Consider the following 41,265-nt stretch of genomic DNA (forward strand, 5'->3'; position numbering starts at 1 on the left):
CATCGGTTGGTGTTCTGGAGACACCGACAAACAGGTTTCAGTTAGCGATGTTAACTGGAAGCGATTAGGACAGTTTACCGCTAAAAAAGTCCAGTTGTTGCAGCGAAGCACGGGGTTGATTGTCGTGCCTATAACTGGACCCTTCAAATCTTACCACATTGAGTGGCAAGATTTGACCTCTATCCCTCTCCGGGTTGCTTCGCTGAACCCGGAGTCTCACGAGGTTTACGATGAGAAAAATATGTAGTGATGTAACAATACTCGGAAACAATTAAGAAATATTGCAATAACTTGATCCCGTTGCTATGGTATGCATTGTCCATTTAGCGAATGCTTGTGGGAACTATGACTATCATGCTAAACATTGGCGACTATGCTCATCATCGTTCAACTGGGAACGTGGGTAAAGTTGTAGCTTATGGGCATCAAACCGTAGAGGGTGTGTATTTACCCACTCTCAAAGTTGAGGTGCAGGTAGTAAATGAGAGTGGGAAGAAGACACGAACATTCATTGAAGACGTGTTTCAGGAATGGATGCAGGTGGAGCAAGGCGTTCATTTAGGGAAGCCGACGGAGACGGATTTAGCGATCGCCTCATGTTGAAAGGAGGCGTGGTGAGGCGTCCTGATTTCTCAACCTCGAAGGATTTGCCGCTACTCACCCGACACCCCACACCCCACACCCCGCACCCGGTCACCCCACACCCGGTCTAGTGATATCAATTGTAATTGTGCCGCCAAAGTCAGGGATAGGAGCAGCAGGTTTACTCAGCCGCACTTGTACTCGCTCGACTCTATCGAGCTTTAACAGAGCATCTGCGATCGCGCTGGCTAATTTTTCCACTAAGGAAACCTTAGAGTTGGCGATCAGTTGCTTAACCGTGTCAATGGCTTGGCGGTAATCCAGAGTGTCTTTAATGTCGTCACTCTCACCGGCGGGAGCTAAATCTAACCATAACGTCAGATCCACTTCAAACCATTGTCCAAGTACCCGCTCTTCTGGCAGATAACCCGTATAGCCATAAGACCGAATTTTAGTAACCTGTATGCAATCCATAGATAAGTAGGTAGGGACAATTAAAGTTAACGGCGGTGATCGTCATTTGTCTTATGTCATTTGTCTTATGTCATTTGTTGGGAAACAGGGAACAGTGTAACGTAGAGCAGTTAACTCACGGCTCCCCCTGCTCCCCCTGCTCCCCCAGCTTCCCCAGCTCCCCCAGCTTCCCCAGCTCCCCCAGCTCCCCCAGCTTCCCCAGCTCCCCCAGCTCCCCCTGCTTTTCAGCTTAAGTTGACACCAATGCGCCATCCCCTCATCCCCTATAAGCGTCCTCTCTATGCTTTCTATTGAAAATCCCAATGCAAAGAATGGAGCATCGTCCGTTAATCTAATTAAAGAAATATTAGGAAGCGTTACAAAGCTTAACTCTTATCGGAAAACATGAGAAAGTCTTTCCCAGACTGAACCCTTCTGAGTACCCTGTCGTTCTCTCACTCCTCCGAGCTTAATGCGAATCACTAATCGTATACATTTTAGACATCTGCAAGGTGACATATTTGGGGGGCTCACCGCTGCAATTATCGCCCTACCCATGGCACTGGCTTTCGGTGTTGCCTCTGGTGCTGGCGCTGTAGCTGGTCTTTGGGGTGCTGTTTTAGTGGGCTTCTTTGCTGCCCTGTTTGGTGGCACACCCACTCTCATTTCTGAACCCACAGGTCCAATGACCGTGGTTCTGACTGCCGTTATCGCTAACCTGACGGCGACGGCGGGTACAGAAAAGGGTATGGCTATGGCATTTACCGTAGTCATGATGGCAGGGGTATTCCAGATTATTCTGGGTGCATTGCGGTTGGGTCGATACGTTACCCTGATGCCCTACACAGTAGTATCTGGATTTATGTCTGGGATTGGATTTATCCTGGTCATCCTGCAACTCGGACCATTTCTGGGACAGGGGAGTCCGAAGGGTGGCATCCTGGGTACAATTCAAAACATACCTGAGCTGATTGGGAATATGCAGCCCGGTGAAACGGCTCTGGCGGTTTTAACGGTTGCAATTCTAGTCATACAACCATTGTTATTGCAGTCTGCGCCGCCTAATTTTAAAAAGTTTTTCCCACCGCCCCAGTTAATAGCCCTGGTGGTCGGAACAGTAGTAGCGTTGTTTGTGTTCCCTGAGATGGGGGATATTCGCCGCATTGGTGAGATCCCTCAAGCTTTACCGACTTTACAGGTTCCAACTTTTAGTGCGGCAGAATTCCAAACCATGCTCATCAATGCCTTGGTTTTGGGGATGCTCGGTTGCATTGATGCTCTACTCACCTCCGTTGTCGCTGATAGCTTAACTCGCTCTCAGCATGACTCGAACAAAGAATTAATTGGTCAAGGTTTAGGTAACTTGGTATCTGGATTATGTGGCGGTATTGCTGGTGCGGGTGCAACCATGGGAACCGTGGTTAATATCCAAACTGGTGCAAGAACGGCTCTATCTGGTTTAACTCGTGCCTTTATCTTGCTGGTCGTTATTTTAGGCGCCGCCAGTCTAACGGCTTGGATTCCCATGGCGGTTTTGGCAGGAATTGCCCTCAAGGTGGGTATAGATATTATTGACTGGGGTTTCCTGAAGCGAGCGCATCAGGTTTCAATTAAGGGCGCCATGATTATGTATGGCGTGATCATCCTGACTGTATTTGTTGACTTGATTGTCGCTGTTGGCGTTGGTGTATTCGTTGCTAATCTCTTGACCATTGAACGTCTCTCCAAACTTCAAGCCAAGGATGTTAAGACGATTACCGATGCTGATGATGCTATCCAGATGACTGATGAAGAGAAAGAACTAATTGATCAAACTGATGGTCGCATCCTATTGTTCCACCTAAGTGGACCGATGATCTTTGGGGTATCCAAGGCAATCTCCCGTCAGCAAAATGCGATGGCAGATCATGATGTCCTGATTGTAGACTTAAGTGATGTGCCGCACTTGGGTGTTACCTCTTCCCTGGCGATTGAAAATTCCATCCAAGAAGCCATTGATAAAGGTCGTCAAGTCTTCATTGTTGGTGCTACGGGTCAGATTGAACGACGCCTGCAAAAATTGGGCATTCTGTCAATGTTACCTGCCCATAATTTGCACGTTGATCGGACAGAAGCCTTGCGCCAAGCTGTTGCTGTGGTCAAGAGATATGAACTCCCAGCAAATGGTACATTGCCTACTGCCTATCCCACTCAATCCGATGATGTTGTTATCAGTAACTAAGTGGGTGGACACAATTAAAGTTAACGGTTGAGATGAGGGAACAGGGAACGGGGAACAGGGAACAGTAAGGGTTTGAGGGTGATTTACTTGCACTTGATACAGTACCGTTTTATGCCAGTCCGACTACTTAAATTCAATAAAGCAATATAGGATATGATTGATGTCTAATCCCCTGTTTCTAATGGGGAAGGGGGAATTTTTTTTTGGCGTTTAGGGTTGGTCAAATGTCAGCTAACTTTCATTTTGTCCGACTACTTACAATAAGAAAGAATTGGGAAAATTTATTATAAATATTAAATTTGTAAATTTTATTAATTTTGTCATAAAGACGTATAATTATAGTAAGGATTAAACGAAGTACAATCAGGTTGGTTTTGGCTAATAATTGACTAAAGACAAACCGTTGTCCAGACCGATAAGGATAGGTCTGTACCAAAAAGCAAATCAAGACGATTTGACAATAGATTGATTAACTTAGGGTTGTGCTATGAATACTCATTGTATTTCAGCACGCTCTGGTCATAAATTCGCTTAGATTCAGATGTGCATGGATTTAGGGAGCCGTTTCAGTATATCGGCTTGAACGAATAGGCTTTGAGGGGCTAAATTTATTTTAATGTCACTAAACCTCAAGGGTAACTTATCAATCAATCTCACAGACTCGAAGATAAACCATAGATGCAGACCATGATTTTTTCAGACCTGATACAACCAATTCCCATATTAGCAACAGCGCCAGAAAATGGGTCAATTGTACTCGCTGGTGTGTTGCTCAGTTTAGTTATCATTTATCTTGCCAGTAAACTGGGCGGAGAGTTATCGAAGGCAGTTGATTTACCGCCAGTTTTAGGTGAATTAGTCGGCGGTGTAGTCGTCGGTGTTTCAGCGTTGCATCTGCTTGTTTTCCCCGAAAGTGGCGCAGTTGCGGCTGATTCCCTACTGATGAAACTGCTGCAATGGATTGGCGATTTAAGCCCAGAAGCTGTTACCAGTGTCTTTGAAACCCAGAGTGAAGTCGTCTCGGTTTTAGCCGAAATTGGGGTGATCATCCTCTTATTCGAGATTGGCTTAGAATCAGATTTACGGGATCTCAAAGAAGTGGGTTACCAAGCCGCAATTGTGGCGGTGGTGGGAGTCGTCGCCCCCTTTATAGCGGGTACAGCCGGGTTGATGTTTTTCTTTAATGTTGCGGCGATTCCAGCGATTTTTGCAGGTGCAGCGTTAACCGCCACCAGTATTGGGATTACCTCCAAAGTTCTCTCGGAATTAGGGCGTCTCAAATCCAAAGAAGGTCAGATTATTGTCGGGGCGGCAGTTATTGATGATGTTTTGGGTATCATCGTTTTAGCTGTAGTTGCGAGTCTGGCGAAAACCGGTGAGGTTGATGTTTTCAACGTTATCTATCTGATTATTAGTGCCAGTGTTTTCCTCCTCGGTTCTATTTTATTGGGTAAGTTTTTCAACCGCTCCTTTGTAGCGATCGCGGATAAGTTACAAACGCGAGGACAATTGGTTATTCCGGCGTTTACCTTTGCCTTTTTAATGGCGTTCTTGGCGAATGTGATTCAATTAGAAGCAATTTTAGGGGCATTTGCAGCCGGATTAGTTCTGGATGAAACGGATAAGCGTAAAGAACTGGATAAGCAAGTTGTTCCCATTGCCGATATTTTAGTCCCCATTTTCTTCGTCGCTGTGGGTGCACAAGCCGATTTAGGTGTTCTCAATCCTGCGGTTCCGGCAAATCGGGAAGGATTAGTCATTGCTGTCTTCTTAATTGCCGTAGCGATTATCGGGAAGTTGGTTACAGGTTGGACTATTTTTGGTCAACCGCAAATTAACCGCTTTGCGATTGGGGTTGGTATGATTCCTCGTGGTGAAGTGGGATTGGTATTTGCTGGGATTGGTTCAGCTAGTGGGGTTTTGAGTAAGCCTTTAGAAGCCGCGATTATCATTATGGTAATTCTGACGACATTCTTAGCCCCCCCGTTCTTACGAGTAGCGTTTAAAGGTTCACCGGAGGCGGCGGAAATCGAGGAGTCTAAAGAAGCTCTGGAACAAGCAGATTTGTTTGGATAGAGTATTACAGCAGATTTGGTGGTTGATGAGGTACAGTCTCTAAGCAAGATCCCCGACTTCTCCAAGAAGTCGGGGATCTGTATGTGTACCTCACTTACTTGAAAAGCGCTGTAAATTAGATCCAATATATGGAATCCCTCGACTTTACATCGGGGGATTTTTATTTAAAAGATCTAATGATTTACGACTAATATTGAACTCGGCTTGCTAGCGCCAATAGGGACGCCCTTTCCAAAATACGCCAACGAGAACGGCAACCACATTGGCATAACTTATGCTAACCAAAACAAAGGGTAACGGTAACAGTGATTTTAACCATAACGTCAGGGCTAAACAGGGGATTAATGCCCACAAGCTGCTATTGTTGATTAAAACTTGGGGGTAAAACCGTTCTAAAATATAAACTGCAAGAACTCCAAATCCCGCTGCTGCTATTAAAGTGATAATTATCCCTAGGGGAGGAGTATAGAGGAACCGGATTATCTCACGGATAGCGGCGGATTGGGTGACGCCTAAGCCGAGGATAATTTCAAGGACGATCGCGATCGCAGTGGTAATCCCTGAGACTTCGAGTAGCGATCGCCAGGGGAGAGATCGTAAGCGATACATGGAATTTTATCCAGTTGTGGGTATGCTGCTATTCTACCGCTCTAGCTCCCGTGAAACGTCAAAACCTACAGGCGTGGCACACCTGAGAACTTAGGCAAAGGTCTTATATGTTCTATCTGTAGGGTGTGTTAGCGATAGCGTAACGCACCATATAACCGAGAACGGTGCGTTACGGCGCAAAAGCGCAAATTCTTTCTTTATTACGTTAATCTCAGCCAGCGCCTAACGCACCCTACGGGCTAGACTCCATTCATTTTTGGCTGGCTTGTTTGGTAATTAGCGTGATTACTATAGTAATAACGTCAGCGAAAAATTAAATCATGGAAATAAAACTACAGAAAGTGGGCAACTCCATTGGCACCACGTTTCCTCAGGAAATCTTGGACAAATTTGATTTAAGGGAAGGGGATACACTAACCCTGCTGGTGATGGAGGATGGCATTAAGTTAATGGCTTATGATCCTGAATTCGAGCAAGTGATGGCGGCTTACAAGCAGGGGGCATCACAGTACCGCAATGCCATGCGAGAGTTAGCAGATGGCTGAACCGATTTGGATTACTGCTGCGATGGTGCAGGTGATTCATGATGATCAAGTTGCAACCCATGGTGGAGTGTATGGGTTACGGGATGAGGGATTGCTGGCGAGTGCCCTTGCCCGTGCGCGTAATCGCTATGGGTATGAAGGGGCAGATATTTATCGACTAGCGGCGGATTATGGCTATGGAATTGCTAGAAATCATCCGTTTATTGATGGCAATAAGCGCACGGCATTTCAGGTGATGTATGTGTTTCTGAAGGTGAATAGTTGGAATTTGGATGCACCAGAGCCAGAGGTAGTGCTGGTGATGCGATCGCTGGCGGCGGGGGAATTCTCTGAAGATGAGTTGGCGCAGTGGTTGCGGCAATATTCCTCAAGGGAGGCGTAGGTGGTTTGGTGTTATGGAATATTGATCTGACTTTTCAGGGGATCTGGAAAACCTCTCTCCAAACCTCTCTCTTGCAAGGAGAGAGGCTTTGAATTCTCTCCCTTTCGTGCAAAAAAAGCGAAGCATCCTTACTCTTGATCACAAAAATTTAGTGAATGGGGACATACTAGGAATAAGAGCATCAGGAGGCAAACCAGATCATGTCTAATGATAATGTAGCTGCATTATTACAGCAGGGACATGAGCAGCTAGATCGGGGACAAAACCAAGCAGCGTTGCAGATATTTCAGCAAGCCGAACAACGGGAACCGGAAAACCCCCAAGTGTTGTTTGGGTTGGGTTTAGCTTGTTATCGCTTAGAGCAATATCAGGAATCGGTTGATTATCTGACTAAAACTTTAAACATTGAACCCTGCCATATTTTAGCCTTGGCGTATCGAGGTAGAGCTTACCGAGGGTTGAAATTAGAGGAACCAGCAACAGCAGATTTTAACCAAGTGCTTCAACTTGAACCTCACACTCATCAAGATTGGCGAGGGCGATGGATTGCCTTATATGAGTTGAAACGGTACGAGGAAGCACTTGTTAGTTTCGATAAAGCGATTGCAATTAATCCTGACTACTATTATGCCTGGAATGGGTGGGGTGGTGTGCTGTGTGAGTTAGGGCAGTATGAAGACGCGATCGCCTATTTTGATAAAGCCATTGAAATTAATCCTGACTATTACAATTCCTGGAATGGGCTGGGTAATGCGCTATACAACTTAGGTAAATATGAAGAGGCGATCGCCTATTACGATAAAGCCATTGAAATTAATCCTGACTATTACAATTCCTGGAATGGGCTGGGTAGTGCGCTATACAAGTTAGAGAAATATGAAGAGGCGATCACCTATTACGATAAAGCGATTGAAATTAATCCTGACTACTATAGGGCTTGGAGTAATCGAGGTTGGGCATTATTCTACTTAAAACGCTACGACGCAGCCTGGAATATATTCTCCATATTCGTGATATTTTGCCCTATCTCAGCGATATTGACAAACTCATTTTAATTCCCCATCGAGACTTACACCTCCTACCTCTCCATTACCTTTTCCCCTCGCGGTTTACCATCACCTATCTACCCAGTTTCCAAATCGGATTAAACCTGCAACCCTATCAATCTGCTCAATCGTTCCTCAGTCTAGAAAATCCTGATAGTCAACCCATCTATTGCACACTTACGTCTAATATCCTGACTAGCTTATATCCCCAATGCCAACGGCTAAATAGTTTAACCGTCGATAAAAAACAACTGATTCAAGACTTAAAATCAAATACTGGCACATTTCAATTTATCGGTCATGCCTATCACAATCTAGACAATCCCAAAGCATCTGCCCTACAACTGACGATTGCTGATCAGCTAACCATGACATAAATTTTTGATCAGTTAGACTTTGGTAATTACAATCTCATCTTTCTCTCGGCTTGCGAAACCGGGATTACGAATTCCCAGAACCTGATTGATGAATATGTGGGACTGGTTAGCGCATTTCTCGCCAAAGGAGCCAGTTATGTGATTAGTACCCTTTGGACTGTGGATGAACGTTCAACCGCTTTACTCACTATTCGTTTTTATCAATATCTGAAAGCGGGTAAACATCCGGTATCTGCTCTCAAAAATGCACAAAATTGGCTCAAGCAAGTGACGTATCCTGAACTGGTAAAATGGTATCTTGAACTCGCTCAAGATGTAAAAGCAATTCATCCCCACGCGAGCGAACAACTCAAAATTTAAGTGGCTTCAATCCAACAAGATTCGGATAAACTGATTGCAGTTAAACCTCCTTTTGAGCATCCTTATCACTGGGCGGGTTTCATCATCACAGGGAATCCTTTTTGATGACAACTAGCCCTGACGCTTTCTTGGTATCTAAATCACCATTCGTTTCTTGGCATCTAAATCACCATTCGTAGGGGTACGATGGTATCGTGTCCTTCCCTAAGTGACACAACTAACATTGTGGAATAGATTGATGGTTAAATTGGGCGCACATTGGTGCAGTAAAAGGGCGCACGCCGTGCGCCCCTACAATTCTAATCCACCCATAGGACTTACGTAAAGAAAGCTGTAAGGGCACGATAATATCGTGCTCCTACCATACATGGTGTTTGTGCGTAAGTCCTAACCCAATTCGGTGTGCCATACTACTACAATTTGCCTTATTGAGCATGGTGCAATATCTGAGTTTTAACTAACAAGCTGTCACCCATTTAAACTGGGAATGGGTAGCGATAAAGATGCTAGCACTATCATGAATTAACCAGCCTTTATTATATAATTAAAAATATACGTAGGGGCGCAAGGCTTGCGCCCAGACAAAGCTTGCGCCCAGAAAAAGCTTGCGCCCAGAAAAACGCCGCAGAAAACTCAACCCAAATCTCACCCCATAATATTGCTATTGTCGGTGTCGGCTTGGGGACTGCATCAATTTTAGCCTCTGTTCCTGATGTAGAAATGATTACAGAACTACCACCAGTCAACGCTTATATTACCCACTGGCAACTCAGCAAACCTCAAGCTAATTTTGTCGTTAGCCTCAATGTTAGTATCTTTACCGGAGTATGGGTGGCGATATTCACCGCGATCGTGATTAAACTCGGTGAACTATTACGTTCAAAGAAATCCTCTGAACGGCGCTAAACTGTGATACATTTAAATTTGGTATTAGTAGTGAGCAAATTTGGTATTAGTAGCGAGCAAGATGCTCACACTACCAAGATTTCATCACAGCGGTAACGGCTGTATTAACACACCCTGCTACCGTTAAAGTCCCCCTTTTTAAGGGGGATTTAGGGGGATCAAACGTATCCCATAAGAGCGGAAAGTGCTATAATTCTAACGCTCCAGCAGCAATGTCACGGGTCCATCATTTTCAATCGAGACTTGCATCATCGCCCCAAATATCCCGGTTTCTACTCGTAACCCACTCTGGCGCAACTTATCCACAAACTGTAGATAAAGCTGTTCGGCTTGTTCGGGATTTGCCGATCGCGAAAACGATGGGCGACGCCCTTTGCGACAATCCCCATACAAGGTAAACTGACTCACCACCAACAATTCGCCGCCAATTTCCTGAACAGACTGTTCCCAGCGATCGCTATCACTATCAGTTCCGGGAAATAACCGCAAATCCAAGCATTTTCGCGCCATCCAATCCAGTTCAGCTTCCGTATCGCTATCGGCAATCCCCACTAGCAAATTTAGTCCTTGACCAATTTTGCCAACGACTTCACCGTTAATTGTGACTTGAGAGGATTTAACTCGCTGAATAATAACGCGCATTTACGATAAGTTTTGAGTGCTGAGTTTTAAATTTTGAATTTTGACCTTTCACTTCTCCTTGGTATGGCGCATGAACATGTAGGGGCGGGTTTAGGGACTATCTTTTCCTTATTGATAATAACGTTTCTACAAAACCCGCCCTGACTAACTGTTGAATTAACTGTCCCATCTTCCCCATCTTCCCCATCTCCCCTATCTTCCCTATCTTCCTGTTCCCTGTTCCCTGTTCCCTGTTCCCTCACTTAAGATAATAAGCTGCTGCTGTTGGAGCGATCGCACTCCATCTAATCCTAACTCTACATCCTTTAAAATCTCTGCCACAGTGCGCTGTTGATTGCTATTTTCGTCACAGGCTTGCAGGAAAGCAAACTCAGCATCTGATAAATTAATAATCTGATAATCGTAGTTAAATAGACATTGACTGGGCCACCCCTCCATACAGGGATTCCGTTCTGGAATCGCTGCTAATAACTCCTGATCCTGTGACCAATCAACCTTCGGTAAAGGTGGACGCCCCAAGAAAAACTCATAATGGGACACATCTGGATCTAACAACTCAATTAAACGATATCGTTGGCGATCGCTCAACCCACTCGCCCGTTCCATTAATCCTGGATTTTTCCCCAATAGCCGATCTAATTGCCAATATCCAGGATTAGAAAAGCCGATAAATTCTAACCCCGACGCATCAATTAACTCAAATAAACTATCAATCGTGTAGTCAATCTCTTGGGGATGCACATACATATCCGCGAAATTCGCATCCCGTTGATTTTCCAATGACCAACGTTCTTTTTCTCGCTTGACAATTCGGTTATTTTCTGGTAATGACTCAAACACCTGGCGTCCAACTTGCACCCCATCTTGGTAATCCCCACGCTGTTCCCCTTGCAAAAGTGCGATCGCCTGTTGCATCAGCCGAACTTCCCAGCGCCCCAATTCAGCATAGACGAAAATATGCATCAAGCCCCCTGGTGCTAACTTGGGTGCTAATGCCTGAATACCGCGAATCGGATCAGGCAAATGATGCAATACGCCCACACAGTTAATTAAATCAAACTCTCCCTCCAATTCCTGGGCATCATAGAGGCTCAAGTGATGAAACTCAACCCGATTCGCCCCAGAACGATTACAGCGTTCCTGCGCCACCTGCAACGCCCCAGCACTCAAATCAATCCCCACCACCGAGGCTTGGGGATTTAGATGAACTAAATATTCGGTGCCTACCCCTGTACCACAACCCGCATCTAAAATCCGAATATCCTGCCTTGACGGTTTTTGACCCGTGCAGAAACTATAGGCGGCTAACCAATTCCAGCGCCAGTTATACCCAGGCGGCGGTTCGTCCAACAGGGGTTCTGGGGGAAAGGGGTAAGCGTCATACAATTGGGCTACAGCAATGCTGGTATTGTCATTTGTCATGTTGTCTCAGGGAACAGGGAACAGGGAACAGGGAACCCGAACTAATGTAACAAAACTTATGCTTTTTCTCAGTGAGTGAGATTAATCCACTATGATGACTCTGTTATGACACTGTAAAATTTTGGCATGTATTCTATACACTTCTTAATAAAGCCGTTAAGCCGATCAGAAACGTTTTAATCTAGATTCTGACCAGGTTTAGCGAGGTCACTGGTTGATTTAGGGCAGGTAACGCAGGAATATCCCATCCCCTGAACAAGTAGGTCTGGGAGAAAATCTTAATGTACTGAGCCTAAGAATGTAAACGAAAGTGATCTAGATGATATCCCCTGGTCAGGCTTAACACAGTCAGTAGCAATTGTCGATGGGAGCGGAAAGAAAATCAATGAGTGTTAAGGCAAGTGGTGGAAGCTCAGTTGCACGTCCGCAACTGTATCAAACTGTACCGATTAGCAACATTATCCAGGCTGAACAGCAAGATCGGTTCTTGGGTAAAGGAGAGCTGCTTGAGCTGTCCGAATACTTCCAATCCGGTACAAGACGCATAGATATTGCCAATCTGATTACTCAAAACTCAGATTTGATCGTATCTCGTGCCGCTAACCGGATTTTTGTCGGCGGTTCTCCGATGGCGTATTTAGAAAAGCCCCAGGAAGAACCTGCACCGGAAATGGCAATGGCAACCAGTGGTGCGGGTACAGGTGATGTCAGACGCACGATGACACTAGGAACCGCGACGTATGTAGAAAGTGGCGGGGGTTTCTTTGAAGGATTCCGGAACATCTTTAGCGCCTCCAGTGGCGGTCCAGCGCCATCGGGATTCCGACCGATAAACGTCGCCCGTTATGGTCCAAGCAATATGCAGAAATCCCTGCGCGACTTGTCTTGGATGCTGCGCTACCTCACCTACTCAATCGTTGCCGGTGACCCGAATATTATTACCGTCAACGTCCGAGGATTACGGGAAATTATCGAAAATGCCTGCTCTGGAGATGCCACATTGCTGGCACTGCAAGAAATGCGGGCAGCGTCTTTGGGATACTTTAAGCGCGATGCTGAAGCCGCCCAACTGGTGGGTGAGTACTTTGAGATTCTGATTAACGAATTCAAAGCCCCGAATCCAGCCGATAAAGTCCGCCAACGTCCTTCGCCGGATCAGCAAGGGTTACAACTGCCCCAAAGTTACTTCAATGCTGCCGAACGGCGTCCCAAGTTCGTGATGAAGCCGGGACTATCAGCATTAGAAAAGAACCAAGTGGTTAAGGCGGCGTATCGGCAAATCTTTGAGCGTGACATTAGCCGCGCTTACAGCCAATCCATCTCCTACCTGGAATCGCAGGTGAAAAACGGCGACATCTCCATGAAGGAGTTTGTGCGTCGCCTGGGTAAATCGCCCCTATACCGTAAGCAATTTTATGAACCCTTTATCAACAGTCGTGCTTTAGAACTGGCGTTCCGTCATTTCCTGGGTCGGGGTCCTTCGTCTCGCGAAGAAGTTCAAACCTACTTCTCGATTGTGTCCGATGGCGGTTTACCCGCGCTGGTGGATGCTTTGGTATATTCTCAGGAATATTCAGATTACTTTGGCGAAGAAACTGTTCCCTACCTACGGGGATTGGGACAGGAGGCTCAAGAATGCCGCAACTGGGGAATGCAGCAAGACTTGCTCAACTATAGCGCCCCCTTCCGCAAGGTACCGCAATTTATCACCACCTTTGCCAAGTATGAGCAGCCGTTACCGGATCAACACCCCTACGGTGCTGGTAATGACCCCTTAGAGATTCAGTTTGGGGCAATTTTCCCCAAAGAAACGCGCAATCCCAACACGCAACCGGCTGGTTTTGGTAAGGATACTAAGCGCATCCTGATCCATCGCGGACCGGCGACGAATAACCAAAACAGCAATCCTCAGGCAAGGGGTGAGTTTCCGGGGTCTCTGGGGGCGAAAGTCTTCCGCTTAGACCAGATTCCTAGCACTAAGGCGCCCAGTGTCACATTTGCCGAAAGCTCGACGCAAAAGGTGATTAGTGCCTGCTATCGCCAAGTCTTTGGGCGGGAGGTTTATGATGGTCAACGCCAGAAAGTGGCGGAGATTAAGCTGGAAAATGGCGAGATTACCATCCGGGAGTTTATCCGCACCTTGGCGAAGTCCGATGTCTTCCGCAAGATGTACTGGACATCTCTGTACGTGATGAAGGCTGTGGAATATATCCACCGTCGCCTGCTGGGACGCCCCACCTACGGACGCGGGGAAACGAACAAATACTTTGATATTTGTGCCAAGAAAGGGTTCTACGCCCTGGTTGATATGCTGATTGACAGCAAAGAATACGCGGAAGCCTTTGGCGAAGATACGGTTCCCTACGAGCGCTATCTGACACCGGGGGGTCTACAATTGCGATCGGCTCGACCGGGTGCGCTGCGTGAGGATGTGGGGACTAAGCCAGAAGTACCAGCGACTCCCGCCTATGTGGAAATGGCAGAGGTGCCAGAAACGCGGACTGAGCCGGATGTTCAATTCCGGATGAATCAGGGTGTTAGCACCCAGCGCCAGCAGACCAAGATCTTTAAGCTGACGGATCTCAATGATAAGCCAGCGGTGAAGGTTCTGATTCGTGCGGCGTATCGCCAGATCTTTGAGCGCGATGTTGAACCGTATGTGGTCAAAGGTCAGTTCTCTAGCCTGGAAAGCAAGCTGGGGAACGGTGAGATTAATCTCAAGGAGTTTATTGAAGGGTTAGGATGCTCTGAACTCTACATCAAAGAGTTCTACACGCCTTACCCCAACACCAAGGTGATTGAGTTGGGCACCAAGCATTTCTTGGGTCGGGCACCGGAAAATCAAAAGGAAATCCAGAAGTACAACCAGATTTTGGCGTCCCAGGGTATCCGAGGCTTTATCAGCGCTATGGTTAACAGCATGGAGTATGTTCAAGTCTTTGGTGAAGATACGGTTCCCTATCGTCGCTTCCCCACTTTACCGGCGGCGAACTTCCCCAATACCGAGAAACTCTATAACAAGCTGACCAAGCAGAATGATCAACTGGTGGTTCCTAGCTTTGAGCCAGTCAGTTCGCGAGTGGATGGGGCAAAACTGCCGTTGACGGGGAAAGCGATCGCGGATATGGCGGCGACACCTAAGCCGGATTTTGTCCAACTCAGTCGTTCTGTACCCAAGGACAATAACCAGGCGGTTCCAGCTACTGGCGGAATTGCTAATCGTAAATCGGCACGGATTTTTCGCCTAAATCCCGGAAACCCGGACGAAACGGCTCAGGTGATTGAGGCAATTTATGCTCAGGTGATGGATATCTGGACGGGTGAAATTCCCCCATCCTATCGACAGCCTGACTTAGAGCGTCAACTGAACCAAGGTGAAATCTCGGTGCGCGATTTTGTTAAGGGGTTGGCATGTAGTGAAAGCTATCGCCAGCGCTTCTACTCACCCTATCCCAGTGCTAAAGTCATCGAGTTCTTGTTCCGTCATCTGTTGGGACGTACTCCTGCAACTCAAACGGAGATTCAAGACTACACCAAACTCATGGCTGAACAAGGACTGAATGCGGCTGTGGTTGCGATCGTGGATAGTTCAGAGTATGCTCGTTTCTTCGGGGACTATGTGGTTCCCTATCCTCGCGTTCCCTCATTACCAGCAGGCAATTACTTGGGAAGCATTAAATCTATCTCTGATTAGGGATTAGGGTAATGTTCCAGGCGTGTCACGGCACGTCTTTGAGGACGATAGGGGGTAGAGACGTAGCCGGCTACGTCTCTACAGTCAGGGTTCCCCATCCCTAAATCTGAGGACAAATGTTACAAAATGTTGCGAACATAGGAAAAATGTGAACAATCTATCGCAAAATATTTGCGGAAGAGAGCTGTCTCACTGACCTAATGTATCGCTAGCTACTCTCACAACTCTTGAAACGACTTAATCGAGGTCAAGATTGAGCAGAGTCAGCCGTCCGAGCTGGATAGCCTAGCCCATTGGGAAGCGTTTCAGCATTTCAACAGTTACAATAAGCCAGTTTAAGTACACACACCTGGTTACATTCTTGGAGGAGGAATCCTGTAAATGAGTATAGTCACGAAATCAATCGTGAATGCCGATGCCGAGGCTCGTTACCTAAGCCCTGGTGAATTAGACCGGATCAAGTCGTTTGTCACCTCTGGTGATCGTCGCCTACGGGTTGCTCAAACGTTGACAGACTCTCGTGAGCGCATCGTTAAGCAAGCTGGAGATCAGTTATTCCAGAAGCGTCCTGATGTTGTTTCTCCCGGTGGTAATGCCTACGGTGAAGAAATGACAGCCACTTGCCTGCGTGACTTGGACTACTATCTGCGCCTAATCACCTATGGTGTTGTCGCTGGCGATGTTACCCCAATTGAAGAAATTGGTTTAGTCGGCGTGCGGGAAATGTATAAGTCTTTAGGGACTCCCGTTGACGCTGTTGTCGAAGGCGTTCGCGCCATGAAAACCGCTGCTACCGGTATGATGACTGGGGAAGATGCGGCTGAAGCTGGCTCCTACTTCGACTATGTAATCGGAGCAATGCAGTAGAACTATCCTACTAAGAGAAGACGTAGCATGACGCTTCCAACCTTGGAAGGTGCGCGTCTGTCTTAAGGATTCAAGAGACTAGGTGAAATAAGGAAAATAGAATCGATGCAAGACGCAATTACCTCTGTTATTAACTCTTCCGACGTTCAAGGAAAATACCTGGACGCCTCTGCGATGGACAAGCTCAAGGGCTATTTCGCCACGGGTGAATTGCGGGTGCGTGCGGCAACCACAATTAGTGCAAACGCAGCAACTATCGTTAAAGAAGCTGTTGCCAAGTCTTTGCTCTACTCGGATATCACTCGTCCGGGTGGCAATATGTACACCACTCGCCGCTATGCAGCTTGCATCCGCGACTTGGATTACTATCTGCGCTACTCCACCTATGCCATGTTGGCAGGTGACACCTCTATCCTGGATGAGCGTGTACTGAATGGACTCAAGGAAACCTACAACTCTCTAGGTGTTCCCATTAATGCCACGGTACAAGCCATCCAAGCCATGAAAGAAGTTACCGCCAGTCTGGTTGGTGCTGATGCTGGTAAGGAAATGGGTGTTTACTTTGACTACATTTGCTCGGGTTTGAGCTAGAGAACTCTGGAACGTTCCCTGGTGAACCTGTAGTCGGTCATTTTTTCAAGGTTTGGGAAATCAATTGTGAGTGCTAGCTTGTTAAAGGCACGTCTGACTTTTTAATTAAGCAGATGAGTTTTGACAATCTAGTATTGACAGTTGAGTCCCAAACCTGATTGCAATATAAAGTTTCTGAATTTTAATTAGGAGAACTTCAATCATGCGAATGTTTCAGGTGACAGCTTGTGTCCCTAGCCAAACCAGAACCAGAACTCAACGGGAGTTGCAAAACACCTATTTCACCAAGTTAGTTCCCTACGACAACTGGTTTAGGGAGCAACAGCGGATCATGAAAATGGGCGGCAAAATTATCAAGGTGAAGCTAGCCACTGGCAAACAAGGTACAAATACGGGATTGCTTTAAGAAATAGCTTCTGGCAAAGGTGGGGGGTCGCGATGACCCCTTTTTGATTGAAGATTTTCAAAGGTATCGCACTTTCCTGAGAGTCGCCACCAGCAAAACCCGATAAAATAAACATTAAGAAATGTAACGAATTGGGAACGCAGGGAATGACGATACAAACAACCACCTTAGCTGAAAATGGTCCCACCTTAACCAGTGTAGGCATTGGCACTTGGGCGTGGGGCGATACGCTGTTTTGGGGCTACGGCAACGATTATGGGGTATCTCAGGTGCGAGACGCCTTTGCCGCTACCCTAGATGCGGGAGTTAGCTTTTTTGACACGGCGGAGGTGTATGGATTAGGAGAATCCGAGTCGCTGTTGGGACGGTTTATGAAAGAATTAGGGCGTCCTGCCCAGATTGCTACAAAATATTTCCCGGTTCCCTGGCGGTTTACATCACAGTCGGTGTCTGACGCTTTAACAGCTAGCTTAAAACGGTTACAGGTTGAGCAAATAGAACTGTATCAGGTTCATTCTCCCTTTAGCTTCTTCATGGGTCAAGAAACCTTGATGAATGCCCTAGCGGATGAAGTGCAACGGGGAAGAATTGCCACGGTGGGGGTGAGTAATTACTCCGCCGAACAAATGCGGGAAGCCCATGGTTATCTAGCCGCTAGAGGAATTCCCTTGGCGGTGAATCAGGTGCAGTATTCCCTCCTGGCGCGGAAAATTGAGCGGAATGGGGTTTTGGATACAGCACGGGAGTTGGGGGTGACGATTTTGGCGTATAGTCCTTTAGCCCAAGGATTATTAACTGGGAAGTATACGCCGGAAAATTACGTGAAACCCACGGGGGCGCGTCAGCTTGATCCGCGTTTTAGCAAAGGGGGGTTGGAGAAGATTGCCCCTGTGATTAAGCTTTTGCGTCAATTGGGGGAAAAATACGATCGCACGCCTGCACAGGTGGCGTTAAATTGGTTAATTGCCCAAGGTGTCGTACCAATTCCGGGGGCGAAAACTGCCCAGCAAGCCCAACAAAATGCTGGGGCGTTGGGGTGGAGTTTAACTCCGAGTGAGGTGGAACAGTTGGATCAGGTGACTCGTGGTTTTTGATGGTGCAGGGGAGATGGGGGAGATGAGGGAGATGGGGGAGTTCACTCAAAATTGAATAAGGGCGGGTTTTGCCAAAAAAGTTAGGTAAAACAATTCATGTTTGTCCCTAAACCCGCCCCTACAAACTATATCCCTTGAGTGAAGCGAAGGATCAAAACTCAAAACTTCCCAGACCTACTACACATAGCGCAAAATTAGAGATTTTTCAAGCTTTGACGCTATATCTGACATCACTTATAGTCTAGGTTTAGCGGAAATTAACAGTAGATTATCACGATGGTAAGAGAGCTTGAGCGAAAACGCATCAATGGCGATTTTCCAGAAACGGCATCGACGGCAAATCCGGTGTTTTTCAGAACCTACAGCCGCCGCACAGCCAAGGGTAGAGAGACGTGGAAGGAGGTGTGCGATCGCACCATCCAAGGCTTAAGCAAACTGGGTAAGCTGACTCCAGCAGAAACCGCCCTGCTGGAACGGATGATGCACCAGATTAAAAGTTTACCCTCAGGCAGATGGTTGTGGGTCGGCGGCGTGTGATTCGTTAGGTCGAAACTGAGACGAGGAAAGGCTTTCTGCCAATCCACTCTCAGGGGATGACCGGGCAGGTTTGGAAATTTGATTACAAAAGCTGAAATCGGATTACCGAACAAGCAAGTAGTGATAACCGAACCTGGATAACTAGATAATCTTGTAGGTGATTCTGGATAGACTGGAGCCTCACAGTCATAAAACAATTGTTCAAGGCAAGGAATGAACTTCCAAATAGTCCAGGAAAGTCCTACCCTCCAAGCGTGGGAGTGAAAGCATATCCCTCAACTGGCGACTGGTTCTCAAAGGTTGAAGCGGGGATAAACGCTGGTAACACCAAACCGTGCGGTGAATCCCAGCCAGCAAGAGTGCATGGGTAACGAAAGTGAAGGTACGTTTGAACAGTCGTAACCCAGTAAGTAGCGAAAAGAACGGTTGATACGCTGCGGTCAAAATGACAATGAGGAACACAAGAGCCTGAAAATACCGCCTTTAAGGTCGCGCCCTCTTTCCTCCGGCTGAGTAGTATCCGCCCTAAACACTCAAACCAAAGATTATCTGGAACGAAGTAATCTCTATATATGCTCTCTTGGCAGGTCGAAACAAGAGTAGGAGCCAATCCGCAAGCGATGTAGAGAAGAGATGGAGTCAGAAGCAAATGCCTACCTGTAATGGGTATGGATAAGCCGACAGACTCCCGATGACTTGGAAGATGGAGTTTTGAGTAGCAATGGAAACGTCTAAAACACGGAAAAATCCGATGGTGGAATGGGCAAACGTCAACTGGCGGAAGCTGGAAAGACGAGTGCTAAAGTTGCAAAAGAGAATCTATCGAGCCTCTAATCGGGGAGATGTGAAGGCAGTCCGCAGGCTGCAAAAGACTCTACTGAATTCTTGGTCTGCCAAAATGCTTGCAGTCCGCAAGGTAACTCAGGATAACCAAGGACAGCTAACACCGGGAATAGATGGGAAAGTGGCTATCACTCCCAGAGAACGCCTGGATTTAGTCGATCAACTCAACCTGGAGCGGAAATCTCCAGCGACACGTCGCATTAGGATTCCAAAACCAGGAAAAGATGAAAAACGTCCTTTGGGAATTCCAACGATAAATGAACGGGCAAAGCAAGCATTAGTGAAAATGGCAATGGAACCCGAATGGGAAGCCAAATTTGAGCCAAATAGCTATGGTTTCAGACTAGGGCGAAGCTGCATGGATGCCATTGAAGGAATCAAAGTAGCAATCAAGCAAAAGGATAAGTACGTCCTTGATGCCGATATTGCTCAATGCTTTGACAAAATCAATCATCAGGTGTTGCTTGATAAAATCGGGACGTTTCCCAAACTAAGAAAACAGATTAAAGCATGGCTGAAATCTGGACTATTAGCAGGAGGAGAATGGTTCCCTACGCAGGAAGGCACACCGCCAACGGGAGTAATATCACCCCTACTGGCAAACATCGCCTTACATGGTATGGAAGAAGTAGTAAAGGCTTATGCGCGTTCTCTGCCAGGAAAAAAGGCAAATAACGAAAAAGCAATCACGTTGGTTAGATATGCAGATAATTTGGTAATCCTGCACCCTGACCTGGACGTGATTCAAAGGGTAAAAGTTCATATAGAGAACTTCTTGAAGGAAATGGGTCTAGAACTCAAACCTGAAAAGACCCGGATTGCCCACACTCTCAAGCAATTGGATAAACAAGAGCCAGGATTCGACTTCCTCGGATTCAACATACGGCAATATTCAGTTGGTAAACACAACACAGGCAAGAACACGCATGGCAACCCATTAGGTTACAAAACCTATATAAAGCCCAGTAATACGGCAATCAAAGCACATTACGATAAACTAAGTCACCTGATTGAAACATCCAAGTCTAGTCAATCACAGATTGGATTAATCAAACGACTGAACCCGATTATCACAGGATGGAGTAATTACTACTCCAAAGTAAACAGTGCTAAGGTGTTCAAGAAGTTAGACCACCTTCTAACTCTTAAACTAATTGCCTGGGCAAAAGCACGACATTTTCACAAATCAACAAAACGGTGGATTGAGAAATACTTCGGCACTAAAGGAAAGACCTCTTGGCGCTTCAGAGCAATCACAGAAGGGAAAGACTTATATTTGTCTTACCATTCTAATTTGCACATCCAGAAGCATACCAAGGTTAAGGGAAAAGCCAGCCCTTACGACGGAAATGACGTATATTGGGCAACTCGAATGGGTAAAAGTGTCGAATTACCAGTAAGAGTCACAAAACTGCTGAAGACGCAGAAAGGCAAGTGTGGTCAATGCGAAACCTATTTCCGTGATGGAGATGTAATGGAAGTTGACCATAAAACACCTAAACATAAAGGTGGAAAGGACACATACAGCAATTACCAACTCCTTCACAAACACTGCCATATCGTCAAAACTCGAAACGAGCGTACTCATGACAAGAGCCGAGTCATTGAGGAGCCGTGTGAGGTGAAAGTCTCAAGCACGGTTCTGAAGCCGAGTCAGACCAGCGATGGTGTGGCTTAGGGTAATACAAATTGGCTGGAAAATCCGGAGAATTTCTCTGGCGCTTATAATTGTACGTCTACGAATGTGGTAGACTGGCGTGCCTTTGGCTTAATGATGGACTTAGCCATGATGGGATGTGGCACAGGGGCAGTTTTAGAACCCCAATACATCAATCAATTACTCCCAATTCGCAATCCTCTGACTGTCACTTTAGAGGGTGAAATTGGCACAACACCACCAGAGGAACGGCGCGAAAAAACCGAGGTCAAAATTGAGGGAAATCAGGTAACAATTTATGTCGGGGACTCCCGTCAAGGGTGGGTTCAGTCCTATCAAAGTCTGTTGGAATTATCCACAGATGAACGATTTTTGGGTGAAGTTCAGGTATCCATTAATGTGAGTGATATTCGTCCTGCTGGAGAATCCCTAAAAGGCTTTGGCGGGGTGGCAAATCCGATTAAATTACCGGAACTGTATCAGCGATGTGCGGCGATTTTAAATAAAGCCGTGGGACGGCAATTAAATTCAGTCGAATGCTGTCTTTTAATTGATGAAGCCGCTGTTGTGGTTGTCGCCGGAAACGTCAGACGCTGTTTACCAGAGGGTTCCCTGGTTCACACGGAGTCTGGATTGGTTGCCATTGAAAAAATTCGCATTGGTGATCGCGTTTTAACCAGTAACGGGTTTTATCCCGTAACCAACTTCTTTGATCAAGGCGTTCAATCCCTCTGTCGGATCAAAACCGAGGATGGTTATTTGGACTGTACCCCGGATCATAAAGTTGCTGTATTAACTGACATTTATGGCAACTACACAATGGTTAAAGCCAAAGACTTGAAAGCAGGCGATCGCTTAGTCTTTGTTCCCCAGACAATTCCGGGAACCCCAACGGAGTTACCTGAATTTAAAGGGAAACTAAGTTCCCAGGCTAAACCAATCACCGTGCCAGCGTTAACCTCAGAGGTGGCATATTTCTTAGGGTATTTACAAGGAGATGGTTCAGTCAGTTCCGATGGTTGGCGGGTGCGCTTGCGGATTCACCAAGATAGTCCGCAAATTCTGGAACGCTTGATTGGGGTGGCTGAACAGTTTGGGTTACTAACTCATACGTTAAGAACACCAGAACAGGGGAAAACAAGGACTTTTGAATTACAACTCAATTCTGCTGCCCTCAATCAGTATCTTTCCCAGTTTAAGCAGCCGTTTACCTCACTGTCTGTACCTGAATGTATCTTATTGGGAACTCAAGCTATTCGCGAAGCCTATTTAGCCGGTTTAGCGGATGCCGATGGATGTCATTCTCAAGGGGTTTTAGTGGCTTCCGTTCATCCCGACTTTTTGCGACAAATCCAGACTCTCTATGCCTCTTTGGGAATTGCCACACGGTTGTGTGCTTCAATTTGTAAGTGTACAGATAAATGGGAAGGTGAGTTAGTCACTGTGGGTGAATCGGCTTATTTAGCGGTACAAACCTTCATGTCTACTGACTCCAGTACCTTTAGTGAACGACAACGCCAAAAATCGTTTCATGATCATGGATTTACCCTAGACATGGTGGAACCTGTGGTTAGTCGCGATAATTATGGAACAGGTCAAAAGCAAGTCATTACCCCAACCGTAAAGCGATTGGTTCCGGAGTCTACGGAGTTAATTCCCGTCAAGGTTAAGTCTGTAGAAACTAACGTTCGCACCGCACCAACCTATGACATTGAAGTGGCAACGATTCATGAATTTGTCTGCGAAGGGATTCTGGTATCTAATAGTGCGGGGATGCGCCAGGGGATTAGTAATGATGAAAAGTTTGTCAATGCTAAAGATAACCTGTGGCAACAAGATGAAAATGGAAACTGGCGGATTGATCCGGAACGTGATGCGTTGAGGATGGCAAATCATTCCCGTGTTTTCCACCATAAACCCACCTTAGAGGAATGTATTGCAGCGGTTCGCCAACAATATTATTCTGGTGAAGGTGCGATTCAATGGGCGGGAGAAGCCGTAGCGAGGGCAAGTTGTGATTTGCTAAATACTCAAGCCTTGAGAAAAGAGTTTCTGCAAGCTTACGAACAAGGAAACGCACGTCATTGGTTACAGGGAAAGTATCCGAATTTGACACCCGATGAAATTGAACATCGCTTGCAGCGGTTTGGCTTAAATCCCTGCGTGACGGCTGATACTTGGGTACATACGGAATTTGGTCCCCGCCAAGTTAAAGATTTAATCGGGAAACAACATGGAACTTACGTTAATGGGGAACTGTTTAGTACAACAGCCGATGGCTTTTTCTATACAGGCGATCGCGCCGTCTTCACCCTAGCCACAAAAGAGGGGGTTTCCCTACGGTTGACAGGAAACCATCAACTTTTACGAGTTAGCACCCAAACCCAAAAGCGTCAATATACCGAATGGGTAGCGGCTGAGGAATTGAAAAGTGGCGATCGCGTATGCTTGCACAATCACCGAGGAATTCAGCCGTGGCAAGGTGTGGGAACATTTACCCAAGGATGGTTATTGGGGAGTCTTGTTGGTGACGGATCACTCGCCCAAACTCAAGCAATCCTGCGATTCTGGGGTGACTCTCCTGTCAAAATGGCAGCGTCTGAAGTAGCAACCCTCCAGAACAAGAGTATTTGTACTGTAAATTTAGGGGATAATTCTGATCGCCAACCGGATTTACAGCAAGTGGCGTCGAGTGGGTTGGATCAATTAGCCGCACAGTTCAAGATTCATCGCGGTCAAAAAATAGTGACGCCGGAAGTTGAACAAGCCAGCTATGAGTTTTATCGGGGATTCTTACAAGGGTTATTTGATGCCGATGGTAGTGTGCAAGGAACGCAAAATAAAGGCATTAGCGTGCGTTTAGCCCCAAGTAATCTTGAGTTGCTTCAAGCCGTACAGCGGATGCTGCTGCGTCTAGGAATTGTCTCTACGGTTGATCAAAATCAGCCCGAATTGGTAATAGCCAACGACAATCTGATTGAATTCCGCGATCGCGTGGGTTTCCGTCAGCCGGACAAACAGCAAAAGTTGGATAATTTACTCAACGGATACAAGCGTAAGCTAAACCGGGAACGCTTTGTTGTCACCGTTGAGTCGGTTTCTCCTACTGGTATCGAATCCGTTTACGATTGCACCGTTCCCGGTGTCTCTCGGTTCGATGCCAATGGCATTGTGGCGCACAATTGTGGTGAAATTATTGGATCGGTATTCCATTGTAATTTAGCCGAAATTCACCTCAATCAAATTGACCCGAATAACCAGAAAGAACAAGAAGAGGCATTCAGTGCGGGGGCGCTTTCCGTTGCCATTTTGCTCAACCATAAGTTTGTTGAGGAACGATATCAAAAATCACGGGAATTAGACCCCATTGTCGGCGTATCCTTCACCGGATTATTTGATTTCTTTGTCAAAGCCTTTGGCGTCGATTGGTTACGCTGGTGGGCAGAGGGACGCCCCGATACTGATCAAGGTGTACAGTTTAAGGAACAAGAAAAAGCCTATTTAACCCGGTGGCGCGATATTGTGCATCGGGTGGTTTGGGAATATTGCGATAAGCATGGGATTAAACGCCCCAATCGCTGTACAACGGTGCAACCGTCTGGAACAAAATCGCTACTCACAGGCGCATCTCCGGGTTGGCATCCCCCTAAGGCACAGCGATTTATTCGCCGAATTACGTTCAGAAAGAATGATCCTGTTGCTTTGGCTTGTCTGGAATACGGATACAATGTCACTCCTTCCCAATCTGATAAAGATGAAAATGGGAATCTCTTAAATGATCCGTTTGCTGAAGCCTGTTCGGAATGGCTAGTGGAAATTCCCGTGGCTGTATCCTGGGCAGATTTACCCGGTGCTGATGAAATTGATATCAGTCAGTTTTCGGCATTGGCACAAATGGATTTTGCCATGCAGGTGCAGCGCTGGTATGTGACACACAATACCTCGTCCACCTGGGAATTGCGCGTCAATGAAATTGAATCGTTAGGAGAACGGATTTATCAAGCGATTCAGAATGATGAAGGGTATATTTCAGCGGCGCTATTGGCGCGGTTTGATGACCATCAATCCTTCCCGCGTTTGCCCTTTGAACCGATTGATAAAGCAACATACAACCAATTGATGCAAGAGGTACAACAGCGACGAAAAGTCTCTGAGTTCTATTCGGCTTTGGAGAACTATGATGCTGGCGAATTAATCGAAGCTGGACCCGTGGGTTGTGATTCGGATAAATGTATGTTCCCAGAACAGACACCGAATTCATAATTCATCATTCGGATAAACCTGCCAAATTCAACCATTCGAGTTCCCTGGCGGTTCCCTCCTTCCTCCCCTTTATAAGGGGAGGGTTAGAGAGGGATTGCCAAAGGGAGGGTTAAGTAGTCGGACTCGCATAAAACGGTACTGTATTAAGTGCAAGTAAATTGCCCTCAAACCCTTACTGTTCCCTGTTTCCTGATCCTTCCTAATCTCAACCGTTAACTTTAATTGTGTCCACCTACTTAGTATAAATTGAGCTTAAGGTTTGTAGTTGCGCTTTAGCGCTAAAAAGGCTGAATTGAACCTATTCAATACAAGTAAATCGGGCGCAAGGCTTTGCGCCCCTACTGGAAAAAAATGGTTTAATCTAAAGGTTTGTTATCAGTAATGCAAGGCGAAAATTCACGACATCACAGGAAGGGTAAGATAACCCAAGCAAAAGAATCTATTATCCGTATCCTTGAAGTTCGGTTTGAAGCAATTTCGCAGGAATTGAGGGAATTGATTGGAAAGATAGAGGATATTGAGGTGCTAGGAACTCTTCTGGTTCAGGCGGTGACAACGCAATCATTAGAGACCTTTGAATCGGTGGTCAATCAATTTGTTACGGAGGAGGGGTCGGAGTTGGAAAATCGAGAGCAAAATTCGGGTGAAGGGGAGAAGGGGATGTAAATAAAGTGTTGGCTTTTGCTGATTAAGAGGTTGTGCGATCGCGGATGGGTTTAAAATGTTGATTACCAATCCAGTTGGTCGTCGGTGATGGTACGTTTAGGGCGAAGACAGCGCAACTACTCTCCTTATGTCCCAACGTTATTGGTATGATGGTCAACTGATTAAAGGCGATCGCATCGAACTGGCGATTACTGATCCGGGTTTGATTTATGGGGCGACAACGTTTACGACTCTGCGCGTTTATCACCAGTCCCTCTCCCACCCTTTAACCTATTGGGACGCTCATTGTGCGCGTTTACGTCACAGTTTACAGGTGTTTGGCTGGCAATTCCCAGACTGGGAACGTATCCGCTACGGTGCAGAAGCGTTACTCCCTTCTTTTCCGGTGCTGAGAATTGTGGTTTTCCCGGATGGGCGAGAATGGATTACGGGGCGTCCTCTACCTGCTGATTTGAGTGAACGCCAACAGCAGGGGGTTATCGCTTGGTTAGCTGAAGTGTCACATTTACGCCGTTGTTTACCGACTTATAAAACGGGGAATTATTTGGGCGGATGGCTGGCGCTGCAAACGGCTCAACAACTCGGCGCTCAGGAGGCTATATTAGTTGATGATCAGGGGAATTGGTTGGAAACGAGTACGGGGAATCTTTGGGGTGCTAAAGACGGCTGCTGGTGGACACCGCCGATTGATGTGGGGATATTACCCGGAGTGGCGCGATCGCACCTCATTAGTCGCCTTGAACAACAAGGATTAAAAATTTGCCAAGTTCCCTGGAATCAGAAATTAGTGCAGGAGTTTGACGCGATCGCTTATACCAATAGTGTCATGGAAATCATCCCGATTCACACCGTTCTCACGGCAGATCAACGGTTTGAGTATCGTTCCTGTTCTGGTGGTTTAGCACCGTTGCAGCGTTTATTTGGGGAGTCTCAAAAATAATTTTAGCCCTTTATTATACCACATCAAGAGAAAATTGGCGAACTCTCCCGGTTTGACCAGAACCAACTTCGCCAAATAGTCTGATAGACGTTAACATTAGTTAATATAATCAGCCGATTCGACGCCATCAGATCACATCCTAAGTCTTAGGAGGAAATCAGTAGTGAATAAGAAATGGAGAAATGCGGGGCTTTATGCACTACTAGCGATAGTAGTCATCGCCTTAGCAACAGCATTTTTAGACCAACCGTCCCAAACGCGGGAAACCTGGAGATACGACCAGTTCATTGATAACGTTAAGAGCAATAAGGTTGAGATCGTTCAGCTCAGTTCTGACCGCACTCAGGCAATGGTAACCGCTCAAGACGGTACCCAGTACCAGGTCAACCTGCCTAACGATCCAGAACTAATCAGTATTCTCACCACCAATAACGTAGATATTAAAGTTCGCCCTCAGAGTGATGATGGGTTCTGGTTCAGAACTCTGAGTGGACTCTTCTTCCCGATCCTGCTGCTGGTCGGTTTATTCTTCTTACTGCGGCGGGCGCAAAATGGTCCGGGTTCTCAAGCGATGAACTTCGGCAAGTCCAAAGCCCGCGTTCAAATGGAACCGCAAACCCAGGTCACGTTTGGCGATGTCGCCGGGATTGAGCAAGCCAAGCTGGAACTCAACGAAGTGGTTGACTTCCTCAAAAACGCCGATCGCTTCACCGCCATTGGTGCGAAAATTCCCAAAGGGGTGCTGCTGGTTGGTCCTCCGGGAACAGGTAAAACCCTGTTAGCGCGTGCTGTTGCTGGGGAAGCGGGTGTACCCTTCTTCTCCATTTCCGGGTCTGAATTCGTGGAAATGTTTGTCGGTGTGGGTGCGTCTCGTGTCCGCGACTTGTTTGAGCAAGCCAAGAATAATGCGCCCTGTATCGTATTTATCGATGAAATTGACGCCGTAGGTCGTCAACGGGGTGCTGGCTTAGGCGGCGGTAACGATGAACGGGAGCAAACCCTGAACCAGTTACTGACGGAAATGGATGGGTTTGAAGGCAATACGGGTATCATTATTATTGCCGCCACCAACCGTCCTGATGTACTGGATGCAGCATTATTACGCCCCGGTCGGTTTGACCGTCAGGTGGTCGTGGATCGCCCCGACTACGCCGGACGTTTGGAAATTCTCAACGTTCACGCTCGCGGCAAGACTTTATCCAAGGATGTAGACTTAGAGAAAATTGCCCGTCGGACTCCTGGCTTCACCGGTGCAGATTTATCCAACCTGCTCAACGAAGCCGCAATCTTAGCCGCACGGCGCAACCTCACCGAAATCTCCATGGATGAGGTGAATGACGCCATCGACCGGGTATTGGCTGGACCAGAGAAGAAAGACCGGGTGATGAGCGAGAAGCGCAAGCGGTTAGTCGCGTATCATGAAGCGGGTCACGCGCTGGTGGGTGCGTTAATGCCCGATTATGACCCGGTGCAGAAAATTAGTATTATCCCACGCGGTCGGGCGGGTGGATTAACCTGGTTTACGCCCAGTGAAGACCGGATGGATTCTGGGTTGTATTCCCGTTCATACCTGCAAAATCAAATGGCGGTGGCGTTGGGGGGACGAATTGCTGAGGAAATTATCTTCGGTGAAGAAGAAGTGACGACGGGGGCGTCGAATGACTTACAGCAAGTCGCCCGTGTCGCCCGCCAAATGATCACCCGCTTCGGAATGAGCGATCGCTTGGGTCCTGTGGCACTAGGACGACAGAATGGCAATATGTTCCTAGGACGGGATATTGCCTCAGATCGGGATTTCTCCAACACCACAGCGGCGACGATTGATGAAGAGGTGCGTCAGTTGGTGGATGAAGCTTATCAGCGGGCAAAAGATGTCTTGGTGGGTAACAAACACATCCTGGACAAATTATCTGCCATGCTGATTGAGAAAGAAACCGTCGATGCAGAGGAACTGCAAGAACTGTTAGCCGAAAACGACGTGAAGATGGCGGCGATCGTTTAATCCTCAGTTCGGTAATAATAATTTTAAGGCAGCATACGCTGTCTTTTTTTTGGTAATAATGTTCCAGATGTGCCATAGCGCTATGGTGAGGAAACCCCCTTTTTGCCTTGGCGAGGAGGAAGTCGCAGCTACACAAACAAAGTCCGCCTGCGCGGACTAGATTATAACGGGGGTGGCTAACCCGGATTTGGTATAATAACTATCTTTTCGGTTGCACCCAGATGTGACTAAACCCGCCCCGACTCTTGTCGGTTTCGAGTATTTAACATCCTCACCTTCCGATAAGAAAGATGATTCCTCACCACGCCACCGTTAACTTGAACATGATGAATTTGGGAGCAAAAGTGATCAGCGCGATCGCTCGATTACCATAGAAAACAAGCGATATCCAACGACTACCATGGTTAGTTCAGTTCCCCTGCCAACGAGTTCCCAACCTGTTGGTGAAAAGCGAGTAACATTTCACCATCTCAACTGGCAAGCTTACCAGCAAATCCTGCACGCTTTAGGCGAAAATCGCGCAGCCCGCCTCACTTACAATCTAGGGATTCTGGAGATTACTATGCCCTTAGAAGACCACGAATTTGCGGCTCGACTAATTGAGTTATTTATTCGCATTTTAGTGGTCGAAATGAGATTAAAAATCAAAACGATGGGATCGACTACCTTAGAACGAGAAGACCTCGATCGCAGCCCCGAACCAGACAATGCTTATTATATTCAAAATCAACATCGTGTCGCTGGGCGCAAAGTCGATCTCCAGCATGATCCGCCGCCTGATTTAGTGGTTGAAATTGATATCACCCATACTGATATTGACAAATTACAACTCTACGCCAGTTTGGGAGTCCCGGAATTTTGGCGCTATAACGGGCGGATTTGGCGAATTTATCAATGGCAAGCCGGACAATATCAGGAAGTAGAATCTAGCCTAACTTTTCCGTTTATTGCCAAGGAAAACCTCTACGACTTTCTCGCACAAGCTCAACAGGACGAAGTAGAAGCAGAACAGGCGTTTCGCGCTTGGGTACGGCAACAGGTTCAACCGTCTTGATTCCTGGGATACTGTTTCCTTAAAACCTTCTGTCCTCTGCTTTCCACTAAGGTGTGATCAGAAAACTGTTTCCTGTTTCCTCACCCTCACCACAATCCTGATTCAGCTACCACTATAGAGGCACTAAAGTGCCTACTACGAACGAACGAACGAACAAACAAAATAGTAGGTTGGGTCGAGGAACGAGACCCAACCAAACTGTTTGTAGTAACTTAATTTTAAAATGAAAGATAGGGAACGCTAGTTTTAACGGGGCGAATGTACTTGGAATTAGCCCGCACGAAACAAATATCATTCATTTGGTTGTTGGCGATTGGCATATCAATGATTACCTTTACCCAGGGTAAACCTCGTTCATCTCTAATAATCGTTGCACCAGCGACGGCGCTGTCAGCAATGAGAACCGTCTGTTGAGGAAAACGTCGCACCACAGACCATTCTCCGATATTAAACTCATCTTGCCAACCACCAGGGCGAAAGTCTTCTAACCAAAATTGGCGGAATTCTGGCGAGACGCGACAATTTAAGCCTCTGGGATCAGGATCAACAACCTGCCAACTCCACCAGGTATTCGCGGAGGCGGTATAATCACCTTGAGCGTTGGTTTGGGGTAGGGGTGGACGTTCATTGGCAAGAAGTTTGCCAGGGAATAGGGCTAACCCTACTGAGATACTCAATAGAATAGTTTTGATGTTGATTGTCTTATTGACACGAAGTTGCATTTCTGTCAAGCTAACTCTACTTATCGATCCTAATACATTGATTTTTGGGCGTTTTTTCGTAGATTAATTGGTGGGGTAGGGCGGGTTTTGTTGTTTGTTTAGGGGTGATAAGTAGAGTGAGTGGCTAAACCCGCCCCTACAATTGCTCCTATAATTACAACCCTATAATTGATGTATAATACCAAATTCGGGTTAGCCACCCCCTTTATAAGCTAGTCCGCGCAGGCGGACTTTGTTTGTGTAGCTGCGACTTCTAGTCGCCAAGGCAAAAAAGGGGTTCCCAAGGCGGATTTTGTATAACTTATGATGAGTAAAGAGACAATTATTTTTCGCACGGATTGGATTACGGTTAAAGAAACAGCTTGGGGGTATCACTACCTAGAACGCAAGGGACGAGATTCTGTAGCGATATTTCTGGTTAGAAAACATCAGAGTAACCCAGGAGATTATCAAGTTTTGATTAGACAGCAGCCCCTTTGTATCCATATTCCCGATATTAATCAAGAGCATAAACTCTATCCTTGTCCCATTACTGGGGGTATTGATACCGGAGAATCGCCAGAGGAAGCAGCGATTAGAGAGGTGCATGAAGAAGCGGGATTTTCGGTTCAGGTTCTATCCTTGGGGAAGTATATTGTCGGGTCTCAAACCAATGAAATTTGTTATATATATTATGCCGATGTAACGGGTGTAGAACCGGAAATAGCACAGCAAGATGGCAGCTATTTTGAATCAATTAGTCACAATGAATGGCATCCGTTAGATTATTTGAATGAATGCGATTATTCAGCCTGTCAGATTGGGTATTTTCGGCTCAAATCTATTCTTGGATAAGATACGGGGTAGTGGATTAGAATCGTAGGGGCGCACCGACGTGCGCCCTTGCACCGACGTGCGCCCTTTTTCTGTGTTTGTAGTAAGCACAAAGCGTGCTTTAACGCCTAGCTTTAGAGGGCTAAAGTTCCCCTCACTACAAAACCAATTGATTCCACCATTTTAGCGGGATCGAGTCGGTTTTTTTTTACTTAGATTTAAAATCTCAATGCCCACAATGGTATCATTTTCGTCAAAGTCATAAACAATGCCGGGGCTGATTTCTTCAGACTCAACAATTCTTGAATTTTTAAGTCGGAAATAGACGGCTTCAGTCTCTTGATCAAAATCTATCCTCATAACGTCCCCTTACGCTTGCGATCAAAATAAACAGAGATAATTAAATGACTAGCGCTCAAAGTTTAGATCCCCCTAAATCCCCCTTCAAAAGGGGGACTTTGATTACCGCTCTATTGTCACTCTGGGAAAAGAACTATCAAAGTTGATTGCTGAAAGCCTTTGCTGCAAAGCATTTGGGCGTTGAAAAGCAAGCCGATATAACTTTGTATTCCATAAACGTGAAAAGCGCTGTAATTTCTGGTTCCCCCCGTGCAACAAAAAGCGAAGCATCCGATGGTCTCCCCCGTGCAATAAAAGCGAAGCATCCGCTGGCTTCCCCCTTTTTAAGGGGGACGGGAGGGGGATCGAAAAGGGGGACGGAAGGGGGATCTGAAGGGGGACTTTGATTTTTCTGGTTCCCCCCTTTTTAAGGGGGGCTAGGGGGGATCTCTTATTAATATTAAGTAAGGGTTTTAGCCTTAAGTTGACACCAATGAGCAATGCCGTCCCCCTACTGACAGGAATACAATAATTGTTAGTCCAAATAATTTTTTTTGGTTAAAATGGCTACGCCTTTCCAAGGATCTGGGTCAGGATATCCCTATCTCCCTCTGCTCCCCTAGCTTCCCCAGCTTCCCCAGCTCCCCCAGCTTCCCCATCTCCCCCATCTCCCCCATCTCTCATCCCTCCACTCCCACAATCGCCGCCAACGCCTCAGCATATTGCTGTAACTCCTTTCCCAGTATCAACAATTCCTCATGCATCTGAGGTTCTAACGACCAATTTTTCTCATGCTGTTTAGGACTCGTTGTGGCAGGTTTCTCGGCTTCCCAGGTTTGTAATAAGGGATGCCATTTTGATAGAAAGGGGCGCAATCCTTGATTAAGAACCGCAATCGCAATTCCGCCAACGGACCTGTCTCGATAAAAACAGCAGCGACATTGGGTAAGTGACTGTTGCGTTCAGTAAGAATTTTTTCTACTGTCCTCACTGCCTGCTCACCCTTTCCAGCTCTTATTTGTATCCCGGCAATTGCTCTGAGGGCTTTCACCTGGTTCTCTTCATCCTTAATCTTGCCTTTAGCCTCAAGAGCAGCAGCCAGAGTTGTTAACAATCTCTCTTTTTCTCCTTTCTTGAACTCAGCCCAGGCAATCCACGAGAGTACTTTCACACGCTCCCATTCATCCTCAATTTCATCTTTAATCTCAAGGGCAGTAGTGATTTCTCCTATTTTTATATGCGCTACTGCTATTGTCGATAGGTTTTTATCTTGCTCCCTAGTTTCTCGTACAACCTCACGGTCACGGAGTTCGCTCAAAAGCTCCAGTGCTTCTTCTTTCTGTTCTACTGCGGCTTCGGCTACAGCAACTTCACAAAGAGCGCCTATCGAACCCCATATCGAATAATAGTTTTGCGCGATTTCAAAGGCAGTATTAACAGTTTTGTGCGCCTCCTCCACTAGTCCTGCTTTTGCCTGCGCTTTAGCAATTGCGGCTAGCACCTTTGCTTGCTCATCTTGCCGTTGGATCTTCTGTGCCGTCTCAAGGGCAGCAGTAAAGATGTTTTGTGCATCCTTGGTTTTTCCTGCCTTTGCTAATACCTCTGCTGTTATCGCCATAGCGATTGCTTTTTCCCTGAGATTATCAAGAACCCTGACAAATTCTGCTATAAACAGCACTCCCCAACTGTAAGTATTAGGACTTAAGCAGCTACACCCTCTATCGTTGAAATGGTGCGTTACGCTACGCTCTCCCCACGATGGCGGTGTGGCACACCTTAATTGATGGATTACTATTGTAGGGGCGCACGGCGTGCGCCCTTTTACCCAACCAATGTCCGCCCAATTTCACCGTCAAATACTATTCCACAATTTTAGTTGTGTCAGTCCACTACTGGCTAGAGTTCCTGACGCGAACCCTGACAGATTTTGCTATAAACAGCACTCCCCAACTGTAAGTATTAGAACTTACGCAGCTACACCCTCTATCGTTGAAATGGTGCGTTACGCTACGCTCTCCCCACGATGGCGGTGTGGCACACCTTAATTGATGGATTACTATTGTAGGGGCGCACGGCGTGCGCCCTTTTACCCAACTAATGTCCGCCCAATTTCACCGTCAAATCTCTTCCACAATTTTAGTTGTGTCAGCCCACTACTGGCTAGAGTTCCTGACGCGAACTATGACAGATTCTGCCATAGACAGCACTACCCAACTGTAAGTATTAGGATTTACGCAGCTACACCCTCTATCGTTGAAATGGTGCGTTACGCTACGCTCTCCCCACGATGGCGCCGTGACCCAATTAAAATTGTGCAATAGATTGATGGTTAAATTGGGCGCACGCCGTGCGCCCCTACAATTCTAATTCACCATTTTAGGTAGGTCACGCCACTACAGATAGAGACTATTCGTAAGTCCTAAGTATTCAACCCGACATGACATCACCCTACCTCTGCAAGTGTGGAGCCGCTTGATAAATCGAGTCTAGCAATCCTGACAGCGACTCGCCGTCTTTTTGACTCGCCAATTTAATAATTTCCTTGGCTTTTTGCACCTGTGCCACATTGGTAGGCAGTTGAGACTCATCTACCTCATAGTAGAAAATCACCTCATCAAACTGAGCCGGAAGCAGGCATTTGAGCAGTTGAAACGCCAGAATTCTCGGTGCAACACCGGATGACACCTGGGCTGGGGGTGAAGCCGAAACAGGCGCAGGCGTCGTCTCACCCTTAAGCGGCGGCTTTCCTGACTCCCCCCGCATCCCTCGGAAACGAAGGGTTTATCGATACTGCTATGACTAATAAAGGCTTTCATTATTTCAGTTTATTTTATTACCCCATTTTGCCATGGCGATTGAAATCGCTGCTACACTTGCCAAAGCCTGCCTCCGCAGGCTGAATTGAGTCCTTGCCTTGCGGACTTGGTTTGTATAGCCCCAGACTTCTAGTCTGTGGGCGATTGGCTTTCACCAATTAACGTTTCATCCCTCGGATGAATCGCGAGGGAACCTGCACCATCGCTAATCTTGTAAAATCAAGGAGTTTAGGCAGGGGTCAGACCCCTAGTTGAAGCCCCTGGCGGGTAATGTGACTTCCCTGAAAACCTCAAAACTCTCGTAACCAACCATGAGCCAACCCACACCCGATCAATTGCAAATCTTTCTTGACATTGCCACAGAAGCGGCGATGGCAGCCGGGGCAATCTTGCAAACCTACTGGGGTCAACTCGATGCCGTAGAAGAGAAAGGGCGTCCAGGTGATTTAGTCACTGTCGCAGATAAAGAAGCAGAAGCCGCCATTTTAAAAGTTCTAGGGCGTCATGTCCCCAATCACGCTATTTTGGCAGAAGAATCGGGTCAAGGCGGAGATCAGGAGAGTGACTACCTGTGGGCAATTGATCCCCTTGACGGCACCACCAATTATGCTCATCAGTACCCCATTTCCTCTACATCTGTGGGATTACTCATTGACGACATCCCGCAAGTGGGAGTTATTTATAATCCCTTTCGCGATGAACTATTTCGGGCAGCTAAAGGATTAGGTGCAACCCGCAACCGCCGCCCCATTCGAGTCTCTAACACCTCTACTCTCAATCAAAGCTTACTGGTAACAGGCTTTGCCTATGACCGCCGCGAAACCCCAGACAACAACTATGCTGAGTTTTGTCATCTCACTCACCTTACCCAAGGCGTGCGCCGCAGTGGTTCAGCCTCGCTGGATTTGGCAGATGTGGCGTGTGGACGCTTAGATGGGTACTGGGAACGGGGAATTTCGCCCTGGGATATTACGGCTGGTGTAGTATTAGTGCAAGAAGCAGGTGGCACAGTCACCGCATACGATGGTAGCCCCCTTGTTCTCAAATCTGGACGAATTCTCGCTACCAATGGTCAAATTCACGACCAACTCAGCCAGGAATTGGTACAAACACCCCCCCTGTCAAGTTGGACGTGAGATTAACCGAAGTCCCAATACTGCTCGGATAAGCTGTCATTGAATGTTGTCTTTCCCAACTCCCAGAGGTGTCATGGCGCGTCTGGAACATTGCTCCCCTTAACCGAACAGTCTGGAGATGAACCCGATCTTAGGAGTTGTATTTTCTACAATAGCTATGAGGATGTCAAGGGGGTCTCTCCTCTCTCAGACAGACTATAAAACTATTCTTTCGTCACAGCAATTGGACAGCACCCTATGGCTTTTGAAATTGAACGCGGACTTTTTAAGTATGATTTCACGGATTATCATGCCATTCTCGGCGTTCCCGTCGATGCGGATGAGAAGACAGTCCGGAAGCAGTATCTCAAAGTAACTCGCCGTCTCCATCCTGACAGTAGCAAATTCAAAACCGATGAGGAAAAACAGAAGGCGAATGAGCTGTTAACCAAACTCGTCAATCCTGCCAAAGAACAACTGTCTCGAGGCAGTCGCGACTATATGGTCAGTTTAGGACACATGGGCAAGCGTCTCGCCTCAGAAAAAGGAAAAATTTCCATTTCTAGTGATGTAGCTAAACAATTGGCAAAAGCTGGGGCAAATGCTGATGCGGCTTATCGCAATTCATTGAAATCGCTAGCCTCTAAACAATACGAATCTCTTGATCGAGTCGTGGACATCACAGGCGAAATCAGTGAACTCAATTTAGTCTATTTGATGCTCAAAGGAAAAACCTCAAAATCGGGCATCGGCAAAACCACTTCAAAAACAGCCGTTTCCAAAACAGCAGGAACGGGTCCGGCGGTCAAGAAAACCCAAGCTGGTGCCGCTGGTGGCGCTGCAACCAAAGGGGGTGGGACTGAGGAAGTCTCAAAAGTTGATTCCTATATCAGCCGCGCCGATAGCTACATGCAGAAAAACAATTTTGCTGGCGCTGTTTTAGAATTACGAGAAGCTCTCAAATTAGAGCAAACCAATAGCAAATGTCATGGCTTATTGGGGTTAGCTTACTTAAAGCAAAATCAAGTGTCCATGGCTAAAGTTCACATTAACAAAGCCTTGCAATTGAATCCGCAGGAAGAAAATGCATTGAAAGGGAAACAATACATTGAAAAACTAACCCAAAAAACGGGATCAAGCAAAAAGCCTAAAGAGCAATCGGGTGGCGGTGGTTTATTTGGAGGTTTGTTTGGCGGCAAGAAAAAATAAAGGAATCAGGGACAAAGGATGAAGAATGAAACCGTTTTCCGGTTTGTCTGTTGTTGGGGCGGGTTTCACCTGGATGTCCCTAAATCCGCCCTAACGGAGTGCGAGAATTTTTTGACAGATGAGGGTTCGAGACAGGTTCCGTAGGGGGCGGCATTGCCATACCCCTACAGGTGGTGTGACTTCACCGACTTGCAAAAAGGATCGCTGGCGGTAGATGATAGGAGAGGAATTCACCCTAAAGGGTGGCTAGCAGATTGAACAATTGGGTGAATGGATAATCTAGAGTTTTACGACTATAAACCGCACCTGAGCAGCTTGCGCGAGGAGATATTCCAGGGTTTGGCTCAACCCCAAAAAGCGATCGCGCCCAAGTTCTTTTATGATAAACGTGGATCAGAACTGTTTGATCAGATCTGTGAGGTGGAGGAATACTATCCTACCCGCACAGAAATTCATCTGTTAAAAACCTATTGTCGGGACATTGCCCAACTCGTGGGTCAAGATTGCTTGCTGATCGAGTATGGTAGTGGTAGTAGTGCCAAAGTCCGCATTCTCCTGGATGCCTTACCGCACCTAGCTGGGTATATGCCCATCGATATCTCCAAAGAACACATGCTGCAAGCCTCAGCAGAACTAGCCCAACGCTATCCTGACTTGGATGTGATTGCGGTTTGTGCCGATTATACCCAAGACTTTCAACTGCCGCCCTACAGCAAAAAACCCGTTAATCACAAGTTAATTTTCTTTCCGGGGTCTACGATTGGCAATCTCCATCCCGATGAGGCACTCCATCTGCTCAAAACTTCAGCTAGTCTTTTGGATCAAGGCGATGGTATGTTAATTGGTGTTGATCTCAAAAAAGACCCCGCCATTTTAAATGCTGCCTATAATGATGCCCAAGGAGTTACGGCGGCATTTAATCTCAACCTGCTAGAGCGGATCAATCAGGAACTCGATGCTAATTTTGATTTATCACACTTTCGCCACTGGGCTTTTTATAATCAAGATGAAAGCCGCATTGAGATGCACTTAGTTAGTCTCAAGGAACAAACTGTGATTATCGATAAGACACCGTTTCACTTTCGCCAAGATGAAACGATTCACACCGAAAACTCTTATAAATACAGCATTGAAGAGTTCCAGGATATGGCAACGTATGCTGGATTTGAGGCTCAACGGGTATGGACAGATACTAACCATCTCTTCAGTCTCCACTACCTAACGATTAGTAATTAGGACTTTTAATTCCCGGTTCCTTAGAAGGGCGGGTTTAGCCAAGTTATCGGTTTGTCGCCAAATCTTAGCTGTAAAACCCGCCCCTACACCCTAGCTTCTCCTGCTCCCTGTTCCCCGTTCCCCGTTCCCTGAAAAATGGCAAAAGCTGACAAAATAAACTTTTCTTGTCCCAGTGGTTTTCCCGAATTTCTCCCAGGCGAAAAGCGTCTGGAGATGTATTTGATCGATACCATCCGCCAAGTGTTTGAGCGGTATGGATTTACACCCATCGAAACTCCAGCCGTTGAGCGATTAGAAGTCCTACAAGCCAAAGGAAATCAAGGGGATAATATTATCTATGGGTTGCAACCCATTTTGCCCCCCAATCGCCAAGCCGAAAAAGAACAGGCGGGAGAAAGTGGTTCAGAAGAGAGGGCGTTAAAGTTTGATCAGACGGTTCCCTTAGCGGCTTATATTGCCCGTCACCTGAATGAACTTCAATTTCCCTTTGCCCGCTATCAGATAGATGTGGTATTTCGGGGAGAACGGGCAAAAGCGGGACGCTATCGTCAATTTCGCCAATGTGATATTGATGTAGTGGGTCGTAATAAGCTAAGTTTGCTCTATGATGCTCAAATTCCGGCAATTATTGCCGAAATTTTTACAGCGATTAATATTGGAGATTTTCTGATTCGCATCAACAATCGCAAAGTTCTCAGTGGGTTCTTTGAGTCGATTGGTTTGGACGAGAGCAAAATTATGCCCTCTATCCGGATTGTTGATGCTGCCGAGAAAATTGGCGAAACAAAAGTTAAACAAGCGCTCCTAGCTGAAGGGTTATCCGAGGAACAAGTTGAGCAAATTCTCACCTTCACCAAGATTCAGGGTTCGGTGGATGATGTGTTGGCGCAATTAAACGCCATGCTGGAGGATAAACCCGAGGCTCAGGTGTTGAAAACGGGCATCACTGAACTGGAAACGGTGATTACAGGGGTGCGGAACTTGGGGGTGAGCGATCGCGTATTTTGCATTGACCTCTCCATTGCCCGGGGATTAGATTATTATACGGGAACGGTGTATGAAACAACACTGGTTGGTCATGAAGCCCTGGGCAGTATTTGTTCCGGGGGACGGTATGAAGAACTCGTGGGCATGTTTGTTGGGGATAAAATGCCAGGAGTGGGCATTTCCATTGGCTTAACTCGATTGATGAGTCGGTTGATTCAAGCCGGGATTCTAGAATCCTTCTCCTCCACACCCGCCCAAGTGATGGTGGTGAATATGCAAAGTGACCTGATGCCCCTGTATTTAGACGTATCTCAGAAACTGCGTCAGGCGGGAATGAGTACAATAACCAGTTTTGACGAGCGTTCTGTAGGTAAGCAGTTACAGCAAGCTGATAAACGGGGAATTCCCTTGTGTGTCATTATTGGCTCTGAAGAAGCAGCCGCTCAACAATGCGGTTTGAAAAACCTGAAAACCGGGGAGCAAATTGCTGTCAACATAGAGCAGCTAGCTGATGAGGTGAGCAAGCAATTAGCCTGAGCATTCCTGTAGAGACGTTGCATGCAACGTCTCTACAAAAGGAGTAATTTTGTAGCATACATGACAGACAAGAACAATAAACTACACTGCCACCAAAGCCTCTTGATAACGGTTATGGAGCAAACTGACATGAACCTGACTAAGAGCATACCAGGTTTGCTCACTGACCATTCCATCTTCCACTAAGCCATGACGTTTTTGGAATAATCGCACAGCGCGTTCTGTTTGTTCGCCAAAATCACCATCAATTGGCGCTGAATAATCCTGAGTCAGATGCAGCACCCACTGTACAGGAATTACCATATCATGTCTGCTACCTCGATTGAGTACAGGCATATTAACAGGCGCACCTTGATAAAGAGCTTGCCACGTCAGGGAATCAACAATACCATCAGCTTTGAGGAACATACTTTGCTGAAATTCCATCACAGCATCATGAACCGAGCGATCAAAATACCCTCCCATCGGACCGGTATAGGTGCCGCAATGAGCCAGAAGCTTTTGCAGTTCTAAAACCTCGGCTCCCACCGAACCCAGTTGCAGTATAGGTTTTTGAACCGACGATTTAGCGGTGAGTCTAACCTTTGATGTCGTTTCCGGATTAAAAAGCGCTTGCATAGTACAGTCCTCATAAGGAGTGAGTTTGTACAGTATTTTCAGGTACTGTTGATGATTGGGAACTTATCCTAGCGAACCCGATTAACCTTGCCATCATCCGATTGGGCAATTGGGTGCAAGGATGTATTCTATCTCAACTTAATCCTACAGTAGGTTGAACGGAAGGGAAATTACACTAAAGCGATCGCGCCTGAGTGGGAAGGTTCAAGTACGCGATCGCTTAATTAAATTTAACTTGTCCGCCGTAAGTCCCCCGTCATAATTTTAAATTTGACGGTGGGATATAAGGCGGTTTTAGTGTTATAAGAGATGCAAACGGTTATACAGGAATGTTCTTCCGGGCTTGTGAGAGTGAAAGGTAGGCTTATACGCTATAGCATCCACTGCTTTAGGGTTGCCGGAACCTCCACGAAAGCAAAGAACTGGTGTGAAAGCACTATTAGCAATAAAACGGAAATGCATTGTACCCAGGGACTCTGGGGAATCAAAACGCCTATGCAGTCGGTCTGTCGGGGAGTAAGTCATGGGGCTGCTCTAGATAAGTGGCGAAAAACTCGTCAGAGTTGTAACTAGGAATGTCCTATTGTGAGGTAGGAAGCCTACTCCATAATCTTCGATTTGGTGTAGGAGGATGTCAC

The 41,265-nt window shown here is 46.6% G+C and carries 33 protein-coding genes and 3 pseudogenes; 27 read left to right on the top strand and 9 right to left on the bottom strand.

What is annotated here, in order from left to right; translation table 11 throughout:
* Together RIE73_RS36000 and RIE73_RS36005 are read left to right on the top strand one after the other, a co-directional pair.
* Positions 1 to 247, top strand: a pseudogene (locus RIE73_RS36000) (RRXRR domain-containing protein); the annotation flags it as partial.
* A 98-nt stretch (positions 248 to 345) separates the two neighbouring features.
* Positions 346 to 603: a hypothetical protein gene (locus RIE73_RS36005; protein ID WP_446405734.1), complete on the top strand. Its 258-nt coding sequence runs from the start codon at positions 346 to 348 to the stop codon at positions 601 to 603.
* Between the two features lie 90 nt (positions 604 to 693).
* On the opposite strand, the gene folB is transcribed toward RIE73_RS36005, so the two are convergent.
* On the bottom strand, positions 694 to 1,056 hold the full coding sequence (gene folB / locus RIE73_RS36010; RefSeq protein WP_446405735.1) for a dihydroneopterin aldolase: 363 nt from the start codon (positions 1,054 to 1,056) through the stop codon (positions 694 to 696).
* 451 nt (positions 1,057 to 1,507) lie between these two features.
* On the opposite strand from folB, the gene bicA reads away from it, so the two are divergent.
* Positions 1,508 to 3,256, top strand: coding sequence for a bicarbonate transporter BicA (gene bicA / locus RIE73_RS36015; RefSeq protein ID WP_446405736.1), 1,749 nt, complete (start codon positions 1,508 to 1,510; stop codon positions 3,254 to 3,256).
* Positions 3,257 to 3,943: 687 nt separating this feature from the next.
* The gene (locus tag RIE73_RS36020) at positions 3,944 to 5,332 is read left to right on the top strand and encodes a cation:proton antiporter (RefSeq protein WP_446405737.1); all 1,389 of its coding nucleotides are present in this window, start codon (positions 3,944 to 3,946) and stop codon (positions 5,330 to 5,332) included.
* 207 nt (positions 5,333 to 5,539) lie between these two features.
* Here RIE73_RS36020 and RIE73_RS36025 read toward each other — a convergent pair whose 3' ends face one another.
* The gene (locus tag RIE73_RS36025; protein WP_446405738.1) at positions 5,540 to 5,941 is read right to left on the bottom strand and encodes a peptide chain release factor 1; all 402 of its coding nucleotides are present in this window, start codon (positions 5,939 to 5,941) and stop codon (positions 5,540 to 5,542) included.
* A 320-nt stretch (positions 5,942 to 6,261) separates the two neighbouring features.
* Here RIE73_RS36025 and RIE73_RS36030 point away from each other — a divergent pair, with 320 nt between their 5' ends.
* The 6 genes from RIE73_RS36030 (at position 6,262) to RIE73_RS36055 (ending at position 9,557) form a co-directional block, all read left to right on the top strand.
* Complete coding sequence (locus tag RIE73_RS36030) at positions 6,262 to 6,486, top strand: AbrB/MazE/SpoVT family DNA-binding domain-containing protein (RefSeq protein ID WP_446405739.1); 225 nt, start codon at positions 6,262 to 6,264, stop codon at positions 6,484 to 6,486.
* Complete coding sequence (locus RIE73_RS36035; RefSeq protein ID WP_446405740.1) at positions 6,479 to 6,868, top strand: type II toxin-antitoxin system death-on-curing family toxin; 390 nt, start codon at positions 6,479 to 6,481, stop codon at positions 6,866 to 6,868. Before RIE73_RS36030 ends, RIE73_RS36035 begins: the two co-directional genes overlap by 8 nt.
* A 200-nt stretch (positions 6,869 to 7,068) precedes the next feature.
* Positions 7,069 to 7,923: a tetratricopeptide repeat protein gene (locus tag RIE73_RS36040; protein WP_446405741.1), complete on the top strand. Its 855-nt coding sequence runs from the start codon at positions 7,069 to 7,071 to the stop codon at positions 7,921 to 7,923.
* Complete coding sequence (locus RIE73_RS36045; RefSeq protein ID WP_446405742.1) at positions 7,887 to 8,291, top strand: hypothetical protein; 405 nt, start codon at positions 7,887 to 7,889, stop codon at positions 8,289 to 8,291. The genes RIE73_RS36040 and RIE73_RS36045 overlap by 37 nt, the downstream gene beginning before the upstream one ends.
* A gap of 63 nt (positions 8,292 to 8,354) precedes the next feature.
* A complete protein-coding gene (locus RIE73_RS36050; RefSeq protein WP_446405764.1) occupies positions 8,355 to 8,651 on the top strand; it encodes a CHAT domain-containing protein in 297 nt (98 codons plus the stop codon).
* A gap of 588 nt (positions 8,652 to 9,239) precedes the next feature.
* Positions 9,240 to 9,557: a hypothetical protein gene (locus RIE73_RS36055; RefSeq protein ID WP_446405743.1), complete on the top strand. Its 318-nt coding sequence runs from the start codon at positions 9,240 to 9,242 to the stop codon at positions 9,555 to 9,557.
* 195 nt (positions 9,558 to 9,752) lie between these two features.
* Here RIE73_RS36055 and dtd read toward each other — a convergent pair whose 3' ends face one another.
* Positions 9,753 to 10,199: a D-aminoacyl-tRNA deacylase gene (dtd, locus tag RIE73_RS36060; protein WP_446405744.1), complete on the bottom strand. Its 447-nt coding sequence runs from the start codon at positions 10,197 to 10,199 to the stop codon at positions 9,753 to 9,755.
* Between the two features lie 201 nt (positions 10,200 to 10,400).
* A complete protein-coding gene (locus tag RIE73_RS36065; RefSeq protein WP_446405745.1) occupies positions 10,401 to 11,621 on the bottom strand; it encodes a class I SAM-dependent methyltransferase in 1,221 nt (406 codons plus the stop codon).
* 385 nt (positions 11,622 to 12,006) lie between these two features.
* Here RIE73_RS36065 and RIE73_RS36070 point away from each other — a divergent pair, with 385 nt between their 5' ends.
* The 12 genes and pseudogenes from RIE73_RS36070 (at position 12,007) to RIE73_RS36125 (ending at position 30,235) form a co-directional block, all read left to right on the top strand.
* A complete protein-coding gene (locus RIE73_RS36070) occupies positions 12,007 to 15,315 on the top strand; it encodes a phycobilisome rod-core linker polypeptide (protein WP_446405746.1) in 3,309 nt (1,102 codons plus the stop codon).
* A 381-nt stretch (positions 15,316 to 15,696) separates the two neighbouring features.
* Positions 15,697 to 16,182 carry an allophycocyanin subunit alpha gene (apcA, locus tag RIE73_RS36075; protein WP_446386694.1) on the top strand — a complete coding sequence of 162 codons (486 nt, stop codon included), beginning with the start codon at positions 15,697 to 15,699 and terminating at the stop codon, positions 16,180 to 16,182.
* 105 nt (positions 16,183 to 16,287) lie between these two features.
* Positions 16,288 to 16,773 carry an allophycocyanin subunit beta gene (apcB, locus tag RIE73_RS36080; protein ID WP_446405747.1) on the top strand — a complete coding sequence of 162 codons (486 nt, stop codon included), beginning with the start codon at positions 16,288 to 16,290 and terminating at the stop codon, positions 16,771 to 16,773.
* A 202-nt stretch (positions 16,774 to 16,975) separates the two neighbouring features.
* Positions 16,976 to 17,179: a phycobilisome linker polypeptide gene (locus RIE73_RS36085; protein ID WP_006101555.1), complete on the top strand. Its 204-nt coding sequence runs from the start codon at positions 16,976 to 16,978 to the stop codon at positions 17,177 to 17,179.
* Between the two features lie 146 nt (positions 17,180 to 17,325).
* Complete coding sequence (locus tag RIE73_RS36090; RefSeq protein ID WP_446405748.1) at positions 17,326 to 18,273, top strand: aldo/keto reductase; 948 nt, start codon at positions 17,326 to 17,328, stop codon at positions 18,271 to 18,273.
* A 276-nt stretch (positions 18,274 to 18,549) separates the two neighbouring features.
* Positions 18,550 to 18,804: pseudogene (locus RIE73_RS36095) on the top strand (ribonucleoside-triphosphate reductase); the annotation flags it as partial.
* A 727-nt stretch (positions 18,805 to 19,531) separates the two neighbouring features.
* Positions 19,532 to 21,331, top strand: coding sequence for a group II intron reverse transcriptase/maturase (gene ltrA / locus RIE73_RS36100; RefSeq protein ID WP_446405749.1), 1,800 nt, complete (start codon positions 19,532 to 19,534; stop codon positions 21,329 to 21,331).
* Positions 21,332 to 21,397: 66 nt separating this feature from the next.
* Positions 21,398 to 25,573: a ribonucleoside-triphosphate reductase, adenosylcobalamin-dependent gene (gene nrdJ / locus RIE73_RS36105; RefSeq protein ID WP_446405750.1), complete on the top strand. Its 4,176-nt coding sequence runs from the start codon at positions 21,398 to 21,400 to the stop codon at positions 25,571 to 25,573.
* Between the two features lie 522 nt (positions 25,574 to 26,095).
* The gene (locus tag RIE73_RS36110; protein WP_446405751.1) at positions 26,096 to 26,239 is read left to right on the top strand and encodes a hypothetical protein; all 144 of its coding nucleotides are present in this window, start codon (positions 26,096 to 26,098) and stop codon (positions 26,237 to 26,239) included.
* Positions 26,240 to 26,366: 127 nt separating this feature from the next.
* Positions 26,367 to 27,179: an aminotransferase class IV gene (locus tag RIE73_RS36115; protein ID WP_446405752.1), complete on the top strand. Its 813-nt coding sequence runs from the start codon at positions 26,367 to 26,369 to the stop codon at positions 27,177 to 27,179.
* A gap of 163 nt (positions 27,180 to 27,342) precedes the next feature.
* On the top strand, positions 27,343 to 29,181 hold the full coding sequence (gene ftsH3, locus RIE73_RS36120) for an ATP-dependent zinc metalloprotease FtsH3 (RefSeq protein ID WP_446405753.1): 1,839 nt from the start codon (positions 27,343 to 27,345) through the stop codon (positions 29,179 to 29,181).
* Between the two features lie 400 nt (positions 29,182 to 29,581).
* The gene (locus RIE73_RS36125; protein ID WP_446405754.1) at positions 29,582 to 30,235 is read left to right on the top strand and encodes a Uma2 family endonuclease; all 654 of its coding nucleotides are present in this window, start codon (positions 29,582 to 29,584) and stop codon (positions 30,233 to 30,235) included.
* 218 nt (positions 30,236 to 30,453) lie between these two features.
* On the opposite strand, the gene RIE73_RS36130 is transcribed toward RIE73_RS36125, so the two are convergent.
* Positions 30,454 to 30,957, bottom strand: a complete 504-nt coding sequence (locus RIE73_RS36130) for a hypothetical protein (RefSeq protein ID WP_446405755.1) — start codon at positions 30,955 to 30,957, stop codon at positions 30,454 to 30,456.
* 303 nt (positions 30,958 to 31,260) lie between these two features.
* On the opposite strand from RIE73_RS36130, the gene RIE73_RS36135 reads away from it, so the two are divergent.
* Positions 31,261 to 31,791, top strand: coding sequence for an NUDIX hydrolase (locus RIE73_RS36135; RefSeq protein ID WP_446405756.1), 531 nt, complete (start codon positions 31,261 to 31,263; stop codon positions 31,789 to 31,791).
* A 162-nt stretch (positions 31,792 to 31,953) separates the two neighbouring features.
* Here RIE73_RS36135 and RIE73_RS36140 read toward each other — a convergent pair whose 3' ends face one another.
* From RIE73_RS36140 to RIE73_RS36150, 3 genes and pseudogenes are all read right to left on the bottom strand, one after another.
* The gene (locus RIE73_RS36140; protein WP_446405757.1) at positions 31,954 to 32,130 is read right to left on the bottom strand and encodes a DUF2283 domain-containing protein; all 177 of its coding nucleotides are present in this window, start codon (positions 32,128 to 32,130) and stop codon (positions 31,954 to 31,956) included.
* Positions 32,131 to 32,789: 659 nt separating this feature from the next.
* Positions 32,790 to 33,023, bottom strand: a pseudogene (locus RIE73_RS36145) (hypothetical protein); the annotation flags it as partial.
* A 1,534-nt stretch (positions 33,024 to 34,557) separates the two neighbouring features.
* On the bottom strand, positions 34,558 to 34,872 hold the full coding sequence (locus RIE73_RS36150) for a hypothetical protein (RefSeq protein ID WP_446405758.1): 315 nt from the start codon (positions 34,870 to 34,872) through the stop codon (positions 34,558 to 34,560).
* 364 nt (positions 34,873 to 35,236) lie between these two features.
* Here RIE73_RS36150 and RIE73_RS36155 point away from each other — a divergent pair, with 364 nt between their 5' ends.
* The 4 genes from RIE73_RS36155 to hisS all read left to right on the top strand — a co-directional run bounded on the left by RIE73_RS36155 (position 35,237) and on the right by hisS (position 40,009).
* Positions 35,237 to 36,061 carry an inositol monophosphatase family protein gene (locus RIE73_RS36155; protein ID WP_446405759.1) on the top strand — a complete coding sequence of 275 codons (825 nt, stop codon included), beginning with the start codon at positions 35,237 to 35,239 and terminating at the stop codon, positions 36,059 to 36,061.
* Between the two features lie 237 nt (positions 36,062 to 36,298).
* On the top strand, positions 36,299 to 37,249 hold the full coding sequence (locus RIE73_RS36160) for a J domain-containing protein (protein ID WP_446405760.1): 951 nt from the start codon (positions 36,299 to 36,301) through the stop codon (positions 37,247 to 37,249).
* Positions 37,250 to 37,519: 270 nt separating this feature from the next.
* On the top strand, positions 37,520 to 38,485 hold the full coding sequence (egtD, locus tag RIE73_RS36165) for an L-histidine N(alpha)-methyltransferase (protein ID WP_446405761.1): 966 nt from the start codon (positions 37,520 to 37,522) through the stop codon (positions 38,483 to 38,485).
* A gap of 135 nt (positions 38,486 to 38,620) precedes the next feature.
* Complete coding sequence (gene hisS, locus RIE73_RS36170; RefSeq protein WP_446405762.1) at positions 38,621 to 40,009, top strand: histidine--tRNA ligase; 1,389 nt, start codon at positions 38,621 to 38,623, stop codon at positions 40,007 to 40,009.
* A gap of 81 nt (positions 40,010 to 40,090) precedes the next feature.
* Here the strand turns inward: hisS and RIE73_RS36175 are convergent, their stop codons facing one another.
* Complete coding sequence (locus RIE73_RS36175; protein WP_446405763.1) at positions 40,091 to 40,627, bottom strand: peptidoglycan-binding domain-containing protein; 537 nt, start codon at positions 40,625 to 40,627, stop codon at positions 40,091 to 40,093.
* Positions 40,628 to 41,265 lie beyond the last annotated feature (638 nt).

This window comes from Coleofasciculus sp. C1-SOL-03 (assembly GCF_040220555.1).
Classification (GTDB): domain Bacteria; phylum Cyanobacteriota; class Cyanobacteriia; order Cyanobacteriales; family Coleofasciculaceae; genus Coleofasciculus.

Bases quoted from the DNA above. Each gene is read 5' to 3' on its own strand.
- RIE73_RS36150 (WP_446405758.1), bottom strand. From the start codon at position 34,872: ATGCGGGGGGAGTCAGGAAAGCCGCCGCTTAAGGGTGAGACGACGCCT.
- RIE73_RS36085 (WP_006101555.1), top strand. From the start codon at position 16,976: ATGCGAATGTTTCAGGTGACAGCTTGTGTCCCTAGCCAAACCAGAACC.
- apcB (WP_446405747.1), top strand. From the start codon at position 16,288: ATGCAAGACGCAATTACCTCTGTTATTAACTCTTCCGACGTTCAAGGA.
- RIE73_RS36040 (WP_446405741.1), top strand. From the start codon at position 7,069: ATGTCTAATGATAATGTAGCTGCATTATTACAGCAGGGACATGAGCAG.
- egtD (WP_446405761.1), top strand. From the start codon at position 37,520: ATGGATAATCTAGAGTTTTACGACTATAAACCGCACCTGAGCAGCTTG.
- RIE73_RS36005 (WP_446405734.1), top strand. From the start codon at position 346: ATGACTATCATGCTAAACATTGGCGACTATGCTCATCATCGTTCAACT.
- RIE73_RS36065 (WP_446405745.1), bottom strand. From the start codon at position 11,621: ATGACAAATGACAATACCAGCATTGCTGTAGCCCAATTGTATGACGCT.
- RIE73_RS36125 (WP_446405754.1), top strand. From the start codon at position 29,582: ATGGTTAGTTCAGTTCCCCTGCCAACGAGTTCCCAACCTGTTGGTGAA.
- RIE73_RS36070 (WP_446405746.1), top strand. From the start codon at position 12,007: ATGAGTGTTAAGGCAAGTGGTGGAAGCTCAGTTGCACGTCCGCAACTG.
- hisS (WP_446405762.1), top strand. From the start codon at position 38,621: ATGGCAAAAGCTGACAAAATAAACTTTTCTTGTCCCAGTGGTTTTCCC.
- RIE73_RS36035 (WP_446405740.1), top strand. From the start codon at position 6,479: ATGGCTGAACCGATTTGGATTACTGCTGCGATGGTGCAGGTGATTCAT.
- RIE73_RS36175 (WP_446405763.1), bottom strand. From the start codon at position 40,627: ATGCAAGCGCTTTTTAATCCGGAAACGACATCAAAGGTTAGACTCACC.
- RIE73_RS36115 (WP_446405752.1), top strand. From the start codon at position 26,367: ATGTCCCAACGTTATTGGTATGATGGTCAACTGATTAAAGGCGATCGC.
- dtd (WP_446405744.1), bottom strand. From the start codon at position 10,199: ATGCGCGTTATTATTCAGCGAGTTAAATCCTCTCAAGTCACAATTAAC.
- RIE73_RS36020 (WP_446405737.1), top strand. From the start codon at position 3,944: ATGATTTTTTCAGACCTGATACAACCAATTCCCATATTAGCAACAGCG.
- RIE73_RS36130 (WP_446405755.1), bottom strand. From the start codon at position 30,957: ATGCAACTTCGTGTCAATAAGACAATCAACATCAAAACTATTCTATTG.
- RIE73_RS36140 (WP_446405757.1), bottom strand. From the start codon at position 32,130: ATGAGGATAGATTTTGATCAAGAGACTGAAGCCGTCTATTTCCGACTT.
- RIE73_RS36155 (WP_446405759.1), top strand. From the start codon at position 35,237: ATGAGCCAACCCACACCCGATCAATTGCAAATCTTTCTTGACATTGCC.
- apcA (WP_446386694.1), top strand. From the start codon at position 15,697: ATGAGTATAGTCACGAAATCAATCGTGAATGCCGATGCCGAGGCTCGT.
- RIE73_RS36030 (WP_446405739.1), top strand. From the start codon at position 6,262: ATGGAAATAAAACTACAGAAAGTGGGCAACTCCATTGGCACCACGTTT.
- ltrA (WP_446405749.1), top strand. From the start codon at position 19,532: ATGGAAACGTCTAAAACACGGAAAAATCCGATGGTGGAATGGGCAAAC.
- RIE73_RS36135 (WP_446405756.1), top strand. From the start codon at position 31,261: ATGATGAGTAAAGAGACAATTATTTTTCGCACGGATTGGATTACGGTT.
- RIE73_RS36090 (WP_446405748.1), top strand. From the start codon at position 17,326: ATGACGATACAAACAACCACCTTAGCTGAAAATGGTCCCACCTTAACC.
- bicA (WP_446405736.1), top strand. From the start codon at position 1,508: ATGCGAATCACTAATCGTATACATTTTAGACATCTGCAAGGTGACATA.
- RIE73_RS36160 (WP_446405760.1), top strand. From the start codon at position 36,299: ATGGCTTTTGAAATTGAACGCGGACTTTTTAAGTATGATTTCACGGAT.
- RIE73_RS36025 (WP_446405738.1), bottom strand. From the start codon at position 5,941: ATGTATCGCTTACGATCTCTCCCCTGGCGATCGCTACTCGAAGTCTCA.
- folB (WP_446405735.1), bottom strand. From the start codon at position 1,056: ATGGATTGCATACAGGTTACTAAAATTCGGTCTTATGGCTATACGGGT.